A 56,035-nucleotide genomic window follows, 5' to 3' on the forward strand; every position below is an offset into this window, starting at 1 on the left:
CAAGCGGGTCGCGGAGTTCACCCGTGTCCTCGTCTCGCGCTCGCGGCTCACCCAGGCGGCGGCGAAGGAGTTCGCGGACGGGCGCACCGACCGGGACGCGTACTGGGCCGGGCAGGCGCGGGAGAGCGGCGAGGCCGCGGAGGGGGTCGCCGCGTTCCTGGAGCGCCGTCCCCCGGAGTTCTCCTGGACCGGGCCGACGTCGCCTACGCCACGGTGAACCGGCTGCGGGAGCGCAGCAGTTCGACCACGTGTGCGGGTGCCTTGTGCGGGGCGCCGGCGTCGTAGGGCGGCTGCGGGTCGTACTCCGTCCACAGCTGAACGGCCTGTGCCTGCTCGTCGCCCGCGATGCGGCCGGTCAGGGTGAGGGCCATGTCGATGCCGGAGGAGACCCCGGCGGAGGTGACGTACTTGCCATCGGTGACGACCCGCTCGCCCGTGGGTTCGGCGCCGTACTTCGGGAGTTCGCCCAGGGCCAGCCAGTGCGAGGTGGCGCGGCGGCCGGTGAGCAGGCCGGCGCCGGCCAGGAGCAGCGAGCCGGTGCACACGGAGGTCGTCCAGGTGCTGGTGACGTCGGCGGTGCGCAGCCAGTCGAGCAGCGCCTCGTTGTCCATCTGCGCGGACTGGCCCGGCCCACCGGGGACGACCACGATGTCGGGGTGCGGTACGTCGGCCAGGGTGCGGTCGGCGGTGAGCGCGAGGGTGCCGCTGTCGTTGCGGACGGGCCCGGTCTCCTCGGCGACGAAGACGGTCTCAGCACCCGGGAGCCGGCTGAGGATCTCGTACGGGCCGACGGCGTCCAGGGCGGTGAAGCGGTCGAAGAGCAGCAGGGCGATCTGCACGGCGTGTGTGCCTTTCAGTGGGCGGTGGATGCGGGGTGGAATCGGCGGCGGTACTCGGCCGGAGCTGTGCCGAGGCTTCTGACGAAGGCACGTCGCATGGCCTCCGGGGTGCCGTAGCCGCTGGCGCGCGAGATCCTCTCGATGCCGTCGGAGGTGTCCTCAAGGAGGCGCCGGGCGTGTTCGAGACGGACCCGGTCGACGTACCGGCCGGGGGTCGTGCCGGTCTCGGTGCGGAAGGCGCGGGCGAAGTGGCGGGGTGAGAGACGGGCGCGGGCGGCGAGGGAATCGACGCTCAGGTCGTCGTCCGGGTGTTCGGAGATCCAGTGCTGGACCTCGCGCAGCGGCTCACTCCGGGCGGTCTGTACGGCGAGCTGGGCGCTGAACTGGGCCTGGTTTCCCGGCCGGCGAAGGAAGACGACCAATTGGCGGGCGACGGCGAGTGCGGTGTCACGGCCGAGGTCCTCCTCCACCAGCGCGAGGGCGAGGTCGATCCCGGCGGTGATCCCGGCGGATGTCACCACCCGGCCGTCGCGTACGTAGATCGGCTCGGGGTCGACCTCGACGGCCGGGTGGTCGCGGGCGAGTCTGTCGCAGTACTTCCAGTGGGTGGTCACGCGCAGACCGTCCAGGAGGCCGGCGGCGGCGAGCAGGATCGCTCCCGTGCAGACGGACACCAGCCGTTCGGGGCGCGGCCCGTGCACGCGCAGCCAGTCGACCAGGCGCGGGTCGGCGGGGCGGGCGCCCGGGCCACCGGGGACCAGGAGGGTGTGCGGTACGGCTGCGTCGGCGAGAGTCCCGTCCGGTAGGAGGGTGAGCCCGCTGGAGGTGCGCACCGGCTCGCCGGTCAGTGAGGCCGTACGGATGCGGTAGCTGCCCGGGGGCCGGCTGGAGGCCTGTGCGAGCACCTCGACGGGGCCCGTGACATCGAGGCTCTGGACGCCGTCGAAGAGGACGACAAGGACGGTTCGCTGCGCCATGCCTCGATTCTTGGCGGACGCGGGTGATGGCGGCAATGACGAGTTTCCCACCTTTCCTGCCGTCGGTACGAAGCGGGCAGGCATGGACGGCGATCTCCGAGGTACCCGATAGACCTGGCCATGGTGGCCGGGAGACGAAAGGGGAGTCACGTGTTCCGTGCGATCGCAGACGTACTGCGCCAGATCGGTGGCGCCATAGCCACCGTCGTGACGCTGCCGTTCCGAGCACTGGCCCGGCTGTTCGGCGGTGCCTCGAGTTCGACCCGCAGCGGCCGCCGGGCCTGAGCGGGGCCCGCCTCGGCCCGCCGGGTGCGACGTCTGATCCCCTGTTGTCGGTGCCACCTGCCACAATTGCCGCGCAACCTCAGTGGAGAAGGCGGTACGGGATCGTGACGACACCCCTCGTAGGGTCCATCGAAGGCAGGATCGCCGAGGAACTCGGCGTACGGGAGCGGCAGGTGAGGGCCGCCGTCGAGTTGCTCGACGGCGGTTCGACGGTGCCCTTCATCGCCCGCTACCGCAAGGAAGCGACCGAGATGCTCGACGATGCGCAGCTGCGCACGTTGGAGGAGCGGCTGCGCTATCTGCGGGAGCTGGAGGAGCGGCGGGCCGCGATCCTCGAATCGGTGCGCGAGCAGGACAAGCTGACGCCGGAGGTCGAGGCGCAGATCCGCGGGGCCGAGACGAAGGCGCGGCTGGAGGACATCTACCTGCCGTTCAAGCCGAAGCGGCGGACCAAGGCGCAGATCGCGCGCGAGGCGGGCCTGGCGCCACTGGCCGAGGGGCTGCTCGGGGATCCGTCCGTCGACCCGCTCGCCGCGGCGGCGGCCTTCGTCGACGCCGACAAGGGCGTCGCCGATCCGCAGGCCGCGCTGGACGGCGCCCGCTCGATCCTCACCGAGCGTTTCTCGGAGGACGCCGACCTGATCGGCGAGGTGCGCGAGCGCATGTGGGTGCGCGGTCGGCTGGCCGCGAAGGTGAAGGAGGGCAAGGAGGAGGCGGGCGCCAAGTTCGCCGACTACTTCGACTTCGCCGAGCCCTTCACCGCCCTGCCCTCGCACCGCATCCTCGCGATGCTGCGCGGCGAGAAGGAGGACGTCCTCGACCTGGTCCTGGAGCCGGAGGAGCCCACGGAGGGCCCTTCCTCGTACGAGGGGATCATCGCCCACCGTTTCGGGATCGCGGAGCGCGGTCGTCCCGGCGACAAGTGGCTCAAGGACACCGTGCGTTGGGCCTGGCGGACCCGGATCCTGGTGCACCTCGGCATCGACGTGCGCCTTCGGCTGCGTACGGTCGCGGAGGACGAGGCGGTCAACGTGTTCGCGGCGAACCTGCGCGACCTGCTGCTCGCCGCCCCGGCCGGCACGCGCTCGACGCTGGGGCTGGACCCCGGGTTCCGTACGGGCGTGAAGGTGGCCGTGGTGGACGCGACGGGCAAGGCCGTCGCCACGGACGTGATCTATCCGCACGTACCGGCGAACAAGTGGGACGAGGCGGTCGCCAAGCTGGCGCGGCTCGCCAAGGAGCACTCGGTCGACCTGATCGCGATCGGCAACGGTACGGCGTCCCGCGAGACGGACAAGCTCGCCGGTGAACTCATCGCCAAACACCCGGAGTTGAAGCTCACCAAGGTGATGGTGTCCGAGGCCGGCGCGTCCGTGTACTCGGCGTCGGCGTTCGCCTCGCAGGAGCTGCCGGGCATGGACGTCTCGTTGCGCGGCGCGGTGTCGATCGCACGGCGGCTGCAGGACCCGCTGGCCGAGCTGGTGAAGATCGACCCCAAGTCGATCGGGGTCGGGCAGTACCAGCACGACCTGTCCGAGATGAAGCTGTCTCGGTCGCTGGACGCGGTGGTCGAGGACTGTGTGAACGGCGTCGGTGTCGACGTCAACACGGCGTCCACGCCTCTGCTTTCGCGGGTCTCCGGCATCTCCTCCGGGCTCGCGGAGAACATCGTGGCGCACCGGGACGCCAACGGGCCGTTCACGTCACGGTCCCAGCTGAAGAGTGTCACGCGGCTCGGGCCGAAGGCGTACGAGCAGTGTGCGGGGTTCCTGCGGATCCGGGGCGGGGACGATCCGCTGGACGCGTCCAGTGTGCACCCGGAGGCGTATCCGGTGGTACGGCGGATGGTGAAGTCGGCGGGCAGCGGGGTCGCGTCGCTGGTCGGGAACACGGCGGTGCTGCGGTCGCTGCGGCCCGATGACTTCGTCGACGAGAAGTTCGGTCTGCCGACGGTGACGGACATTCTGCGCGAGCTGGAGAAGCCCGGGCGCGACCCGCGGCCCGCCTTCGCCACAGCCACGTTCAAGGAGGGGGTCGAGAAGATCGGCGACCTGACCTCCGGGATGGTGCTGGAGGGTGTGGTCACGAACGTGGCGGCGTTCGGGGCGTTCGTGGATGTCGGCGTCCACCAGGACGGGCTGGTGCATGTGTCCGCGATGTCCAGGACGTTCGTCAAGGACCCGCATGACGTCGTGAAGTCCGGTGACATCGTCAAGGTGAAGGTGCTCGACGTCGACATTCCGCGCAAGCGGATCTCGCTGACGCTGCGGTTGGACGACGAGGCGGTGGCCACCGGCGAGGGACAGCAGCAGGCGGGTGGGGGTGGCCGGCCGCAGCGTGGCGGGCGTGCGCCTCAGCCTCGCCAGCGGCAGGCACAGGGGCAGGGGCAAGGCGGTGGAGGGGCTCGGCAGCAGGCACCTGCGCCGGGGAACAGTGCGATGGCGGATGCGTTGCGGAAGGCTGGGCTGGTGGATCCCAAGCGGCGGTGAGCTTGCGGTGAGGGGTGGTGCCGGGTGCCCTTGTTGTGAGGGCACCCGGGGTTGGGGCTGAGGTAGGGGTGGGTCGCGCAGCCCGGCGCTGTACGGGGTGCCGCCGCGCCCACCCGTGCCGCCCCAGCGGCACGACTGCCCGCAGTCGGGCGGGGTGGGCGGGCCGCTGCGAGGGTGGGCGCCGCCCTGCTGGCACGCATGCCCGCAGCTGGGTGGGCCGGACGGGCGCGGAGCGCCCTTTCAGGGGCGCGGGGAACTGCGCGACCAGCCCCCACCGGCCCGCGGTCGGGCGACTACGCCAGCTCCGACACCTTGCCGTCCGCCACCTCGAAGCGGCGGGTCACCTGTACCGCGTCCAGCATTCTGCGGTCGTGGGTCACCAGGAGCAGGGTGCCCTCGTAGGAGTCGAGGGCCTGTTCCAGTTGTTCGATGGCCGGGAGGTCGAGGTGGTTGGTCGGCTCGTCCAGGACCAGCAGGTTCACGCCCCGGCCCTGGAGCAGTGCCAGGGCCGACCTGGTGCGTTCGCCCGGGGACAGGGTCGCCGCCGGGCGTAGGACGTGCTCCGCCTTCAGGCCGAACTTGGCCAGGAGCGTGCGGACCTCCGCCGGTTCCGTGTCGGGGACCGCCTCGCAGAACGCGTCCAGCAGCGCCTCCGGGCCGAGGAAGAGCTTGCGGGCCTGGTCCACCTCGCCGACCACCACACCCGAGCCGAGCGTCGCGTGACCCGCGTCCAGGGGGACACGGCCCAGCAAGGCCCCCAGCAGGGTCGACTTTCCGGCGCCGTTCGCGCCCGTGACCGCGATCCGGTCGGCCCAGTCGATCTGTACGGTCACCGGGCCGAGCGTGAAGCCCGCGCGGCGCACCTCCGCGTCCCGCAGGGTCGCCACCACCGAGCCGGAGCGCGGGGCCGCCGCGATCTCCATGCGCAGTTCCCACTCCTTGCGCGGCTCCTCGACCACGTCCAGCCGTTCGATCATGCGCTGGGTCTGGCGGGCCTTCGCGGCCTGCTTCTCGCTGGCCTCGCTGCGGAACTTGCGGCCGATCTTGTCGTTGTCGTTGTTCGCCTTGCGCCGGGCGTTCTTGACGCCCTTGTCCATCCAGCCGCGCTGCATCTGGGCACGGTCCTGGAGGGCGGAGCGCTTGTCGGCGAACTCGTCGAAGTCGTCGCGGGCGTGCCTGCGGGCCACGTCCCGCTCCTCCAGATAGGCCTCGTAGCCGCCGCCGTACAGCTTGATCTGCTGCTGGGCGAGGTCGAGTTCGAGGACCTTGGTGACCGTGCGGGTGAGGAACTCGCGGTCGTGGCTGACGACGAGCGTGCCGGCACGCAGGCCCTTGACGAAGCGCTCCAGGCGTTCGAGGCCGTCGAGGTCCAGGTCGTTCGTCGGCTCGTCGAGGAGGAAGACGTCGTAGCGGGAGAGGAGCAGGGAGGCGAGGCCCGCCCTGGCCGCCTGGCCGCCCGACAGGGATGTCATCGGCTGGTCGAGGTCCACGGTCAGGGCCAGGGAGCCGGCGACCTCCTCGGCCCGTTCGTCGAGGTCGGCGCCGCCGAGGTCGAGCCAGCGCTCCAGGCTCACCGAGTACGCGTCGTCCGAGCCCGGGGAGCCGTCCACCAGTGCCTGCGTCGCCTCGTCCATCACCCGCTGGGCCTCGGCCACGCCCGTGCGGCGCGCGAGGAACTCGCGGACGGTCTCGCCCTCCCGGCGCTCCGGCTCCTGCGGGAGATGGCCGACGCTCGCGCTCGGCGGGGACAGGCGCAGTTCGCCCTGCTCGGGCGGGAGCAGCCCGGCGAGCATCTTGAGCAGCGTGGACTTGCCCGCGCCGTTGGCACCGACGAGCCCGATCACGTCTCCGGGCGCGACGACGAGGTCGAGCCCGGAGAACAGGGAGCGGTCGCCGTGGCCGGCGGCGAGGTTCTTGGCGACGAGGGTGGCAGTCATCAGAAGGCCGATCCTAGCTGCCGCCCGCGGTGCGCCGCGTCCGGGATTTCACCGGGCCATCGGCTCCACCAGCACGGTTCCCGACGTGCGCGCCACGATGAACGACTCCCCCTTCACCGCCTTCGCCTCCAGGGGGATCCGGTGCCGGCCGGGTTCGAGGATGCCGTCGAAGACGTCGAGCGTGTGGGCGCGGTACAGCCGGTCCAGGCGGTACGCGGTGAGGTGGACGCGGCAGGTGGAGGTGACCTCTATGCCCGCCTCGCCGTCGGCGGCGACCAGGCGGGTGAGGCGGCGTTGTTCCAACGGGCTGCGGTCCAGGGCGTGTTCGATCTGGGCGACGAGGAGCGGGATGATCGGAGCGAGACCGTCGACGTACGCGACCTCGACGCCCGCATGGTCGAAGGAGCGGCGTACGGCGGCACGTTCCTCCTCGTCGATCGCGCGGCCGAAGGCGACGGCGCCGTAGCCGCGCAGTTCGGCGGCGGGCACGTCCGTGGCGTCCCGGGTGATGTCCGCGCCGATGCCGATGGTCCGCAGCGCGGCGGCGAGCTTGGCGAGGACGGCGACGCGGGCGCCGATCAGCAGGACCCGGCGGCGGGCCGCACCGGACTCTGCGGAGTGCGCCGCCTCGGCGGTCTCCGCGGTGTGGAGGAGGGAGCCGAGGGCGTGCCGGTACTCGGCGCCCGGGAAGCGGAAGGGCCCGATGCCGTGGTAGCCGTTGAGCTCCAGGTCGGCGTGGGTGTCCGTCTGCCAGGCGAAGTCGCGCCACACGTAGTCGTCGCCGTCCTTCTCGATTGCCGCCGTCACCGCGCCGCACTCCAGGTCGGCGCATTCGGGACAGCCGTAGATGATGTACCGGCCGCCCGCCAGGGGTGCTTCGGCCTCCAGGAGCAGGCCGCGGACCTGGGCGGTGAAGATCGCGGGCGGGATGTCGGAGGCGAGCGGGGAGACCGCGTCGAGGTCGGACAACTGGTAGAGGAGGGGGCGTCCGTCGACGATGAAGTCGAGAAAGTCCCGGTGGACCTGGTAGTCACCGTTGGCGAGGACTCCACCGGCACGCATCGCCGGTGCCAGGCCGAAGGTCGCGTACTCGGCAGACATGCTGTGAGTATCCCCAGACTGGGACCGATCTGAGCACGGCATGACATATTCCGCTACGGTCCCCCGGTGGAGAAGCGGCGGAGTGGTGAAGTGATCGTGGTCGGCGGCGGGGTCATCGGGCTGACGACAGCGGTGGTGCTGGCCGAGCGCGGGCGCCGGGTCCGGGTGTGGACGCGGGAGCCCGCCGAGCTGACCACCTCGGCGGTTGCGGGCGCGCTGTGGTGGCCGTACCGGATCGAGCCGGAGGATTTCGCCGGGGAATGGGCGCTCGCGTCGCTGTCCGTCTACGCGGAGTTGGCACAGCGGCCCGGGGAGACGGGCGTACGCATGGTCGAGGGTGTACAGGAAGGGCTGCGGCTGGACGGGCTGGGGCCGTGGGCCGCTCGGGTACCGGAGCTGCGGGAGACGGACGAGGGGCTGCGGGCGCGGCTGCCGTTGATCGACATGCCGGTGCATCTGGCGTGGCTGCGGGAGCGTTTCCTCGCGGCGGGTGGCGTGGTGGAGGAACGGTCCGTCGAGGATCTCGCCGAGGCCGCGGGGGCGGGCGGGGCGGACGTCGTCGTCAACTGCACGGGGCTCGGGGCGCGCGAGCTTGTGCCCGATCCGGCGGTACGTCCCGTGCGGGGGCAGTTGGTCGTCGTGGAGAACCCGGGGATCACGACGTGGTTCACGTCGGCGGGGCACGGCGACTCGAAGTCCACGTACTTCTTTCCGCAGCCGGGCGGCCTGATCCTGGGCGGCACGGCAGATGAGGACGAGTGGTCGCTCGTGCCCGATCCGGCGGTGGCGGAGGAGATCGTGCGGCGCTGTGCGGCGGTGCGGCCGGAGATCGCCGGGGCGCGGGTCCTCGGCCACCGGATCGGGCTGCGGCCCACCCGCCACGCGGTGCGCCTGGACCGTGAACTCCTGCCCGGCGGGCAGGTGTTGGTGCACAACTACGGTCACGGCGGCGCGGGGATCACGGTCGCGTGGGGATGCGCGCAGGTCGCTGCGCGGCTTGCCGGGGATGACGATCGCTGAGCGTACGCGGTTCGTTGGCCGCGGGCCGGTGGGGGCTGGTCGCGCAGTTCCCCGCGCCCCTTTGGGGCGCGGGGACGCACCCGCGCTTCAACAGCACCGGCCCGTTCAGCAGTCGGTGTCCGGCGCCCCCTCCGTCAGGTGGTACGGCGCCCGCTCGTCGAGGAGCAGCGGTACGAGGGCGCGCAGCGACTGGCGCAGCGGGACGTAGGCCCCGTCGCCGCTGCTGTCCGGCCGTGCCCGCACTCCGTGCAACGCCAGTTCGTCGGCCACCTCCGTGTACTGGTCCCCGGTGAGCCGATAGCCGCACGCCGGGTTCTCGATCACCTCGGCGGGTTCGGCCGGGTCGTTGTCCGCGCCGCCGAGGTAGACCGGGCCGGTGTCCCGGTATCCGGCCAGCCGGGCGGCGCCGGTGGCCGCGTCGACCTGGCGGCCCCGCTCTCCGGCGAAGCTGAACAGGCCTTTCAGGGCGTCGAGTTGGGAGTTCACCCGGCGCCGGTTGTTGTCCGGCTCCGGTGTCCCTTCGGTCAGCGATTCGACCCGGCTCTCGATCAGCAGCCCGACCGCGTGCTTCACACCGGACATGTTCCGCAGGATGCGTTCCTGGCCGTCCCCGGCGACCTGCCGGATCGGGTCACCGGTGACGGGGTCGGTCCAGATGCCGTACGTGCCGGTCGTGAAACCGGCGTTCCGGGCGGCCGGGCGCACGTACGTCTGCGAGAGGGTCTGTGCCTCGGTGTGTACGGCCGGGTCGGTGTTGAGGTTGCGCGGCCAGAGGTCGAACAGGTCCTTGTCGTAGTAGAGCGGCGTGGCCCCGTACTCGTGCAGGTCGTAGACCACGTCGGGCTTGCGGTCGCGGAGGACCGTCGCCATCGCCCGCGCCTCCGGCGTCCGCAGGGCCAGGTGGTCGCGGTTGATGTCGACACCGTCGCTGTTGCCACGGGTGTCGGCGGCCCGGCCGTCGGGGTTGGCGGTGGGGACGACGAGCAGGGTGGTGCGCGACAGGAACGCCTTCGTCCGCGCGTCCTTGGCGTACGCCAGGTCGCGGATCGTCGTGAGACAGGCCTCGCGGCCGGACGGCTCGTCGCCGTGCTGGCTGCAGATGAGCAGCACGGTACGGGTGGTGGGGCGTTCGCCGATGCGTACGAGTTGCAGCGGGCGGTTCTGTTCGGTGGTGCCGATGCGGGTGAGCGTCACGCGGCTGCTCGCCCGGTCGACGGCGGCGAGGAAGTCCTGTTCCTCGGGCTGACTGGTCCAGCGGGCACCGTTCGTCTGCTCGAAGCCGGTGCGCGGGGGCGTTGGTGCGGCCTCCGTCGCGTAGGCGGGGGCCGACAGCAGGGGTGCGGCGAGGGCGGCGGCGATCACCGCGGCCAGGCGCGGTTTCATGCGGCTCCCGGGATGCGGTGGGCGGCGCGCGGGTCGCGTACGCCGTCGAGGAGGGACGGGCTCGGGGTGGCCGCGACGGTACCCGCCGTGGCCCGCGCGAACGCGCCCGCACCGCCGACGAGGGGAACCCTGGCCGTCGTACGGGACAGGTCGAGCGTCAGGGTCGGGGTGGTCGACGGAGGGTCGATGAGGTCCCTGTCCGTGCCCGCGACGATCAGGGCGAGGCGGTGACCCGCCGGGATGACGTGGTCGCTCGCGTGCAGGTCGAGGGTGATCGTGTACGGCTTGCCCGGGGTGAGCGGGACGCCCTTCGTGGCCGAGGCGTGGTTGCCCAGGTCGGCCCAGCCCCGGCTGAAGATCGTGTAGTCGACGGGCGTCGTCTTCGCCTGCGTGGAGCGGAAGCAGGAGCTGTCGCCGGTGGTGCTCGGGCCCCAGCAGGTGCGGTCGGTGAGCGTGGTGATGCCTTCGGCACCGTCGGCGTAGTCCCGGATGGTGTCGGGGCCGAGGTCGACGAGGACGGCGGTCAGGTGGGCCGTCGAGGTACTCGGGGTGGCCGTCACGGTCACCGTGGACGAGCCGGACACGCGCAGGGCCTTGGTCAGCGGCTTGGTGGTGAAGCCAGCCTTGCCAGGTGTCGGGCTGTCGATCTGCGCGGACCAGTCGGTCTCGCTCAGGCTCGGGTCGTCGGTGAACTTAGCCGTGCCGGACTGCCTGCGCAGGCCCAGGGTGCCGACGCCGGGCTGTTCGCCGGTGCCGGGACGCAGGCTCACCGTGTGCGTGGCGCGGGGCGGCCAGACGGTCGAGGTGACCCACTGGTCGGGGTGGCGTTCGATGTCGGCCATGGGCTCGTCGTCGATGCCGTTGTCGTAGCCGAGGAGTTCGTGGTCGAACCAGCGGTGCAGGGTGTCGGCCCAGGTGGCGCGGCGGAAGTCGAAGGGGTCGACGTGGCCGGTCTGGGAGAGCCAGATCTTGCGCTCGACGCCGCGCTTCGCGAGGGCGTCCCACCACTGGCCGAAGTGCTTGGGGCGGACGTTGAGGTCCTGCTGACCGTGGATGACGAAGACGCTGGCCTTCACCTTCCGGGCGTCCTTCGCGTAGTCGCGCTCGGTCCAGAAGGACGTCCAGTCGCCGGTGCGCGGGGCTCCGGCGACGATCTTCTGCTGTACGGCGGCGCACTTGGCGCGGGCGGCCGGGCTCTCGACGTAGTCGGACAGCCATTCGGGGCCGGAGTCGTAGAGGGGGGCGCCCTTGGCGAAGTAGTAGTCGTACCAGGAGGAGATGGCGCTGATCGGGACGATCGTCTTCAGGCCTTTGACCCCGGTGGCGGCGACGCCGTTGGCGATCGTGCCGTCGTAGCTCTTGCCGATCATGCCCGTCCTGCCGTTGGTCCAGGTCGCCTTGGCGCGGCTGGTGCCCGTGCGGCTCGTGTAGCCCTTGGCGCGGCCGTTCAGCCAGTCGACGACGGCCTTCGCGGACTGGATGTCGGAGCGTCCGCCGACGTCGACGCAGCCGTCGGAGCGGTTGGTGCCTGCCAGGTCGACGCCGACGAAGGCGTAGCCCCGTGGCACGAAGTAGTTGTCGTAGAACAGCGGCATCTGGACAACGTTGCCGTTCGCGTCGTACGTCTTGCGCTGGCTCTCGTTGCCGCGTCCGCAGCAGGAGTAGTAGGGGCTGGCATCCATGATCACGGGTACCTTGCGGCCCTGCGCGGCGGGTTCGCGCGGCCGGACGATGTCGACGGCGACGCGGTCGCGCTTCCCGTCGCTGTCGCCGTCGAGTCCGGTGTCCACCCAGACGGCCTCGCGGATCGCGTTGTCGTAGGAGTAGACGGGTCTGCTCTCCCGTGGCTCACCTGGGGCGCTGTGGGCGACGGCCGGGGTGAGCAGGGCGGCCGTGAGGGCGACGGTGGCCGCCGTGGCGAGGGTTCTCCAGGCCGTGAGGCGCGTGCGTATCGGCATGCGCGGACGGTACATCGGTCAACTCCCGTACAGAAGAGGGCAGCTGAGAGGCGGGAGGGGATGGAGTTGCCATGTGGTGGCTGAGAACCGCCTGTGCGTGGGCGGTGCGTGGCGGCCGGATGGCAGAACTCCGTGTACGAGGGGCACTGAGTTCTGCCACCCACCCACCAACCAACCAACCCACCCGTTTCCGGTCCGATTGCCGGGTGCCCTCGAACTTCTCGATGCCGGACGGCATTTCCAGCCCGTCCGGCATCCGAGGAGAAGTCCCGTTCAGTGCCGCTTCTTTCCCACCCGCTCGCCCCCAACATCACTCCAGCCCAGGCATACCAGCCCGTCCGGCGTTTGAGGACAAGGCCCGTTCAGGGCCGTAGCGGGGGGTCTGGGGGCGCCGCCCCCAGAAAGGGGGCGGCAGAGAACCCTAGGCGCCCCCGAATCCCTCCCCCTTCGCCGCCTTCTCCACCAGCAGCGCCGGCGGAGCGAACCGCTCCCCGTACCGCTCGGCCAACTCACGCGCGCGGGCGACGAACCCCGGCAGGCCGCCCTCGTAGCCGTTGATGTACTGCAGGACACCCCCCGTCCAGCCCGGGAACCCGATCCCGAAGATCGAGCCGATGTTGGCGTCGGCGACCGATGTGAGCACGCCCTCCTCCAGCAGCCTCACCGTGTCCAGCGCCTCCGAGAACAGCATCCGTTCCTGCATGTCCTTGAAGGGGATCCGCGCACCCTCCGCACCCTCCGCACCGTCCGCGCTCCCCGCGCCCTCACGCGCGAAGTGCTCCCGCAGTCCCGGCCACAGCCCGGCCCGCCTGCCGTCCTCCCCGTACTCGTAGAAGCCTCCGCCCCCGCTCCGCCCGGTACGGCCGAACTCGTCCACCATGCGGTCGATCACCGCCTCGGCGGGATGCGTCACCCACGTGCCGCCCGCCTCCTCCACCGCCCGCCTGGACTCCGCCCGGATTTTGCGCGGCAGCGTCAGCGTGAGTTCGTCCATGAGGGACAGCACCTTCGCCGGGTAGCCGGCCTGCGCCGCAGCCTGTTCGACCGACGCGGGCTCGATGCCCTCGCCGACCATCGCCACGCCCTCGTTGATGAAGTGCCCGATGACCCGTGAGGTGAAGAAGCCGCGCGAGTCGTTGACGACGATCGGGGTCTTCCTGATCTGGCGGACCAGGTCGAAGGCCCGTGCCAGCGCCTCCTGCCCCGTCCGCTCGCCCTTGATGATCTCGACGAGCGGCATCTTGTCGACCGGCGAGAAGAAGTGCAGCCCGACGAAGTCGCCCTGGCGTTCGACGCCTTCGGCGAGGGCGGTGATGGGCAGCGTGGAGGTGTTGGAGCACAGCAGGGCGTCCGGTTCGACGAGGTGCTGGATCTCCTGGAACACCTTGTGCTTCAGGGCCGGGTCCTCGAAGACCGCCTCGATGACCGCGTCGCAGCCCGCCACGTCCTGCGGATCCGAGGTCGGCGTGATCCGGGCCAGCAGCTCGTCCGCCTTCTCCTGGGTCGTACGTCCCCGGGCGACGGCCTTCGCGCACAGCTTCTCGGAGTAGTTCTTGCCCCGGGCCGCCGCTTCGGCCGACACGTCCTTGAGGATCACGTCGATGCCCGCGCGGGCGCACGAGTAGGCGATGCCCGCCCCCATCATCCCGGCGCCGAGGACCGCCACCCTGCGGACGGGGCGCGGTTCGACGCCCTTGGGGCGGTTTGCGCCCGAGTTGACGGCCTGGAGGTCGAAGAAGAACGCCTGGATCATGTTCTTCGAGGTCTGCCCGGCGGCCAGTTCCACGAAGTAGCGGGCCTCGATGACCTGCGCAGTCTCGAAGTCGACCTGGGCGCCCTCGACGGCCGCCGCGAGGATGGCGCGCGGGGCCGGGTAGGGAGCGCCGTTCGTCTGCTTGCGCAGGTTGGCGGGGAAGGCGGGCAGGTTCGCGGCGAACCTGGGGCTGGCCGGGGTGCCGCCCGGGATGCGGTAGCCGGGCCTGTCCCAGGGCTGCCGCGACTCGGGGTTGGCGTCGATGAAGGCGCGGGCCTTGGCCATCAACTCGTCCCGGGTGTCGGCGACTTCGTCGATCAGTCCGTTCTTCAGGGCGCGCTGGGGGCTGTACTGGGTGCCCTGGAGCAGCACCTTCAGCAGCGCGTCGGCGATGCCCAGCAGGCGTACCGTACGGACGACCCCGCCGCCTCCGGGGAGCAGGCCGAGGGTGACCTCGGGACAGCCGATCTTCGTACCCGGCGCGTCGAGCGCGACCCGGTGGTGGCAGGCCAGCGCGAGCTCGTAACCGCCGCCGAGGGCCGCGCCGTTCATCGCCGCGACCACCGGCTTGCCCAGGGTCTCGATGCGGCGCAGGTCGCGCTTGATGGCGAGGCCGCCGTCGAAGAGTTCCTGGGCCGTGTCGGGGGTGACCCGGATCAGGTCGCGCAGGTCGCCGCCCGCGAAGAACGTCTTCTTGGCGGAGGTGAGGATGATGCCGCGGATCGTGTCCTTCTCGGCCTCCAGACGGTCGGTGACCACCGCGAGGGAGTCCCGGAACGCCTGGTTCATGGTGTTCGCGGACTGGGCCGGGTCGTCGAGGACGAGGGTGACGAGACCGGTGCGGTCCTGTTCCCAGCGGATGGTGGTGCTCTGTGTCATGACAGGGATCTCCGTAGAAGCTCAGAAGTCTCTTGGTGCCGCGGAAACCGCCGAGGTGAACGACGCGACCGGTTCGGCTGATTCCGCCGGGAGTTCAGATCCGTTCGACGATCGTCGCGATGCCCATGCCGCCGCCCACGCACAGTGTGGCCAGGCCGTACCGCTTGTCCTGGCGCTCCAGTTCGTCGATGAGCGTGCCGAGGATCATCGCGCCGGTGGCGCCCAGCGGGTGGCCGAGCGCGATGGCACCACCGTTGACGTTGATCCTGTCGAGGGGCAGGCCCATGTCCCGTGCGAAGCGCAGGACGACGGCCGCGAACGCCTCGTTGATCTCGACGAGGTCGATGTCGTCGATGGTCAGCCCGGCCTTGGCGAGCGCCTTGCGGGTGGCGGGCGCCGGACCGGTGAGCATGATGGTGGGCTCGGAGCCGGACACGGCGGCGGAGACGATCCGCGCGCGCGGACGCAGCCCGTAGCGCTCGCCGACCTCCCGGGAGCCGATGGCGACCAGCGAGGCGCCGTCCACTATGCCGGAGGAGTTGCCCGCGTGGTGGACGTGGTCGATCCGCTCGACCCAGTGGTACTTCTGGAGCGCCACGGCGTCGAAGCCGCCCAGGTCGCCGATGTCCGCGAACGACGGCTTCAGCCGGGCCAGGGAGTCGGCCGTGGTGCCGGGACGCGGGTGTTCGTCGTGGTCGAGGACGACGAGGCCGTTCCTGTCCTTCACCGGGACGAGGGACCGCTCGAAGCGGCCTTCCTTCGTCGCCGTCGCCGCCCGCTCCTGGGACAGGGCCGCGTACTCGTCGACGTCGCGCCGGGAGAAGCCCTCGACGGTGGCGATGAGGTCGGCGCCGATGCCCTGCGGCACGAAGTCGACAGCGAGGTTGGTCATCGGGTCGTTGAACCAGGCGCCGCCGTCCGAGCCCATCGGCACCCGGGACATCGACTCGACGCCGCCCGCGAGTACGAGGTCCTCCCAGCCCGAACGCACCTTGGCGGCGGCCATGTTGACAGCCTCCAGACCCGACGCGCAGAAGCGGTTCTCCTGGACGCCGGCCACGGTGTCCGGCAGTCCGGCGACGACTGCGGCGACCCGCGCGATGTCGGAACCCTGGTCGCCGACCGGTCCGACGACGCCCAGCACGATGTCGTCGATCGCGGCCGGGTCGAGGTCCGGGAAGCGGTTCCTGATCTCGTGGATGAGGCCGACGACGAGATCGACGGGCTTGGTTCCGTGCAGGGCTCCGCCCGCCTTGCCGCGTCCGCGCGGGGTGCGGATCGCGTCGTACACGTACGCTTCGGTGCTCACTGGTGGGCCTTTCGGGGTGGGATGGGGCGAGCGGGGCCGGCAGGGGGTCAGCCGCCGTCCCGCAGGAGTCGGGGCACGTCCCAGTCGCGCGCCACGTCCGCCGTGTCGGCGCCGGGCTGGGCGGGGCCGCTGTGGATCGACGTGTGGGTGACGGAGAAGCGGGGCGCGGGGGCGGGCTGGGTGATGCCGCCGTGGTCGGTGAAGGTGCCGCGGGCGGCCAGGTGCGGGTGGTGCGGGGCCTCGCGCAGCGAGAGGACGGGCGCCACGCAGGCGTCGGAACCCTCGAAGACGGCCGTCCACTCGTCCCTCGTACGGGTTCTGAAGCGGGCCGTGACGGCCTCGCGCAGGTCGTTCCAGCGGGTGATGTCCTTGCGGGCGCCGGAGTGCTCCGGGAGGCCGAGCAGGTCGAGGAACTCCTCGTAGAACTGCGGTTCCAGCGCACCGACCGCCATGTACCGGCCGTCGGCGGTCTCGTACGTCCCGTAGTACGGGCAGCCGCCGTCGAGGAGGTTGGCGCCGCGCCGGTCCTGCCAGCCGCCCGCCGCGAGCATGCCGTGGATCATCGTCGCGAGGTGGGCGGCGCCGTCGACGATCGCGGCGTCCACGACCTGGCCGATGCCTGTCGCGCGCGCGTGGTGGAGGGCGGCGAGGACGCCGACGACGAGGTACAGGGAGCCGCCCGCGTAGTCGCCGAGAAGGTTGGCCGGGGCGGGCGGCGGTTCGTGCGGGCTGCCGATCAGGCCGAGGGTGCCGGTCGGGGCGAGATAGGCGATGTCGTGCCCGGCGCGGCGGGCGAGCGGGCCCTCCTGGCCCCAGCCCGTCATCCGGCCGTAGACGAGCCTCGGGTTGCGGGCGTGGCAGGTCTCGGGGCCGATGCCGAGGCGCTCGGCGACGCCCGGGCGGTAGCCCTCGACCAGGATGTCGGCGCGGGCGGCCAGATCCAGGACGCGGGAGGGGCCGTCGGCCGCCTTCAGGTCGACGATCACCGACCGCTTGTTGCGGTTCGTCACGTCGTACTCGGGGTTGACGGCGAGGCCGCTGCCCCCGGGCCGGTCCACCCGGACCACGTCGGCACCCAGGTCGGCGAGGAGCATGGCGGCGAACGGGGCGGGCCCGATGCCCGCCAGTTCGAGCACCCGCACTCCGGCGAGCGGACCGCTTCCCGCAGTCCCCGCAACTGACATCGAGCCCCCACTCCCGTGACACGAACCCATGCGACACCAGCGATGCTAGGAACGCGTTCCGCTCCGCACAAGGTTTCACCGGTCGTTGATTAAGCAAGCGCTTGGCCAAGCCGCTTCGTTCCGGACAACGCCCGGCCGCGCGAGATCGATCCACCTCACGCTAGCCTCGACCACCGACAACGGCGCGGGATGCACAGCAAGGGGTGTCATGAGCAGGTCGAGCAGGGTGGAACGCCCGTACGACATCGTGCTGTTCGGAGCCACGGGCTTCGTCGGCACGCTCACCGCCGAATACCTCGCCGCGCACGCGCCCGAGGATCTGCGCTGGGCGGTCGCCGGCCGCGACGTGGACAAGCTGGAGCGGCTGCGCGAGCGCCTCGCGGGCATCGGAAAGGCCACCCAGGCCGGGGTGCTGACGGCGGACGTGTCCGATCCGGCCTCGATGCGCGCTCTCGCCGGGCACGCGCGCGTGCTGGCCACCACGGTCGGCCCCTATCTGAGGTACGGCGAGGAACTGGTCGCCGCCTGCGCGGAAGCAGGCACCGACTACCTCGACCTCAGCGGTGAGCCCGAGTTCGTCGACCTGATGTACGTCCGGCACGACACGCGCGCGCGGGAGACCGGCGCCCGGCTGGTGCACGCCTGCGGTTTCGACTCGATCCCGCACGACCTGGGCGCGTACTTCACCGTCGCGCAGCTGCCCGAGGGGGTGCCGCTGACCGTGGACGGGTTCGTGCGCGCCGAGGCGATGTTCTCGGGCGGCACCTTCGCCTCGGCGCTCAACCAGTTCTCCCGGGGACCGCAGATGCTGGCCGCCGCACGTGACCGCCGACGGCACGAGCCGCGGCTGCTCGGCCGCCGGGCGACCGCGCCCTCGGGCGCACCCCGGTACGCCGGGGAGGTCGGTGCCTGGGCGCTGCCGCTGCCCACCATCGACCCGCAGGTCGTGGCGCGCTCGGCACGCGCGCTGGAACGGTACGGCCCCGATTTCCGTTACCGCCACTACGCGGCGGTACGGGGGCTGCCCTTCGCGGTGGGCGGGGTCGCCGCGGCCGGTGCGGTGTTCGCGGCGTCCCAGCTGCCGCCCGCGCGGCGCTGGCTGTCCGGGCGACTGCAGCCGGGGGACGGGCCGAGCGCGGAGCGGCGCGCGAAGAGCTGGTTCTCGGTGCGGTTCGTGGGTGAGGGCGGCGGACAGCGGGTGTTCACGGAGGTCGCGGGCGGCGACCCCGGCTACGACGAGACGGCGAAGATGTTCGCCGAGTCGGCACTCTCCCTGGCCTTCGACGACCTGCCTGCGACGGCAGGTCAGGTCACCACCGCCGTGGCGATGGGCGACGCGCTGATCGAACGCCTGAGCAAGGCGGACATCACCTTCCGGGTCGCGGCCAGCAGGTGACCGGCCCGGCCGTCAGAGCTCAGGATGGGGCTTCCGAGGGCCTACTGGGCCCAGCCGGTGACCGTGTAGATCATGCCGACGATCCAGGCGAGTCCCGCCAGTACGGCGACGATCAGTGCGGCCGTGACGGCCCGCTCGACGGGCTGGGCGGGGCTGGCGACGGGCTTCGGGGCTCGGTGCGTGGTCATGGGCACAGCCTGCCGACAGCCCGGGCCCGCCGACATCCGTATAAGTACTCAGAACACATACTCAGATGATCACTCGATCACCTGACTGCCTGAACGCCTCGGACAGTCAGCCGCCGTCAGGCGGTCGCTTCCTTCAGCGCCCGTCTGCACAGGGCGTCCGCCCGGCGGGTCGTCTCTGGGAGGCGGTACGCCGGGGTGAGCGCGAGAGTGTGGGCGCAGGCCGCGTCGAGGGACGTGCGGTGGCCGACCGAGACGAACACCGGCTTGACCGCGTCCCGGGTACGCAGGGCGCGGCCGACCTCCTCGGCGCCCGCCAGGAGCGGTGACGCCGATCCACGCCGGGCTCCCGGCTCGTCGTAGGCGAAGGTGAACGGGTTCTTCGCGACGCCGATCGTGGGGAGGCCGGTGAGGACGCCGAGGTGGCTGGCGAGGCCGAAGCGGCGCGGGTGGGCCAGTCCGTAGCCGTCGCAGACGACGAGGCCGGGCGGGACGGGCAGCGCGTCCAGGACGGCCAGGACGGCGGGGATCTCGCGGAACGCGAGCAGGCCGGGCACGTACGGGAAGGGGACCCGCCCGGCGGCCGTGGCCTCAGCGACGACGGAGAGGCTCGCCGCGTCCAGGACTACCGCGGCGGCCACGACGAGGTCCCGCTCGTCGTCGTACGCGACATCGACGCCCGTGACATGTCCGGTCCCGGGCGGCGGGCCGGGCTCGTCCAGCACCACCCGCATCCGCAGCTCGTCCTGGACCGCGCGGGCCCGTTCCTCGGTCGTGGGCCAGCCCGCCGGGAGGGATACGGTCGTTGTCTTCATCTCCATGGTGACGACGAGCGTACGAGCCGGCCCTGGGTCACTTGTCGCCGAGGGCCTTCTTCAGCTGCGCCTTGTTCATGCCCGAGCGGCCGTTCACATTCCGCTTCTTGGCCTCCTCGTACAGCTGGTCGTACGTGGGCCCCTGGGCGCCCTTGTGCGAGCGCTGTCCGCCGCGCTTGGCGGACGACATGTCCTGGGTGGACGTACGGCTGGCTGTCTTGGACTCGCCGGACCGGGCGCGTTCCTTGTTGACGGTCCGCGCGGCGATCTCCTCGGCGCGCTTCTCGCTCTCGCCCCGGTCCAGCACACTGTCCTTGATGTGCTCGTACTGGCGTTCCCGCTTGGGACTCGCACCACGTGGCATGACCGTTCACTCCCTCGGCTCGCACTGCCCTCTCGTGCCGTCTCGGTGAACGGGTACCCGTGCCTCAGGATTCGAGCCGTGCCACCCGGCCCTTCTCCCCGGAGGCCCAGCAGCCCAGGTCGGGGGTGCAGTCCACGGTGTCGTACGAGCCCGTGTCGACGGTCTTCCAGGTACGCCCGGCGTCCGTGGTGAGGTCGGTGCCGGTCGGGCCGACCGCGAGTGCGGCCGTGCGGCTGTACGGGAGCCAGGCGACGCCCGAGCGGTAGGCGGGCGGCGGCGTGGTCGCCGTCGTCCAGGTGCGACCGCCGTTCGCGGTGACCGCCCCCGCGCGCGGGGAGGCCTGGTCGGCGCGGTAGTCGCCGCCGACGGCCAGTCCGTGCGCGCGGTCGCGGAAGGCGAGCGCGAAGACACCGCGGGCCGGGTCGCCCGCCGGTATCGGTGTGTCGGTGGCCGTCCAGGTCAGGCCTCGGTCGACCGAGTGCAGCACACGCGCGCGTGCACCCCCGCCCGTGGCCAGCCACACGTCACGCGGCCCCGAACTCACCAGGCACTGTCCGCTCGCCGCGAAGCCCGCCTCACCCTCCAGCGCGGCCGGCATGCCGGCACTGGGCAGCACCGTCCAGGAGCGTCCGCCGTCGCTGGTGGAGAGGATGCGGAACTTTCCGTCCACCGGGTCGCTCATCGCGAGGCCGTGGCGGCTGTCGAAGAAGGTGAGGCAGTCGTAGAAGGCCCGGGCGTCGGTGTTGCGGAAGGACTCGCTCCAGGTCTCGCCACCGTCGTCGGTCCGGTAGACACGGGAGGCTTCTCCCTCACCGATGGCCAGGACCACGGCGCGCCGCGCGTCGAACGCCTCGATGTCCCGGAACTGGAGCTCGGCCGCACCCGACGGAGAGACGTTTCGCCAGCTCGTTCCGCCGTCGGTGGTGCGCAGGACGGTCCCCTGGGTGCCGGCGACCCAGGCGGTGCCCCGGCTGACGGCGGACAGTCCGCGGAAGCGGACGTCGGTGGTGCCGCTGTCCTTCAACGCCCAGTGCGGCGCCCGGTGCCCGGCTCCGGACGCGGCGCCCGTCCCCTCGGACGCCTGCGCGGGTACGGCCAGTCCGGCGGCCACGGCGGCGAGCGCAGCCGCATACGTGCCTGCCATCACCATTCGCCTCGTCCGACTCGTACGCCTGTTCTGTCGCTGCATTCCCATGATCCTCATGGCGGGCGAACGTAGCAGTGAATGAACTCGGTGACAGAGGTCACTAGAAAATCAGGTGCACTGATTGGCTCGTTCCAGCGTCTCTCTCAGTGTGCGGACCGTTCCATCCCGGAGTCCGGCCAACCGTCACAAGGGAGCAAGGCGTTGTTCACCGTCATCGAGCAGCTCGTAGATGCCCGTCTCGTCGCCGCCGCACCGCGGATGACGAGCATTCCCGCAACGCTCACCTACGACCGGAGCGACCCGTTCGCGGTCCGGATGACCTTCCCCGCGCCGGCCACGCTGGAGGGCGTGGAGGTCTGCTGGACCTTCGCCCGCGAGCTCCTCTCCGACGGCATGCGGGAGCCGCAGGGCCACGGCGACGTACGCGTGCGGCCGTACGGCTACGACCGTACGGTGCTGGAGTTCCACGCCCCCGAAGGAACCGCGGTCGTGCATGTCCGCTCCGGCGAGCTGCGGCACTTCCTGGCGGCCACCGTCGAGCTGGTGCCCGTCGGCCTGGAGCATCTCCAGACCGACCTGGACCGCGACCTCGCGGAGCTGATGCGCGACGCCCTGTGACAGCCCCTGCCCCCGTTTAATGCTTTGACAGCCTGAAACGCCTCTTCCTACGCTTGCCGCGGTCCTGTTGCCGTCGAATTGGAGAAGGACGTTGCTCTACTGAGGTCCTGAGACACCGCGCTGCACACCCTCCAGTGGTGTGTGTGCGTAGCGTGCGACCTCGGTGTTCGAGCCGTCCGTGCCTCCCTCCGGAGCAGGGCTTTTCTCGTGCCATCAGGACTCACCCGCCGCCCGTCGGTGTCTCGACACGCGTTTGCCCCGACCGACTCAAGCAACCGCGAGGCCACATGTCAGCCACCACTTCCGTCGCCGTCACCTCCCTGTCCTTCGCCTGGCCCGACGGCACCGCCGTCTTCGACGGTCTCGACGTCGCCGTCGGCCCCGGCCGCACCGGGCTCGTCGGCGTCAACGGGGCAGGGAAATCAACCCTGTTGAAGCTCATCGCCGGGCAACTGCGGCCCGCCGACGGCACCGTCCGTGTCGCGGGCGACGTCGGCTACCTCCCGCAGACCGTCATCCTCGACACCGCGCTGCGCGTCGAGGAGGTGCTCGGCATCTCCGCCCAACGGGCCGCGCTGCACGCCATCGAGGCGGGTGACGTGGCCGAGGGGCACTTCGAGACGATCGGCGACGACTGGGACGTCGAGGAACGCGCCCTGGTCACGCTCGGCGAACTCGGCCTCGGCCACATCGACTTGGACCGCACGGTCGGCGAGGTCTCGGGCGGCGAGGCAGTCCTACTGCGGCTGGCCGCGCTACTGCTGGACCGCCCGGACGTCCTCCTGCTGGACGAGCCGACCAACAACCTGGACCTGTACGCACGCCGACGGCTCTACACGGCCGTCTCCTCCTGGCCCGGGGTGATGATCGTCGTCAGCCACGACCGCGAACTCCTGGACCTGGTCGACCAGATCGCCGACCTGCGTTCCGGGGAGGTCACCTGGTACGGCGGCAACTTCTCCGCGTACGAGGATGCGCTCGCCACCGAACAGGAGGCGGCCGAGCGCATGGTGCGCGTGGCCGAGGCCGACCTGAAGAAGCAGAAGCGTGAACTGGCCGACGCGCAGATCAAGTTGGCCCGCCGCAAGAAGTACGGACAGAAGATGTTCGAGCAGAAGCGCGAGCCGAAGATCGTCATGGGGGCGCGCAAACGGTCCGCCCAGGAGTCGGCGGGCAAGCACCGCATCATGCACGAGGAGCGGCTCGCCGGAGCCAGGGAGCGGCTCGACGAGGCGGTGGACGCCGTACGGGACGACGACGAGATCCGCGTCGACCTGCCGTACACGGCCGTACCGCCCGGGCGTACCGTACTCACGCTCCTGGACCTGGAGTTGGCGTACGGAGCGAGCGCGGGCTCCTTCGATCTGCGCGGACCCGAGCGGGTAGCGCTGATCGGGCGCAACGGGTCGGGCAAGACGACCCTGCTGCGGACGATCGCCGGGGAACTGGCCCCGGTCTCCGGGGAGACGAAGACGCACGTACCGCTGCGTTTCCTGCCCCAGCGGCTCGATGTTCTCGACGACGAACTGACCGTTGCGGAGAACGTGGCCCGGTTCGCGCCTGGCGCCACGAACAACCGGGTCCGCGCCCGGCTGGCCCGCTTCCTGTTCCGGGGCGCTCGCGCCGACCAGCCGGCGGCGACCCTGTCGGGCGGCGAACGGTTCCGCGCCGCCCTGGCCGCCCTGATGCTGGCGGAGCCCGCGCCCCAGCTCCTGATGCTGGACGAGCCGACCAACAACCTGGACATGGCGAGCGCGCGACAGCTCACGACGGCCCTGGATTCGTACGAGGGAGCGCTGATCGTCGCCAGCCACGACGTGCCGTTCCTGGAGTCGATCGGGATCACCCGGTGGCTGCTGCTGGACGGGGAGCTGACGGAGATCGATCCGGAGGAGGTGGGGTGATCGGCAGAGGGCTCCCGGCCCCCGTCCGACCTCCGGGGCTTTTGTCCGCACAGTCCCACCCTGCATGATGTGCGCGGACACCCCCTTCCGATACGGAGTTCCCCTCGTGCCCAGCAAGAAGGCCCTGATACGCCGCCCGAGCCCGCGCCTGGCCGAGGGCCTCGTCACGCACATCGAGCGCGAGAAGATCGACGCCGACCTCGCCGGCCGGCAGTGGGAGGCGTACGCGGAGGCGCTGCGCACGCACGGCTGGGAGACGGTCGAGGTGGATCCGGCGGACGACTGCCCGGACTCGGTGTTCGTCGAGGACGCGGTGGTCGTCTACCGGAACGTCGCGCTGATCGCACGGCCCGGCGCCGAGTCCCGGCGCGACGAGACCGGCGGTGTCGAGGAGGCTGTGGCCCGCCTCGGCTGCTCGGTGAACTGGGTCTGGGAGCCGGGCACGCTGGAGGGCGGTGACGTCCTCAAGGTCGGCGACACCATCTACGTCGGGCGGGGCGGGCGGACCAACGCCGCCGGGGTGCAGCAGCTCAGGGCCGTGTTCGAACCGCTCGGCGCCCGGGTCGTCGCCGTGCCGGTGAGCAAGGTGCTGCATCTGAAGTCGGCGGTCACCGCGCTGCCCGACGGGACCGTCATCGGGTACGCACCCCTGGTGGACACCCCGTCCCTCTTCCCGCGCTTCCTGCCGGTACCGGAGGAGTCCGGGTCGCACGTCGTGGTGCTGGACGGCGGAAAACTGCTCATCGCGTCGAGCGCGCCGAAGACGGCCGAACTGCTCGCCGATCTCGGGCACGAGCCGGTGGTCGTCGACATCAGCGAGTTCGAGAAGCTCGAAGGCTGTGTGACATGCCTCTCGGTCCGTCTGCGGGAGCTGTACATCTAGCCGGGCGATCGGGGTACTCGTTCGGCGCCGGACCTGCGAGTCTGGAGCCTTACCGGGTTTTCTGGGGACAAACCCGCTGATCAGCGATCTTTACCACGCCCTTAACTTACGGTGGCGTAACCTACGGGAACGTAGCCTACGATGCCGTAGGTTGGCTGAAGGCAGTCCGCTCACCCGCTCGCAACGTCATTCTGGAGCATTCATGACGATCACTTCCCCGCACCTCGGCAGCCCGTCCAGCGAATGGACCGACGCTCGGCTGCTGTACGCCCTGGAAGAAGTGGTCGAGACCGAACTCAACCGTCACCTGAAGGTCGCCAAGGACTGGATGCCGCACGAGTACGTGCCGTGGAGCGACGCCCGCAACTTCCCCGGCATCTTCGAGGACGGCGAGGCCTGGGGCAAGGAGCAGTCCAAGGTCACCGAGCTCGGCCGGATCGCCCTGGTCGTCAACCTCCTCACCGAGGACAACCTCCCCAGCTACCACCACGAGATCGCCAGCCTGTTCGGCCGCGACGGCGCCTGGGGCACCTGGGTGCACCGCTGGACCGCGGAGGAGGGCCGGCACGGCATCGTGATGCGCGACTACCTGCTCGCCTCCCGCGCGGTCGACCCGGACAAGCTCGAAGAGTTCCGTATGCAGCACATGGCCGAGGGCTTCGAGTCGGACAACAGGCACTCGATGCTGCACTCGGTGGCGTACGTCGCCTTCCAGGAGCTGGCCACCCGTGTCTCGCACCGCAACACCGGCCACCAGTCCGGCGACCCGGTCTGCGACCGCATGCTGGCCCGGATCGCGACCGACGAGAACCTGCACATGGTCTTCTACCGGAACCTGCTGAAGGCCGCGTTCGAACTCGCGCCCGACCTGACCATGCAGGCGGTACGGGACGTGATCGTCAACTTCCGGATGCCCGGTCACGGCATGCCCGGCTTCGAGCGGGCCGCCGCGCAGATGGCGATCGGCGAGGTCTACAACATGCGCATCCACCACGACGACGTGCTCCAGCCCGTCCTGCGCCACCTGAAGGTCATGGACATGGGCGACCTGGGCCCCGAGGGTCTGCAGGCCCAGGAGGAACTGGGCATGTTCATGGGTGGCCTGGACTCGGAAGCCTCCAAGTTCGACGTGAAGCTCGCGGCCCGCAAGGCCCGCATGGCGGCCCGCGCCGCCGGCTGACCCACCCCGGAACACCTGTCACTCGTACGCCGTCACCTCGTCCAGCGCCGCGTCCCGCACGTCGGCCACGGGGTGGCGGCGCAGTGCTGTCAGCTCCTCGCGCCAAGGCACGGCCGAGCTCGTCCGGCTGCCCAGGGCTCCGGTGACGGCGACCGCGAGGTCACGTCCGTACGACCCGCGTTCCTCCACGTCCGCCAACACCGGCCTCAGCGGCCTGAACCCCCGCGTGCAGACGGTGAGTTCGCGCATGCGCTGCGGATACGGAAGCGGGTCGAGAGGGTCCAGCGGACTGTCGATTTGCTGGTGCGGGGAGGTCAGTGCGAGGTGCGCGAGGTGCGTCGGAGGTCGAGTCGCTCCTTCTCGGAGAGGCCGCCCCAGACGCCGAACCGTTCGTCGTTGCTGAGTGCGTACTCCAGGCAGGCGGGGCGCATCTCGCACATCCCGCAGATGCGCTTCGCCTCGCGCACCGAGCTGCCCGGCTCGGGAAAGAAGAAGTCGGCCCCGGTCTCCGCGCAAAGGGCCTGCGCCTGCCAGGCGCTGTCCATCGGGGTGATCGTCTCGTAGTGCATGCACGAGATCGTGCCGGGTGGTGAAAAACGTTCGCTCAACGTCCGATCAACGGCGTCTTCCGGACCCGCTCGCCGAACGGCCCGGGCGTCTCACCGGTCCGCCCGATGATGCTCCCGCCGGCCGCGCGAGCGCACGGCGGCGCGCGGAGCCTTCTGGAACAACCCGCGTCCTCCTCTTCACCCAGGGTGGCCACAGCCGGTGGCCGGGTCCGCGGAAGCACTCCGGCAGCGATTGTCAGTGGGCGGTGCAAGACTCGGCACAACAGGCAACGGGTCCCTCCCAGAGGGCGGGGCCCACAGAGGAGGGCAATGATGCTCACCACCCGTTTCGTGACCGGCGCTCCGAACTGGATCGATCTCGGCACCCCGGACATCGAGGGTGCCACGTCCTTCTACCGGGCGCTCTTCGGCTGGGACTTCCGGTCGGCGGGCCCCGAAGGCGGCGGATACGGCTTCTTCCAACTGGGCGGGCAGACCGTCGCGGGCGGCATGCAGAGCGGCGAGGGCCAGGGACCGCCGTCCTGGACGGTGTCCTTCCAGACCCCGGACGTCGACGCCACCGCCAAAGCCGCCGAGCAGGCCGGGGGCGGCATCCCGGCGCCGCCCATGGATGTCATGGACGCGGGCCGGATGGCCATCCTCACCGACACCACCGGCGCCGTCTTCGGCCTCTGGCAGCCCGGCCGCATCAAGGGCCTCGACATCGCCGGCGAGACCGGCTCCCTGTGCTGGGTCGAGCTCTACACGACGGACGTCCCCAAGGTCGCCGCGTTCTACGGCGCGGTGCTGGGCCTGGAGACCTCGGCGGTGCCGTTCCCGGGTGGCTCGTACACGTGCGTGAACCCGGCGGGTGCCGGGGACGACGGGATGTTCGGCGGCGTCGTCGACGTGGACGAAGACCCGACGGGCATCGAGACCACTCCGTACTGGCTGCCGTACTTCGAGGTCGACGACACCGACGCGACGGTCGCCGCGGCCCAGGAGCACGGCGGCCAGGTCCGGATGCCGGCCACGGACATCGAGGGCGTCGGCCGCGTCGCACGGCTCAGCGACCCGTACGGTGCACGTTTCGCGGTGATCAAGAGCGCGCCGGCCCAGATGTAGGCAGGGGCCCGGTAGGTGCCCCGAAGGGGCGCGGGGCCCTGCCAGTGTGCGGCTCCGCCGCTTGGGCGCGCCCAGCCCCCACCAGCCCACGGCGGATGAACCGCCTACCCTGCGGAGCGCCTGCGCGGAGCGTTACGCCGAGGCCCGGCGGACCAGTGTCGTCGGCAGGACCAGGCCGGACGGCGCGCCCGCCGGGCCGGGGCTGCCCGAGGGGTCGAGGTCGCTCAGCAACAGGCGGGCCATCAGCCTGCCCATCTCCTCGATGTCCTGGCGGACCGTGGTGAGCGGCGGGTCGGTCTGTTCGGCGACCGGCAGCATGTCGTCGAAGCCGACCACGGCGACGTCCTCGGGCACACGCCGTCCGCGTTCGCGCAGGACGCGGAGGGCGCCCGAGGCGGTGAGGTCGTTGGCGGCGAACACGGCGTCCAGGTCCGGGCACCGGTCCAGGAGTTCACGCATCGCGCGTTCCCCGCCCGCCGGGGTGAAATCGCTCTCGGCGATCAGTCGCGGGTCGGCGGCGGGCATGACGTCCCGGAACCCGTCGAGCCGGTCCGCCGCCGAGGTCTGGTCGAGGGGGCCCGTGATGTGCGCGATCCGCGTCCGCCCCAGGGCGACTAGGTGCCGTACGGCCGCCCGGGCACCGCCCCGGTTGTCGCTGTCGACGTACACGGCGTCGCGGTTGCCGTCGCTCCAGCCGGGTCGGCCGCCGAACACGGTGGGCACGCCGGCGCGCTGGACCAGGCCGGGCAGCGGGTCGTCGAGGTGCAGGGAGAAGACGAGGGCGCCGTCGACATGGCCGCCGGCGAGATACCTGCCGACGCGGGAGTGGTCGTCACGCCCCTCGGTGAGCAGCAGCACGAGTTGGGAGTCGTGGGCGGTCAACTCCTTACTGATTCCCCGGAGTTGCAGAGCGAAGAAGGGGTCGGCGAAGACCCGGGTCTCCGGTTCGGCGATGACGACGGCGATGGCGTCGTGCCGTTTCGTCACCAGTGAGCGGGCCGCCTGGTTGGGTACGTACCCGAGTTCCTCGACGGCCTGCCTGACCCGTTCGACGAGGGGTTCACGCACGCCGTCCCCGCCGTTCACGACGCGTGACGCGGTGGCCCGGGAGACCCCCGCCCGCGCGGCCACGGCCTCCAGGGTGGGACGCGACGCGGTCTCGGTCACTTCGGGGCTCCTCATCGGCGGTTGCCGATCAGGATAGTCCCGGCCAGGCACCGATGAGAGCGCTCTCGGATCTGGTCAGTGCTCGTGCGACAGCTGCGTCTCCCCCGCCCTACCCGCCTTCCCCGCAGCACCGTGGGGCTCGTAGCCGGGAATCGTCCCGTCCGTCTTCCGCACCAGGAACAGACCCGCCATCCCCATGTCCGAGTGGCTCTGCACATGGCAGTGGTACATCCACGCGCCCGCCCCGACCCCCTCCCCCGCGATCACCTGGAAACCGAAGGAGTCCGCCGGGCCCACAATCTTGTTGTCGACGACCTGACTGGGGTCGTCGGGGCCGGTGAGCAGGCCGGTGCGGTTGTCCGCCCAGCGGTGACCGTGCATATGGAAGGTGTGGTAGTACTCGCCGTGCGTGATCATCACGAACTCGACCCGGTCCCCCACCGTGGCCTCGAAGTCGGGGCTCTGATGGCCGGGCCTGTTGTTGATCGTCATGTCGTTGAAGACGATCGTGTACGTGGTGTCCGGGAGGATGTCTCCCTTGCGCCGGACGATCACCGGGCCGTAGAGGCCCTTGCGGATACCGCCGGTGCCGTGTTCGGTGCCGACGACATGGTCGTGGTAGTGCCAGTAGCCCGCGCTGCCCGCCCGCCAGGTGCCGTCGGCGCGGCGACCCGGGGCGTGCGTGCGCCAGGTGTAGGTGCGGGTGCCGCCGGGTTCGACGTCGCTGTGGCTCAGTTTCGTGCCGTCGCTGGAGATCTCGTAGTCCAGTCCGTGGACGTGCAGGCTCACGGCCACGTCTGTCGTGTTCTCCAGGGTGATGTGTGCCGTGTCGCCCTCGTTCAGCTCGATCAGCGGGCCGGGAACCGACGCCGTGCCCTTCGTGAAGCCGTAGCCCATCCGTCCGTCGGCGAGTCGCTCGGCGTACAACTGGAGGTGCCGCACCTCGCCGTCGGCCGGGGCCGTCCTTGCGAGTGCGGCGGTCGCGCTGCCGGCCTCCGGGGCGACCGACAACGATGTCGCGACGGCCGCGCCGCCCAGCAGCACCCGCCGGTTGAAGTCACGTCTGTCCATGGCGAACTCCCCACCCTGGTACGGAAGATGCGCAGCGGGAAAGAAGGGAACCGGTGAGACGGTAGCGGCACGGGCCCCGTTTATCCACACTCAGGACAAAGTTTGTGCGATCCCGGCCGTGCCTCTTGGCGAGTCATCAAAAGAGGTCTAGCTTCCTCTGCGTTTGCTGTGACCGAGGAGGGGTGGGTGACCACATGCGGTTCACATCGCATCAAGAGTCCATGCGGTTGAGGGAGTTGAGCGCGAGAAGCAGAGGCGGCGGCAGGAGCGGACGGAGCCGGGCCTGGGCGGCCACCATCGCCGCCGGAGTCGTCACCGCCGGGCTGCTGTCGGGGCCTGCCGCGAGCGCGCGGCCGGCTCCCGATCCGTCCGTGACAACGATGTCCGTCAAGTCGCCGCCCGGCGGCAGTGGTGTACGCGTCCTGGTCTTCCACGGTTCGGCGGCGGCCGGGGACGAGTCGCCGGTAGTCAACGCCGGGATCGAGGCGATCGAGCGGATCGGGCTGTCCGGTCCGGTGGAACAGCGCTTCGAGGTCGAGGCGACGGACGACGCCGCCGTGTTCACGGACGGGTCCCGGCTCGGGACCTTCAACGCGATCGTCTTCCTGACCGGCGGCGGCGACGTCCTCGACCCGGACCAGGAGGCCGGGCTGGAGACGTACATGGAGGCCGGCGGCGGCTTCGTCGGCATCCATGATGCGGCCCGGGCGGAACCGTACTCCGACTGGTTCACCGGTCTGGTGGGCGCCCGACCGGCGGCCACCAGCCCAACGGCCGTACAGCGCGCCACCGTTGAGGTCGGTGACCGGCGGCATCCGGCCACCAAGGACCTGCCGGCGCAGTGGAAGCGGCCGGACCAGTGGCCGAACTGGACGAAGAACCCCTCAGGCGATGTGCACACCGTGGCCCGGGTGCGCGAGTCGACGTACAAACCCGGTGCGAGTGCCAACGGCTGGGACCATCCGGTGAGTTGGTGCCGTGACTACGACGGCGGACGCTCTTTCTACACCGGCATGGGCGGCACGGTGTCGTCGTACGACGAGGCGGACTTCCGCACCCATCTGCGCGGGGCGCTGCTGTGGACGACCCGGCTGGCACAGGCCGACTGCAAGGCCACCATCAACGCCGGTTACAAGGCGGAGCGGCTGACGCAGCCCAACCAGCCCGGGCAGAGCGACCAGATCGGTGAGCCGCACGGGCTGGTGACCGCGCCCGACGGGCGGGTGTTCTACATCGGCCGGGGTGGCGCCGACTCCGCCCAGCCGGTGGTCACCGACTGGAACAACCCGGCCATCGGCAAGGGCAGGGGCCAGATCCACGTCTACGACCCGAGGACCAGGAAGGTCACCCTGGCGGGCGAGTTGACGGTCTTCGGCAACAAGGGCGGCGGGGACGAGCTGATCAAGGTCGAGGAGGGGCTGCTCGGCATCGAGCTCGATCCGTCCTTCGAGCGCAACGGCTGGGTGTATCTCCACTACACGCCCCACTCGCGGATCAACCGTGACACCAGGATGGCCGAACGCTACGTCTCCCGCTTCACGCTCGACCTCGCCACCAACCGGCTCGACCTGAACAGCGAGAAGGTGCTGCTCAAGTGGCCCGTGCAGATCCACAGTTGCTGTCACTCGGGCGGCGGGATGGCCTGGGACTCCAAGGGCAACCTGTACATCGCCACCGGTGACAACAACTCCAGCCAGTTCAGCGACGGTTACTCCGGCAACAACCCCCAACCCGCCTACAAGGGCGTGTCGTTCGCCGACGCCCGGCGCACGGCCGGCAACACCAACAACCTCAACGGCAAGATCCTGCGCATCCACCCGGAGTCCGACGGCACGTACACCCTCCCCACGGGCAACCTCTTCACGGGCCGGGAGACCGACGAGGGCGGCGGCAAGACGCGCGGTGAGATCTACGTGATGGGGGTCAGGAACCCGGCCCGCATCTCCGTCGACAAGGCGACCGACACTCTTTACGCGGGCTGGGTCGGACCGGACGCGAGCGCGCCCTCGACGACCTGGGGTCCCGCGAAGTACGACACGTTCGCCGCCATCACCCGTGCGGGCAACCGGGGTTGGCCGTACTGCATGGGCAACAAGCAACCCTATCGGGACCGCAATCTGCCCGATCCGTCGAAGCCGCTGGGCTGGTACGACTGCGACCACCCGAAGAACGAGTCGCCGAACAACGACGGTCTGGTCAACCTGCCGCCCATCACCGGCAACAACATCTGGTACTCGCCCCAGGGCGGCGGCCCCGACTTCCCGCGCGACGCGAACGGCGTCCCGTCCTACAAGGAGTCGGAGAGCACGTATCTGCTGCCGTGGCTGAAGGGCGGCGGCCAGGCCGCGATGAACGGTCCGGTGTACCGCTACGACGCGGCGAACGCGAGCACGACCAAGTGGCCGGCCTACTGGGACGGCAAGTGGTTCGTGGGCGACTTCTACGACGGCGACCAGCCGCGCAACGCGGTACTGACCGACCCGAAGAACCAGGGCGACGGCGGACTACCCGTCCACTCCGAGTCGCTGAAGAAGATCGTGCCGATCGGGAACGACGGCATCAAGAACCTCATGGACTGGAAGTTCGGCCCCGACGGCTCGCTCTACGTCCTCGACTACGGCCGGGGCTTCTTCACCTCCGACGCCAAGTCGGCGCTGTGGCGGATCACTTACACCGGCGGCGGCCCGACACCCGCGGTCGGCGACCTCGTGAGGGGAGCGGAGTAGTGCGAACAGTGCGCAGACGCAGGCAGCTCTGGACGGCCCTGTTGGCGTCCCTGTTCATGGTCCTCGGGCTCACGTCGGTGGCAGGGGCGCGCAGCGCCGCCGAGCCCGGCGCCGCCGAGTCGGCCGCCGCTCAGGTCCTCACCTGGACGGCGGGCGACGACATCACCAAGTACGCCTCCGTACCGGCCACGGCGGTGGCGGGCGCGACGACGATCGCCTTCGAGAACAGTGCGGCGACCGGCAACACCATGGGAATGCCGCACACGTTGACGTTCGACGTCTCGGACCCGGAGTACAACAACGATGTCCCGCTGAACATCCTCGCCAACCCGAACGACGACCAGGGCGGCCGGCACACCGCCGAGGTCACGCTCACTCCCGGTCGCTATCGCTACTTCTGCACGATCCCCGGCCACGGCCAGATGCAGGGCATCCTCGTGGTGACCGATGGCGGCGGCTCCGACACGACGGCACCGGTGACCTCGGCGAACGTCACCGGTGCACGGAACTCGCAGGGCCAGTACGTCGGTTCGGCGAGTGTGGCGATCGGCGCGAGCGACGAGGGCTCCGGCGTCGACCGGGTCGAGTACGCGATCGGCTCCGACGGCGCCTGGCAGCCGTACACCACGCCGGTCGTGATCGACCAGGTCGGCAGCCATACGGTGCGCTACCGGGCGTTCGACAAGGCGGGCAACGCCGCCGCCGAGAAGAGCGTCACGTTCACGGTGGCCGCGCCGCCGACGGACGACACGGCGCCGCCGGAGACCTCGGCGACGGTGAGCGGCGCGCGGAACGCGGACGGGGCGTATCTCGACATGGCGACGATCACCGTCTCCGCGTCGGACACCGGGTCCGGGGTCAACACGGTCGAGTACGCGGTGAACAACGGGAGTTGGCAGGCGTACGCCGGGCCGGTGATGGTGCACCAGGTCGGCAGTCACAGCGTCCGCTACCGGGCCACCGACAAGGCGGGCAACGCCGCCGCCGAGAAGAGCGTCGCCTTCACCGTCGTGGCCCAGCCGTCCGAGGACACCACCCCGCCCGTGACCGGGGTGACCGTCGAGGGCACCCGGAACGCGAACGGCGCCTACGTCAACAGCGCCAAGGTGACCGTCAGCGCGACGGACCACGGCGGCTCGGGTGTCGCCTCGGTCGAGTACTCGCTCGACGGTGGGCCCTACCTGGCGTACACCGCACCGGTGGTGGTCGACCGGGCGGGCGCGCACTCCGTGACGTATCGGGCGAGCGACAAGGCGGGCAACACCAGCGACGCCCGTTCGGTGAGCCTCACAGTCGTGGCGGGCGGCGGGGTTCCGGCGCCCAACTGCCCGGAGTACGACGAGCGGTTGACGGTGATCGTCGGCACGGTCGACTCAGGGGTGGCCAACCGGGTCACCAACAGCCGTTGCCGGATAGGTGAGTTGATCGAGGACGAGCGGGAGTGGACGTCCCACGCCCTGTTCCTCAAGCACGTACGCACCGTCCTCGACCGGCTCGTCAAGGACGGTGCCGTCGACGAACGGGAGGACACGGCGATCGAGGCGGCGGCCCGCGCCTCCGGAATCGGCAGGCCGGGCCAGACCGAGGGCTACCGCACGATCCTCGACGGCACACCCGCGTCGTTCGCCAAGTGGCAGCAGGTGGGCGGCGGTTCGTTCGCGCTGAACGGCGACGGGTCGCTCACCAGCGGCACCACGGTCGAGGGTCTGGGCATGCTGTGGTTCCCGGAACGGAAGTACGGCGACTTCTCGCTGAAGCTCCAGTGGCGGGACGACGCACCGGGCACGGGCAACGCCAACTCCGGTGTTTTCGTGCGCTTCCCGTGGGTCCACGGTCACCCGGAGGAGGCCAGGCCGGAGTGGGCCGCCATCAAGTACGGGCACGAAATACAGGTCTTCGATCGGCCCGACGGCGACATGTACAAGACGGGCTCGGTCTACGGCTTCGACCGGGTGGGGCTCGCCGGGGCGGGCGTCACGCAGAAGGGCACCTGGAACGACTATGAGGTCAGGGTGGTCGACCAGCACTACTCGGTGTTCCGCAACGGCGTGCTGATCAACGAGTTCGACAACACCGGTGGCCAGGACTTCACCCCGCCGCGCTCGGACGACCCGGGCACGGACGGACGGCGGTTCGCGTCGGGGTACGTCGGCCTCCAGGTGCACGGCACTTCCGATGTGGTCTCGTACCGGGACATCCGGATAAAGGAACTGTCCTGACCAGCGGGGTCACCTCCCGTCCGGTGGCGTAGCCGCGCCGAACGGAAGGTGGCCCCGCCGGCTTGCTCAAGTCACTCCTTGCGGGCCCGACTTGGCTGTACGCGCTTGGGCTCGCCCGGCATCTTCGGGTACTCCGGGGGATACGGCAGGTCACCGAGTCCGTGCTCGTGTTCGTCGCGGGTGGCGAGTTCGAGGAGGGCGTCGAGGGAGAAGGCGTGGTCGTCCATGTCCGCGTGGACGTCGCCGAGTCGAGCGAACCGGCCGGGCATGGTCGCGAGGTCGAAGTCGCGGGGCCGCGCGTCGCCGACCTCCTCCCACTTCAGCGGCGCCGAGACGGGAGCGTGCGGGTGGGGCCGTACGGAGTAGGCGGACGCGATGGTGCGATCTCGTGCGGTCTGGTTGTAGTCGACGAAGATCCGCTCCCCGCGTTCCTCCTTCCACCACCTGGTGGTCACCTGCTCCGGCATCCGCCGCTCCAGTTCCCGCCCGACGGCGATCGCCGCCCGCCGCACCTGCGTGAACGTCCAGCGCGGTTCGATCGGCACGAAGACATGCAGCCCTCGCCCGCCGGAGGTCTTGGGCCAGCCGCGCAGACCGCCGAACTCGTCGAGCACGGCGCGCAGTTCATGCGCGGCGCGCACCGCGTCGACGTAGTCCGTACCGGGCTGCGGGTCGAGGTCGATGCGCAGTTCGTCGGGGTGGTCCACGTCGGCGCGGCGCACCGGCCAGGGATGGAAGGTGAGGGTGCCGAACTGGGCAGCCCACAGTACGGCGGCGACCTCGGTCGGGCACATCTCGTCGGCGCTGCGACCGCTGGGAAAGGTGATGTGGGCGGTGGGAATCCAGTCGGGCATGTTCTTGGGCGCCCGCTTCTGGAAGAAGTTCTCGCCGGCCACCCCGTCCGGATAGCGCTCCAGGGTGGTAGGCCGGTCACGCAGTGCCCGAAGGATGCCGGGGCCCACAGCGAGGTAGTACTGGGCGAGGTCGAGCTTGGTGAACCCACGCTCCGGAAAGAAGACCTTGCTCGGACTGGACAGCCGCACGCTCCGACCGAACGCTTCCAGCTCCACTGCTTCACCCATGCGAGCCACGGTAGGCGTCCCGCGCACAGCTCGCACACCGGGCGATCACGACCGTGGACGCGCAGAATCGAATCATGGATCTACCGGTCATGCCCCCCGTGAAGCCGATGCTCGCCAAGTCCGTGGCCAAGATCCCCCCGGACATGCAGTACGAGGCCAAGTGGGACGGCTTCCGGGCCATCGTGTTCCGTGACGGCGCCGAGATCGAGGTCGGCAGTCGCACCGGCAAGTCGTTGACCAGGTACTTTCCGGAGCTGGTGGCGGCACTGCGGGAGCGGCTGCCCCAGCGCTGTGTGGTGGACGGTGAGATCGTGATCGCGCACGGTGGGCGTCTCGACTTCGACGCGCTCACCGAGCGTATCCACCCCGCGGAGTCCCGGGTACGGACGCTGGCCGAGCGGAACCCTGCCTCGTTCGTCGCGTTCGACCTGCTGGCGCTTGGCGACGAGTCGCTCCTCGACGTCCCGCTGACCGACCGGCGCGCGCTGCTCACCATGGCGTTGTCCGACGTGACCGCGCCTGTTCATGTGGCACCGGCGACCACCGACATCGAGGTGGCGCGGCGATGGTTCGAGCAGTACGAGGGGGCGGGCCTCGACGGTGTCATCGCCAAGCCGCTCACCCTGCGCTACCGGCCGGACGAGCGGGTGATGTTCAAGATCAAGCACGAGCGGACGGCGGATGTCGTGGTCGCCGGGTACCGACTGCACAAGAGCGGACCGATCGTGGGCTCGCTGCTGCTCGGGCTGCATGACGCCCGTGGCACCCTCCAGCATGTCGGGGTGAGTGCGGCGTTTCCGATGAAGCGGCGCGCCGAGCTCATCGAGGAGCTGGAGCCGCTGCGGCTCGCGGACGTGCGCGAGCATCCGTGGGCCGCCTGGGCGGACGAGGCGGCCCACGAGGCGGCTCGGCTGCCGGGGGCACCGAGCCGCTGGTCGGCGAAGAAGGACTTCTCGTGGATTCCGCTGCGGCCCGAACTGGTGGCCGAGGTGGCGTACGACCACATGGAGAACGGGGTGCGCTTTCGGCACACCGCCCGTTTCCGCCGCTGGCGCCCGGACCGTACGGCCGACAGCTGCACGTACGACCAACTGGACGAGCCGGTGGGGTACGACCTCGGGGAGATCTTCTCTGTCAAGTGAGTGTGTTCAGCTCCGCAGGCTGCTCCGGGGGCCAGGGTTGTCTCGGGCGGGCCATCGGGGTGCGGGGCAACGGTGGAGTCCGGTTGTCAGCGCCGGGTGCAAGACTGCCCGGCATGATCGAACCGAACCCGAAAGCGGACCTTCTCCGATATCTGCAAGAGGCGCGTGACGCCCTGTTGTGGAAGCTCGACGGGCTCTCGGAATACGACGTCCGTCGCCCGCTGACCCCCACGGGCACGAACCTGTTGGGGCTGGTCAAACATGTCGCCAGCGTGGAGCTTGGGTACTTCGGCGACACGTTCGGGCGGCCGTTCTTCGATGAAGAGCCGCCGCCCTGGTGGTATACGGAGGATGCACACCCGAATCAGACATGTGGGCCTCTGCAGACGAGTCGCGCGAAGAGATCGTGGGGCTGTATCACCACGCGTGGGGGCACTCCAACAGCACGATCGCGACGCTGACGCTTGACGCGATCGGTCACGTCCCGTGGTGGCCGGAGGAACGCCAAGAGGTGACACTGCACCACATCCTGGTACGCGTGATATCCGAAACCCAGCGGCACGCCGGCCACGCCGACATCGTGCGAGAACTCATCGACGGATCCGTCGGGTATTTGCAGGGCAAGGACAACATGCCACCAGGTGATCAGGCATGGTGGGAGGACTACTGGAGCCGTCTGGAGCGTGTGGCGCGGGAAGCCGGTAACGGCTGATCTCACTCTGCTGTCGCCGACCTTGGCGTCGGCTTGTGGTGTCGTTCAGCTGGCTTCGGCCCGCTCGGCCTGTGCCTTGGTGTGAGCGAGGAGGTAGGTCGCAGTGCCGGTTTGGGTGATGGCGCCGTTGAAGGTCAGCCTGTCAACGATTGCCACGCAGAGTCGCGAGTCCGTGAACATATTCAGGCCCGCGCCCCGGGCCGCTTCACTGGAGTTCCGGTGACAGCGGCGGAGAATCCAACGGTCCTGGGTAAGGTCCCGGCATGCCCCAACATATCGACCTCATCAACGGCCAGCGGATACGCACTCAGGAGATCCTGTATGCCAGTGACGCTGACCTGGCAGTGCGCGGCATCACGGCGCGCGACGTAATCGCTATGGATTGGTTTCGGATCCCGGAAATTGACGGCGCTCCCACCTGCGATGTCAAGGGATGCGACTACGTGCCTGCGGAGTTGGCAGGACTGGCGGAGTCGGACACGGAAGGGACGCTCTCAGGGCACGCGACCCACCCCGTGCCCAAACGCCTCGGATTTTTCAAGCGACCGAAGCAATACTTCTCATGCCCGGACCACCTCGACACGGTCCGAGCGGCCATGGCCTACGGTCACAGCGGCGACCCTGCCTGACGTTCAGGACTTGCGGTAACAGACGCTGTGCCTCACTTGCCCGAATTGTCGATCATGCTTCTGAGCTGCGCAGAAGCCCTTCGCCCCCTAGATGGGGTGCCGGTAAGAATGCTGTCACCGATCCTGCTGGCTTAGTCGGTCACGCGGCGAGGGAGAGTCCGGTGGTGACTGCATCGATCAGTGCCTGGAGCTCGGAGGGTGGACCAAAAGCTCGGGTGTCAGGCGTCTTCGCGGTAGAGGTCAGTGAGCAGGGCGACGGCGGCGTGGATGGCCGGGTGGGGGTCCTGTCGGCCCCAGATGAGGTGGACGGGGACAGGGACAGCGTCGCGCAGGGGGCGATAAGTGATGCCGTCGCGGCGGTACTGGGCGACGGTGGCCTGCGGGGTGACGCCGACAGAGCGGCCGGCGGCAATGGTGGCGAGCCAGTCGTCGACGTCGCGGGTGTACTCCACGGCAGGGCGGGCGTCTTCGGGCCACAGTTCCAAGGTGGTGGTGCCGGTTCGGCGGTCCACCACTAGGGTGCGTTCGCGGATCTCCGCCAGGCGGATGCTGCGACGTCTGGTCCATGGGTCGTCGGAGGCGAGGGCGACGTAGCGGCGTTCGTGGCCCACGAGGGCGTGGGCGTAGCGGCGGGTGTCGACGGGGGTGCGGAGGACGGCCAGGTCGCACAGGCCCTCGGCGAGGCCGCCGGTGGGGGTGTTGTGGCGGATCAGGTGGAGTTCGACGTTGGGGTAGCGGTCGTGCCAGCGGCGCTGGAACTCGGCGGTGTGGCGGCCCATCGCGGACCAGGCGTGGCCGATGTGCAGCCGGGTGTGGCCGGTGGTGGCCTGGTGGACCAGTTCGTCGGCGTCGGCCAGGAGGTTCCGGGCGCGGGCGAGAACCTGTACGCCTGCGGTGGTGGGGGTGACAGTGCGGCTGGTGCGGTGCAGCAGTCGCACGCCGAGGATGCGCTCCAGTGCGAGCAGTGTGCGGGAGACCGCGGCCTGGGAGACGCCCAGCTCGATCGCGGCGTCGGTGAAGCTGCCGGTGTCGACGATCTCGACCAGGCAACGCAGGTGCCGCAGCTCCAGTTCCGTACGACCATCCATACGTCCAGCGTATAGCTGGGGGTTCGGATGCATTTTGCGTATGCGTCGGTCTGGCGGATGGTCGTGCCATGACACTTGAAGCTCGCGCAGAGACTTCGGCCGCCGCGGCGCAGGCGTCGTCGCCCCGGTGGTCCGGGGTGGCGCTGATGGTGGGCAGCGGTCTGTCCAACCAGGTCGGAGCGTCAATAGCCGCGCTCGCCTTCCCGGTGCTGGGGCCGGTGGGAGTGGTGGCGGTGCGCCAGTGGGTGGCCGCCGTGGTGCTGCTGAGCGTCGGCCGGCCGAACCTGCGTTCATTCACCGCCGCGCAGTGGCGTCCGGTCCTTGGCCTTGCCGCGGTGTTCGCGACCATGAACCTCACGCTGTATGCGGCGATCGACCGGATCGGGCTCGGCTTGGCGGTCACTCTGGAGTTCCTCGGCCCGCTCGCTGTGGCGCTGGCAAGCTCTCGCCGGCGTATCGATCTGGCCTGTGCTCTCGCCGCCGCGGTGGGGGTGGTGGTCCTCACCCGACCCCGGCCCAGCACGGACTATCTCGGCGTCGGCCTGGCCCTGATCGCCGCGGTCTGCTGGGGCTGTTACATCCTGCTCAACCGCACCGTGGGCGAGCGCCTGCCCGGGCTGCAGGGATCGGCCGCCGCCGCGGCCGTCTCCGGCCTGCTCTACCTGCCCCTCGGCGCTGCGGTCCTGTGGCTCCACCAGCCCACCGTCGGCGCCCTGCTGTGCGCGCTGGCTGCCGGTGTGCTGTCCTCCGCGGTGCCGTTTCTCGCCGACCTGCTCGCGCTGCGCCGGGTCCCCGCCCGCTTCTTCGGGATTTTCATGAGCGTCAACCCGGTGTTCGCCGCTCTGATCGGCATGCTCGTCCTCGACCAGCACCTCGGTGCGGCATCGTGGCTGGCCATCACCGTGATTGTCACCGCCAACGCCGTCTCCGTGGGCACCGCCGCCAGCCACTCGAAGAAGCAGACCAACCTCTTGCGGTGAACCCGTGTCGACGCCCGCGCCTCGGTGTGCGCCTTTGTCGAGGCGGGCAAGGTGGCTGACGCGGGTGCGGTCGAGCGGGTGGCCGTTCCACCAGGCATCGAGGCGGATGAGGTTGAGCGCAACGGCGGAGAGGACGTGCTCCAGGTGGGTCTTCTGGAGGCCGAGGTAGCGGGCACGTCTCATCCCGGTGACCGCGACGGCCTGGTGGATGGTTCCCTCGACGCCCGCGCGGGTTCCGTACTTGGCTCGCCACTGCTCGTCGCCCTGCTGGAGGCGGGCATGGTCGAGGACTTCTTGAACCTCGCGGGGTTGCAGGGAAAGGGTCCGGCCACCGATCTTCGAGCGGGTGCACTGGTCTCGCACCGGGCAGGGGCGGCATGTCTCCTTGTCGAATTTGATGACGATGGCCCTGGTCCCGCGCTGGGTCGCGGGGCTCCACCAGGTGCTGGTGTCCCCGCGTGGGCAGGTGGCCTGCCGCTTGTCCCAGTCGATGGTGAACGCGGTGCGGTCGAACCCGGCGCCGACACGCGCCTGAGGTGAGCTGTTCATCAGGACCGGGGTGACCAGGGTGACCCCGAAGTTGGCCTGCTGCGTCAGGAGCTGTTGGTGATCGCTTCCCGTTTGCCGGGTGATCGTTTCCCACCCGGACTGCCCTGGCGGAGAACATCAACACTATGAGGAGAGGCAACCGCCGGGGCGGTCACTCCTGGCCAACGAAGCCGGATTCCCAGGCCCAAGCGGCGATCTCCACCCGGTTCCGGGCGTCCAACTTGGCCTGCACGTTCCCCAAGTGGGTCTTCACCGTGCCCACCGTGATGGACAGTTGGGCAGCGATCTCCGCGTTGGTGCGCCCTCGGGCCACCAGGCGCACGAGGTCCAGCTCGCGGGCCGACAGGGGGCTCGGCGCCGTCCGACGGCCGGACGCCGGGGGGCTCAGACGGCGCAGCAGCCGCACAGTGACGGAGGGGCTGACCAGCGCCTCGCCCGAGGCCGCCGCCCGGACGGCCTCGACGAGCAGGGCGGGACCGGAGTCCTTGATCAGGAACCCGCAGGCGCCGTCGCGCAGGGCGCGGTGCACGTACTCTTCGTCGTCGAAGGTTGTGGCCACCACGACCTTCGGCGGGTCCACGGCGCCGGGGCGGTTCAGCCGACGCAGTGCGTCGAGGCCGTCGAGGCGGGGCATCCGGATGTCCATCAGCACCACGTCGGGGCGGTGCCGCTCGGCAAGCTCCAATGCCTGGAGACCGTCAGCCGCTTCGGCTACGACCTCGATGTCGTCCTCGGCGGCCAGGATCATCGCGAATCCGGCGCGGACCATCGCCTGGTCGTCGGCGATCAGCACCCGAATGGTCAATGGGTCCCTCCGCCGGGGATGCGGACCGGAGCCGAGGCCGGTACCGGAGCTGCCGGGAAAGTGGCTTCGACGCTCCAGCCACCTTCCGCGGCCGGGCCCGTCCGGAGGCCACCGCCAACCAGGTTCACCCGTTCGGCCAGCCCTCGCAGCCCGAACCCACCGCCGGAGGGGTGGCGCGACCGGCCGTCGTCACTGACCCGCACCGTGACGCCGTCACCGCCCCGGACCGCGCGCACCCGCACCTCGGTGCAGCCCCGGGCGTGTTTGCGTACGTTGGTCAGCGCCTCCATCACCACGCGGTGGGCGGTGGTGGTCACCTCCACCGGCAGGTCGTCGAACGAACCCTCCAGTTCGAGCCGGACCCCCGCTCCTCCGACCGCCGAGAATCCCTCGACGAGCGAGCGCACCTCCGCCATCCCGGCCAGCGGCACGAGGGCCGGTTCCCCGTCGGCGTCCCGCAGCATCCCGACCATCTGCCGCATGGACACCAGTGCCTCCGACCCGGCCCGTTCGATCCGCTCCAGGGCCGGTGGCACCAGCTCCGGTCGCCGCTGCGCGATCACCAGAGCGCCCTGCGCCTGCACCACGATGCCGGTCACATGATGGGCGACGAAGTCGTGCAGATCGCGGGCGAACTCGGCCCGCTGCTCAAGACGCAGTGTCGCCGCCCGCCGCCGCCGGTCCGCCATGACCAGCCGCCAGGCGACGCCGCCGCCCAGCACCGCCGTCGACCCCACGGCGAGGAACAGCGCCACGATCACGCTGTTCTCCCGCACCGCGACCGCCAACGGCCGCAGCACGATGGCCGCCCACACCACCGGAGGGGTCACCCACGCCACCCACCCCCGCCGCCCGCGCAGCGGGACGAGTAGCAACAGCCACAGCAGTGCCGCCGGTTCGGCGAGTCCGTACGCGTCCGAGGCCACGGGATCGGGGGAACTCCCGGGCCCGGCGCGCAGCAGGACCGAGACCGCCAGCGATGTCACCCCCACCAGAGCGCCGACCACCGGGAGAGCCCTCGCGCCGAGCCACGGCGATCCCGCGACGGCGGCCACCGCCAGCAGGGCGCAGGCCAGTTGGGCGGTGCGGCTCCCGAATCCGTCGATGCCCCACGCCTGGTAGTCGAACCACAACGCCCAGCACACCGGCGCCGTCCACACCAGCCATGCCGCCCAGGGCCACCGGGCGCCGAGCGCCGCTCTGCCGAAAGTAGTAGCGGGCGGCGCGAGATCTGCCTTTCGCCGGATCCGGTGCTCCGGCCCCCCGGGCAGAGTCGTCTCCGTCAGGCCGGTTCCGCGATCCATCACACCCAGGAGCATGACATGAGCGGGTTCACCTTCCGCATCGAATCCGTCGAGGTGCTCGGGCCGCTCCTCGCCGCCTTCACCGTGCTCCTCGCCATTCGTGCCACCCGCCAACACCCCGGCTGGCACGGCAGGCCCGCACTCACCCGGCTCGTGGCGGCCCTGTACGCGACGGGCGCCCTGCACTTCACCCTGTTCCCGATCATCGTGGACCGGGCCCAAAACCTCTCCCCCTGGACCGGCCAGGTCCAGCCGATCCCCTTCCTGGGCCTCCTGGGCATGGATGTCTCCTTCCCGCTCAACGTGCTCCTGTTCCTCCCGTTCGGGATACTGCTCCCCCTCATGACGCGCCGGGAACTCGGCCCCGGGCGGGTCTCCCTCCGCGCCCTGGCCGTGAGCGCCGCGATCGAGCTCACCCAGCTCGGCATGTACATCCTCTTCAGGAACGGCCGAGGGGCGGACATTGACGACATCATCACCAACACCCTCGGCGCCGCCCTCGGCTGCCTCCTCCTCCACCTTGCCCTCCGCTCCACCACCTTCTCCGCCCTCACCCGCACCTTCGCCCTCCCGGGCTCCGCCTTCGCCTACCCCACCGCCGAAATCCAGCCCGCCCCTGCAATGCGTCGGACACGGTGACGGCCGGTGCCCTAAGCCCGATCCCACCGGCCACCAGGGCGCACCCGGGCCTCCCGCCCACCTGGTGAGGCCGGACGCCAGTTGCGCGGGTGTGTCAAAGACACCGCGCACGGGAGCGGTACACACCGCTTCCGACGAGCATTCGACGAGCGCAGAGTGACGGCACATCGGCACCGACACCGCCCCTCGTCCCCGTACCCGCCTGGCACCACCCACCCAGCAAACGCCGCGACCTGGCCTCGGTCGAAGTCACCGCGGGCCGGCACTACTGCGGCGGCGCCGAGAAAGGCATCTTCGGACACAACGCCACCTTGCTCGTCGCCGCCAGCCGCCACCACCCGGACGGACATCCGCACGCAGGCCGACGCGTCAGCCGACATCCTCAACTCGCTATCGGCCTGGTCCTGGACACTCCCGGCAACCGCACCGGCCCCAACACCGTCCACGCCCTCACGCAGCTCGTCCCCCTCGGCCTGCCGGCCGGGCTGCTGATCGCGGACCGCGCCTACACCGAGCAGCTCAGCCCCCACTTCGCCACCCCCGCCCGCCGACTGGGCTACCGCCTCGTCCTCGACTACAAACAGGAACATCGCGGCCTGCAAGGCAGCACGCCCTCAGGGAAGAGATCCTCGGCCAGCAGGGCTGAGGTCACCCTTTGCGCACCCCCTCCGTGGGCCGTTCGGCCCCCGCCAGGTGCGTGAACAGAACCGATCGGGTATGGCCACCTATGATCCGATAAGCGCATAATCGTAGATACGGACTGGGTGGCGACGGTGGGTATGCGACAGATGGCGCGAAGGACCCGGACTCGACGGCGCGGAGCTGTCACGGCGGTGCTGGTGGCCGGCGCCGTGACGGCCTCCCTGATGGCCGGCTGCACGACGGACGACCGCCCCTCCGACGACGGGCGCGGACAGACTCACAGCCAGAGCCAGAGCCAGTCACCCGACCACAGCGAATCGCCCGAGCCCGAGAGCGTCGGCCCGGTCCTCGCCGTGAAGATCGACAACGTCCGCGCGGCCCGTCCCCAGACGGGCCTGGACGCGGCGGACATCGTGTACGCCGAGCAGGTCGAGGGTGGTCTGAGCCGGCTGATGGCGGTGTACGCGACCCGGTTGCCGAAGGCCGTCGGGCCGGTGCGCAGCGCACGTGAGTCCGACCTGGAGCTACTACGTCAGTTCGACGAACCGACGCTCGCCTTCTCCGGCGCCCAGCGCAAGCTGCTGCCGCTGATCGACCGGGCACCCCTGAACGCCGAGTCCCCGGAGTCTGCGGCTTCGGGCGCCTACTACCGGGGCACGGACAAGGCGGCGCCGCACAATCTGTATCTGAGGCCGCAGCGGCTGATCGGCGCCGCGCCGGGATCGGACGCACTGACGACCGGCTTCCGTTACGGCGCCGCACCCGAGGGCGGGACCCCCGAGAAGTCGCGAACCGTCCGCTTCCCTTCGGCGCGCTTCACGTTCACCTGGTCCGCGGACCGGCACGGCTGGCTGGTGTCGATGGACGGCACCCCGACCGTCGCGACAGACGGCGAGCGGGTCGCCGCCGCGACGGTCGTCGTGCAGTACGTGAAGGTGCGCGAGTCACGGTTCCACGACGTCCTCGGCAACAACTCGCCGTACACCCAGTCCGTTGGCTCGGGCCGGGCTCAAGTACTCCGCGACAGGCGGACGTTCGACGTGGAGTGGCGGCGCGGGTCGGCCACGGAGGGGACGGATTTCACGACGGCCGACGGTACGCCGGTGAACTTCGCGAAGGGGCAGGTGTGGGTGGTGTTCGCGACGGCGTGACGGCCATGGCCTGACGCCCGATGCACGGACCGGTGTCCGGACCGCGTTCCGATCGGCCGCCCCCAAGTCGGCCCGGGCGACGCCGAGTACGACACCCTCGCCTCCGCGGCCGGCGCGGGCCGGCGACACATGCGGCTCCGCCGAGCGGACGCGACCAGCCGCAGGGGACCCGCGGTGACCGCACCGCGCCGCCTCGAACGGCAGCCCAGCCCACGCCAGTTCCGCCCACCGCCCCGCGCAGCACCGCCATGAACTGTGAGGCACGAGGCACGACCAGCCCCGCCCGGCCCAAGGCGGCCGTATCGCGCATCCAGCAGAGCCCTACGCCTCGATCGCCGGCCCCGCCCGGTCCAGTTGCCCCGCCGACCCGCCCCGCGCAGCACCACCCCGAGGCGCGAGGCGCGACCAGCCACCCCGGGCCCGCGCCAGCCGCATCGCGCATCCAGCGGAGCGCCTACGCCTCGAACGGCAGCCCCGCCCGGGCCAGTTCCCCCGCCGCCCCGCGCAGCGCCGCCGCGAACCGTGTCACCCGCTCCGGCGTGAACCGCGTGCTCGGCCCGCCGAAGGACAGCGCGGCGAGCACGGCCCCGCTCCTCCCCCGCACCGGCACGGCCACCGCCGACAGCCCCTCCTCGCGCTCGCCGTGGCTCACGGCGTACCCGTGGTCGCGGGCCTCCTCGATCCAGGTCCGCAGGGTCGCCAGATGTGCCGCCCCGCGCGGTGAGGCCTCCGCGACCCGGAGCAGCAGCCCGTCCGGGGCGTCCAGCAGCAGCGCCTTGGCCACGCCGCCCGCCCACAACGGGAGTTCGTCGCCCACCCGCACGACCTGGCGCAGCGCCTGCGGGCCCTCTTCCTGGGCGATGCAGACGCGGTGGATGTCCCGGCGCACATACAGGTGCACCGTCTCCTTGTGCTCGGCGGCGAGGTCGCGCAGCAGTACCCGGGCTGCGGGCGGCAGTCGCCAGGCCTGTTCGGCGAGCCGGGACCAGCGCAGCAGCGCGGGGCCCGCGAGATAGCGGCCGTGCTCGTCGACCCAGAGCAGACCGTTGAGCCGCAGGGTCTGGAGCAGTCGCAGCACGGTGGTCTTCGGCAGCCCGGAGGCGCTGACGATCTCACGGAGGGACAGCGCGGGCCTGACCTCGTCGAACAGTCCGAGAATGTCGATGGCCCGCTGGACGGTACGCATCCCCGCGGGCTCGAGCTCGCCGCCGGTCCCTGCCCCGGCTCCTGCGGCTGCCATCCCTGTTCCTCCTCGGCCCCGGACCGCCCGACGGTCCGGACGGCGGTCTCGCCCCCGCACGCTATCCGCTGCCGGTCCGCTGGGCGGACCCGGCCTGCCGTGGAAGTGGGCTCAGCGCGGGGTGGCGAGTGGTTCAGCCGGGTTGCGCAGCCCTTCCGCCGCGTCGGCGACGCGCTGGATGAGGTCGAGGAAGACGGTCTGTTCACCGGCGGAGAGCGGGGCCAGGAAGACCTGGTTCATCCGGGCCGTGCGCACGGTCAGCTTGCGGTGCGCGCGCACCCCGTCGTCCGTGGGGCGCAGCAGGGAGCGGCGGCCGTCCTCCGGGTCGCGGACCTTGTCGATCAGGTCGCGGCGGCCGAGCCTGCTGACGACCTCGGCGACCGTGGACCGGTCGAGGCCCACCCGCTCCCCGACCGTGCGCTGGTCGAGGCCCGGTTCGGCGACCAGCGCGTTCAGGACCGCGAACTGCGGCGAGGTGATCTTCTCGGAGACCATCGCGTTCCACAGCAGGTAGTGCGCCTGCTGGAGTCGCCGGGCGAGGTGCCCGGGGTGGGTGGAGAGGTCCACCGCGGCCATGTCCGCTCCTGGGGTCGTCTTCTTCAGATCACAGAATTTCGTTGGTGTACTGACGATACAACCCAACGGCCGCCGTGTCTTCAACTGCCTCACACAGCCTCTACCAGCGGTTCTACTACTACCCTTGACGACGAGACCGGCGAGTGACAGCGTGAGGGAAACCTTGCTGAAATACTCAGTGCCCTGAGTAATTGGGCTCGGAAGAGACTAGGAACTCCTCATGGCTCTCACCCAGTCGGACATCGACGTCGAGGTCGGCGACCTCCAGGACGCCTACGACAAGACGGTCGCCGAAGGCGCGCCTGTACAGAACCATCCGCCGCGCGACTACGCCCCGTACCGCAGCTCGGTGCTGCGTCACCCGAAGCAGCCGCTGGTCGCGGTGAGCGGCGGGGACCCGGAGACGGTCGAGCTGTCGGGGCCCGTGTTCGGGGTCACTGACATCACCGACATCGACAGCGACCTCACGATCCAGCACCGGGGCGAGCCACTCGGCGAGCGCATCACCGTCTCCGGACGGCTCCTCGACCGGGACGGGCGGCCCGTGCGCGGCCAGCTGATCGAGCTGTGGCAGGCCAACGCCTCCGGCCGGTACGCCCATCTGCGGGACCAGCACCCGGCGCCGCTCGACCCCAACTTCACCGGTGTGGGGCGGGTCCTGACGGATGATCAGGGAGGGTACCGGTTCACCACGATCAAGCCGGGCGCGTACCCGTGGCGCAACCACACCAACGCCTGGCGGCCCGCACACATCCACTTCTCGGTCTTCGGCACGGCGTTCACCCAGCGGCTCGTGACGCAGATGTACTTCCCGAACGACCCGCTGTTCCGCTACGACCCGATCCTGCGCTCCGTCACCGACGAGGCCGCCCGAAGCCGTCTGGTCGCCGAGTACAACCACGACCTGTCCCAGCCCGAGTTCTCGCTCGGCTACGAGTGGGACATCGTCCTCGACGGTCCCTCCGCCACCCGGATCGAAGAAGGCCGCGACTGATGAGCGTCTCCCAGAAGTCCCCGGAGTCCACGAAGCCCCGGGAGACCCTTCTCCCCACCCCCTCCCACACGGTCGGCCCCTTCTACGGCTACGCCCTCCCCTTCCCCGAGGGCGAGCAGGTCGCGCCGAAGGGCCACCCGGACACGATCACCCTCCACGGGTACGTCCTGGACGGCGAGGGCAACCCGATCCCCGACGCCCTGCTCGAGTTCTGGCAGGCGGCGCCCGACGGATCCCTGGCCGGTGCCCCCGGATCACTGCGCCGCGACCCGGTGACGGGCGGCTTCCTGGGGCGCAACGGCACCGACTTCACCGGCTTCGGGCGGGTCGCCACCGACGCCGACGGGCACTACGCGCTGTACACGCTGCCCCCGGGCAACGCCGGTCTGCCGTACGTCAGCGTGTGCGTGTTCGCGCGCGGTCTGCTGACCCACCTGTACACGCGCGCCTATCTGACGGACGGCGCCGATCCGCTGCTCGACTCCCTGCCGGCCGAGCGGCGCGCCACGCTGGTCGCCGCCGAGGGCGAGCGGCGCACGTACCGTTTCGACATCCGCCTTCAGGGCGAGGGCGAAACGGTCTTCCTGGAGTTCGAGTGACACCACCTGCCGATGCCGAGTCCGATGCCGACACGGGCCTGCTCTCCCCTGGGTGGGCCGGTTCCCCGGCGGCCTCCGCGACCAGCGACACCGCGTATCTGCGGGCGCTGCTCGACGCGGAGGCCGCGCTGACCCGGGCGCAGGCCGGGCTGGGGCTGGCGCCGGAGGAAGCGGCCACGGCGGTCGGCTCGGCAGCCGCCGAGGCCGCCGGCTTCGACGCGCGGTCGATCGCGCTGCGCGCCCGGGCCGGCGGCAACCCGGTGATCCCGCTGGTCGCGGACCTGACGGCGGCGGTCGGCGCGGAGTACGGGCCCTACGTCCACCGGGGAGCGACCAGCCAGGACATCCTGGACACGGCGACGATGCTGGTCGCCGCCCGCACCCTGGACCTGGTCCTCACGGACCTCGACCGCACCGACCCGGCCCTCGCCCGGCTCGCCGCCGACCACCGCGACACCGTGATGCCGGGCCGCACGCTCACCCAGCACGCCGTGCCGACGACCTTCGGGCTGAAGGCGGCGGGCTGGCGCTCCCTGGTCCTCGACGCCCGGGACCGCCTGACGGCCGTACGCCACACCCTCCCCGCCCAACTCGGGGGCGCGGCAGGCACCTTGGCTGCTTTCACCGTGTTCGGCGCGGCCGAGGGCACTGTCGACACTCGGGCCCTGGTCGCTGCCTACGCCCGTGAACTCGGCCTCGCCGAGCCGGTGTTGCCCTGGCACACCCTGCGGACCCCGGTCGTGGATCTCGCCGGGGCGGTCGCCTTCACGGCCGGTGCCCTCGGGAAGATCGCCGCCGATGTACTGACACTGGCCCGTACCGAGATCGCCGAGGTGTCCGAGGGCAGCGGCGGGGGTTCGTCGGCGATGCCCCACAAGGCCAATCCGGTACGGTCGACGCTGATCGCCGCGGCGGCCCGGCGCGCGCCACAGCTCGCGGCCACGCTGTACGGGGCATTGGTCGCCGAGGACGAGCGGCCGGCCGGTGCCTGGCACGCCGAGTGGGAGCCGCTCAGGGAGCTGCTCAGGGTGACCGGGGGCGCCGCCCGGGACGCCGTCGAGCTGACCGAGGGACTGCGCGTCCACGCGGACACCATGCGCCAACACCTGGGCCTCACGCACGGGTTGATCGTCTCCGAGCGGCTGGCCGCGGAACTCGCGCCGGTGCTGGGACGGGCCCGTGCGAAGGCCCTGCTCACCGAAGTGGCCGCCCGTACCTACACCGAGGGTCGGTCGCTCGCCGAACTCCTCGCCGAGGAGCCGGAGTTGAAGGACCTGCCCCTCGACGACCTGACCGACCCCGCCCGTTACACCGGCTCCGCCGGCGCCCTCACCGACCGTGCTCTGGAGCGACCGTGACCGACAAGCTGCTGCACCACCGTGTCGAGGGCTCCGCCACCGCTCCCCCGCTGTTGCTCGGACCCTCGCTCGGAACGTCGTACGCCCTCTGGGACAAGGTGGCGCCCGAGCTGTCCGTCACCCATCGGGTGGTCCGCTGGGACCTGCCCGGGCACGGGGGTTCGGCGCCCGGCCTGATCGGTCCCGGAGCCACTGTCGGCGATCTGGCCGCGCTGGTGCTGGCGCTCGCCGACTCGCTCGGGATCGACCAATTCGCCTACGCGGGCGTGTCGTTGGGCGGCGCGGTCGGTCTACATCTGGCCGTCCACCACCCGGAGCGGGTGTCGTCGCTCGCCGTTCTGTGCTCTTCGGCCCACTTCAACGGCAGCAAGCCCTGGGAGGAGCGGGCCGCGCTGGTGCGGAGCGAGGGGCTGGCCGGGCTCGCGGAGAGCGCCGACGCGCGCTGGTTCACACCCGGGTTCACCGTGCCGGAGCTGGTCGCGGATCACCGGAACGCCGATCCGGACGCGTACGCCGCCTGTTGCGACGCGCTGGGCGCCTTCGACCTGCGCGACAAGCTGGCCGGGATCGGCGCGCCCACGCTGGTCGTCGCCGGGCGGCAGGACCCGGCCACTCCCCCGGCCCATCTGCGGGAGATCGCGGACGCCGTGCCGGGTGCCACGCTCGTCGAACTGCCCGGCGCCTCGCATCTGGCGGTCGCGCAGTGCCCGGAGGCCGTACTGGCCGCGCTGCGCCCGCACTTCGGGGCAGCGCCCCGGCGGGGCATGGAGGTGCGCCGGCAGGTACTCGGCGACACCCACGTGGACCGGGCGCAGGCACGGCAGACGCCCTTCACAGCCCGCTTCCAGGACTTCATCTCGCGCTACGCGTGGGGCGAGATCTGGACCGACCCGACGCTCACCCGGCGCGAACGCAGCATGATCACGCTCACCGCCCTGGTCGCCCACGGCCACTACGACGAGCTGGCGATGCACGTTCGCGCGGCCCGCCGCAACGGGCTCACCCCCGAGGAGATCGGCGCGGTGCTGCTCCAGACGGCCGTCTACTGCGGGGTCCCGGCGGCCAACTCGGCGTTCGCGGCGGCCCAGCGCGTACTGGCGGAGGAGGACGGTTCGGAAGGGTGATCCTGCCGGTCGGGGCCTCAGTAGCGTCGCGCGTGTGGTTGCGGCCCTGAACTGAGCCTTCACGGAAGCGAGTTGCGGCTCGCCAGAGACCCCCTCGCACCGGTCGTCTCCACCCGCGCCCCGTTGCCGCCGGTGCGGGCGGGCGCGCTCTCGCGGATCGTGCACGTCGGCTCGGACGTACGAAGAGACCTACGACGACCGGCTGCGGAACGTCCGGAGAAGGCCACGGAGCGGATACGCCGGGCCTGACCACCCGCACCCGGCGCCCCCGCAGGTCAGCGAAGTCCCCGTCCGTTGTCCAGGACCTCCCGTGCCTTGGCGACCAGGCCGTCGGCGCCGCACGACTTGGCCAGGGTCAGCCCGCGTTGGATCTCGGCGACCGAGCGGGCGGCGATGCCGTACTCGACGCGGGCCGCGGCGTGTTCGTACTGGCAGGGGGACGCCTCCAGATAGGCGACCGCCTGAGCGGCCAGGCGTACCGCCCGCTGGCCGGTCTCCAGGGCCGCCGCGCAGCGCAGGGCCTCACCGATGGCGGTGTCCGTGCCGAAGCGTTCGGCGTACCGGCGGGCGTCGGCGACCAGCACGGCGGCCCGCAGGGGGTCCTCCACGGCCAGCGCGCGGGCCAGGTCGACGGCCCAGGTGGCGAGCACCGGGTTGTGGAATCCCCGCCCGGTCGCCGCCTTCTCCGCGGCCTCCAGTTCGTTGATGCCCTCCTTGGTGCGGCCGACGGCGATGAGCAACCGGCCGCGTACCGCGCGGGGTTCGGGCAGCACGATGGTGGACGGATATGGCGGGGCGAAGCCGTACTGCTCGGCGACCGCCCAGGCCTCCTGGACATGACCGCGGGCGAGCAACGTGTCGACGAGGTTGCACGTCGCCGACCAGTACAGGGGCAGGCCACGCCCGACGCGTTCGGCGAGACGCAAGGACTCGCGCAGGGACGTCTCGGCCTCTCTGAGGCGACCCCGCCTGCGGTGCCCGAGACCGACGTACGCATGGGCGAGGGAGAGGTGGCCGCCGCTCCAGCCCGCCGTCTCGTAGGCGCGCAGGGCCTCCGTGTAGAGGGCCTCGGCACGGTCGAGACGGTCGGCGTAGGCATATGAGCAGGCCAGCATCAGCAGCAGTTCGATGCCCCACTCGGGGTCGGTCCAGCCGAGTCCGGGGGCGAGACGACCGTTGACGAGGGCGCGGTCGCACACCTCCACGACCTCCTCGGCGTTCTCACCGTGGGCCATGGCGTCGAAGTCGCGCAGCATGAGCAGCGCGCGCTCGGAGTTGTCCCGGCCGCTGCAGGGGCGGGCCAGGTCGGCGAGGCGCTCGGAGCGGCCCGGAGCGGGCGCGTCGCCGCCGTGGAGGCACTCCAGCATGAACTGCGCGCCCTGCAGCCGCATGCGGGCAGGGCCCGGCTGGTGCCGGGCGGCCTCCTCCTCGACCGTGCGGACCGCTTCCTCCATCTGGTCGTTGTGCAGCAGGGCCTGGGAGAGGCGGACGATCGCGTCGACACGCAGGGCACCCTCCAGTCCGGGCAGCGCGAGCGCGGTCTGGAGGTGTCCGATGGTGGTGGCGGGCGCGGTGAGGAGGGTGACGCAGCCCAGTTCGTAGAGCACCTGCGCGTGGCTCTCGGGGCGGGGCGGTTCCAGCAGGGCGCGCTCCAGACAGCGGCGGGCCGCGTCCGGGGCACCGACCGCCTGGTGCTCGCGGGCGGCCTCGCGCAGCTGGTCGACGAGTTCCTCGTCGTCGTCCGGATAGACGTGGAGGAGATGGCGGGAGGCCGCGGCGGCGCCCTTTCCGGACTCGGTGACGACCTGCGCGGCGATGCCGTGCATGGCGGTGCGCATGCCGTCCGGGATGGAGTCGTAGACGGCGGTGGCGATCAGCGGGTGGACGAACTCCAGGTCGCTGTGGGCGACTTGACCGGCCGCCAGGTGGGGTTCGGTGAGGATGCGGGCGGTGCAAAGGAGGTTGGCGCAGTGGTGGGCCTCGTCGTGGCTGAGGGTGGCCAGCCGGGCCACGAGGTCCACGGAGATGCCCGTACCGAGAATGGCCGCCGCCCAGGCGAAGCGGGTGGCTTCGACACCGAGGTCCTCCAGGCGGGCGACGAGGCCGCCGCCGCGGGCCGCGTTGTTGAGTTCGCGCAGTCGGCCGCAGGACGCCTCGACCGGCGCCAGTCCGGCGTCCTGGACCTTGGCGAGGAGTTCGACGGTCTCGTACGGGTTGCCGCCGGTGACCGCCCACACCTCGCGGCAGAACGGGGCGTCGGCGTGTGGGCCGAGGGTGGTGCGGGTGAGGCCGGCGGCGGCTGCCGGAGTCAGGGCGTCGAGCGAGGCGACGGGGCCGGCCGCCCGGGCGATGGCCTCCAGGTGGTCGGCACGGCTGCCGCTGGCCTCGCCCGGCCTGCGGGCGACCACGACGAGGACGGACAGGTCGTCGAGCCGCTCGGCGAACGCGGCCAGCCAGCGCAGGCTCTCCTGATCGGCCCAGTGGGCGTCGTCGATGAGCAGGACGAGCGGCCACTCACGCTTGGCGAGCCGCCGTACGGCCGCGACCAGGCCGTCGCACACGCCCTGCGGGTCGGCCAGGCGGTCGCCGGGTTCCGTGATGCCGAGGGCGGGGCCGGCGATGTCGTACCAGTCGCCGAGGTATTCGCGGGCCTCCTCCGGCATCAGCGACAGGAGCGCGGGCTGCAGCAACTGGCGCACGACGTTGAAGGGGACGGACTTGAGGGTCTCGCCGCCGCGCACCGACCACACCGTGCAGTTGCGCCGGTCGGCGATGCGCCGGGTTTCGGCCATCAGCGCGGTCTTGCCGAGACCTGCCTCGCCGGTGAAGAGCAACAGACTGCCCGAGGAGGAGTTGTCGACGCGTAGGGCGTCGATCGCCCGTTCCACGGCGGCGACTTGTGTGTCGCGCTCCCACAGGGCGGCAGATCCGGCCGTCCCGGGCGGTTCCTCCGTCATCCCGCTACCTCCCCAAGTCGCCTGAACGACGTACAGAACCCGAGAGTAGCCGTCAGGCTGCCGCAGTGGAGGGGGTCCGCGCAGGTATTGCCGGGACGAGTGACAGGGAGTGCGACAGGGCGACGCGGCGGGACCGCCACCAGCCGCGTCGGGAAGGTTTTCGACAGCCAACAGCCCCTGGAACAAAGCTGGTTTTCCGTCATCGGCGGGTGCGCGTCCGCCCGTGGCACGCCCCCTCGGACCGCCTCGCCCGCGCCCCCGGGCAGGACTTCCCATGAGTGGGCCCGAGCGCTGCCCCGACCTGCGGACCCTCCGACCGGCGCGCTCCCGCAGGGCTCCGTTCGCGGGATCGGTGGGGAACTTCGTCGAGTGGTACGGGTCCGATGTCCACGGCGACTTCGCGACGGTGATCCCGGCCGCGTTCCTTCGCGCCGGTGAGGGGGCGGCGAGGCCGGGATCTTGGTGAAAACGCATGCGCCACTCGTACTGGAGTTCCCCTTCCAGTCGGCCGCCGCAGCCCGTCGGCGGCAGAAGGGAGGTGCCGGTGCGGCTGGTGGTGGAGCGGGCCCGACCTCCCGTATCCCGCTATCTCGGCATCTCGGCCCGGCTTTCCGCGCCTTTCCCGGCGGAAAGGGGACTCCTCTCATCCGCCTTTCACGCGAGCCTCATACGGTGGGGGCATGACGCAGGAGACTCCTCCCGGCTGGTATCCCGACCCCGGGCAGACAAGTGACAGCCCCGCCACCGAACGCTGGTGGGACGGTAGGACATGGACGGAACAGACCCGGCCCGAGGGCTCGGCCCCCGCCTGGGGTCCACCGGTGCTGGCCGCCGGCGGGGCGTACCCGGCGTATCCCGACCAATCGCCGACGGGCACCCGGCGCGGACTGCGCACGGGCATAGCCGTGGCGGTGGCCGTCGCCGTCCTCGCCGGCATAGGCGGCGGCGTGTACGCGCTGACCAAGGACGACGGCGGCAGCAACGTGGGCTCGCAGATACCCGGCGGCCAGGGCGGAACCGGTGGGCAGGGCGGAACCGGCGGACAGAACGGCGGCGGTCAGGGCGGTCCCGGCGGCGGCACCGGGGGCGGCCCCGGCGGCGGCTCGGGCGGGCAGACGCCGGACCCGCAGCAGTCCCAGCCTTCGGAGAGCCCGAAGATCGACAGCGGTTCCGTGCCCGACTCGACCAACGGGATCAGCATCCCGATCCCCGACGGCTGGTACGGCCAGTCGATCACCGTGGGCGGCCAGGTGACCTCGGACACCTCGTACAAGTGCCCGGGCGACACGACGAAGACCTGCACCAAGGGCGGGGCCTACTCGGCGCCCGCGCTGGCGCTGGGCACGTCGGGCAGCACGGCCGAGGCGGTCGCCAAGGCGGACATCGCCGCGAACGCCGAGGACTCCTACGGCGGTACGACGTACGGGAAGATCACCTCGCACGACGTACTGGCGTCGAAGGCGGTGACCGTAGCCGGGCAGAAGGGCTATCTGGTCCGCTGGAAGGCGGTCACGAGCAAGGGCGTCGACGGCATCGTCGAGTCGCTGGCCTTCCCCGCACCGTCGAACCCCCGGCAGATGGTCGTCGTCCGCTTCGGTGTCGACGCCGACCAGAAGGAGTCGGTGATCGACCAGATAACCGCCGGCATCAAGGTCTCCTCGGCCGGCGGGAGCGGGCAGGACGTCTGATCCGCCGATCCGCACCCCGGCCCGGTCGATGTGGATCGGCCGGGTGGGACGCCTCTCCGCTCAAGAGGAATCCCACCCGGCCGGGGGGTGCGCGCCGCCCCCGTCCCCACGGGTCGGCGCGGACAGGTCACCGTCCGGACGAGTCACGGACGGCGGCCTGCGCCTCAGGTGACGCCGAGTGCGGGCAGCACCGCGGCCTCCACGAATCCGACGAGGTACTCCGGGTCGGCGTACTGCCCCTCCAGGACCGGGCGGGCCCGCAGGACGCCCATCATCTGCGCCGGTACGTACTCCAGCGCCGGATGGCCGGCGGG

50 protein-coding genes and 3 pseudogenes (2 of these 53 running past the window's edge) are annotated in these 56,035 nt (G+C 70.9%); 25 read left to right on the top strand and 28 right to left on the bottom strand.

Translation table 11 applies throughout. The features are described 5' to 3' along the window. A protein-coding gene (locus G3I56_RS20160; RefSeq protein ID WP_164410808.1) for an enoyl-CoA hydratase/isomerase family protein crosses the window boundary here: on the top strand, positions 1–217 show its 3' end. It extends 548 nt beyond the left edge of the window; only the last 217 of its 765 coding nucleotides appear in the window; its start codon lies beyond the left edge, outside the window; it ends in the stop codon at positions 215–217. Here G3I56_RS20160 and G3I56_RS20165 read toward each other — a convergent pair. Both G3I56_RS20165 and G3I56_RS20170 read right to left on the bottom strand, forming a co-directional pair. Next, entirely contained in the window at positions 204–839 is a 636-nt protein-coding gene (locus G3I56_RS20165; protein WP_164410810.1) for a DJ-1/PfpI family protein, read from the bottom strand. The two genes, G3I56_RS20160 and G3I56_RS20165, sit on opposite strands and share 14 nt — an antisense overlap. Before the next feature lie 14 nt (positions 840–853). Further along, positions 854–1,816 carry a GlxA family transcriptional regulator gene (locus tag G3I56_RS20170; RefSeq protein WP_164410812.1) on the bottom strand — a complete coding sequence of 321 codons (963 nt, stop codon included), beginning with the start codon at positions 1,814–1,816 and terminating at the stop codon, positions 854–856. A 150-nt stretch (positions 1,817–1,966) separates the two neighbouring features. Here G3I56_RS20170 and G3I56_RS44770 point away from each other — a divergent pair, with 150 nt between their 5' ends. Both G3I56_RS44770 and G3I56_RS20175 read left to right on the top strand, forming a co-directional pair. Then, positions 1,967–2,101, top strand: a complete 135-nt coding sequence (locus G3I56_RS44770) for an LPFR motif small protein (protein WP_343240011.1) — start codon at positions 1,967–1,969, stop codon at positions 2,099–2,101. 104 nt (positions 2,102–2,205) lie between these two features. Continuing rightward, positions 2,206–4,590, top strand: a complete 2,385-nt coding sequence (locus G3I56_RS20175; RefSeq protein WP_164410814.1) for a Tex family protein — start codon at positions 2,206–2,208, stop codon at positions 4,588–4,590. A 293-nt stretch (positions 4,591–4,883) separates the two neighbouring features. Here G3I56_RS20175 and G3I56_RS20180 read toward each other — a convergent pair whose 3' ends face one another. Further along, entirely contained in the window at positions 4,884–6,527 is a 1,644-nt protein-coding gene (locus G3I56_RS20180; RefSeq protein WP_164410816.1) for an ABC-F family ATP-binding cassette domain-containing protein, read from the bottom strand. A 48-nt stretch (positions 6,528–6,575) separates the two neighbouring features. Beyond that, positions 6,576–7,628 (bottom strand): oxidoreductase, encoded by a 1,053-nt coding sequence (locus G3I56_RS20185; RefSeq protein ID WP_164410818.1) that lies wholly within the window; start codon positions 7,626–7,628, stop codon positions 6,576–6,578. Between the two features lie 90 nt (positions 7,629–7,718). Between G3I56_RS20185 and G3I56_RS20190 the strand changes: the two genes are divergently transcribed. Next, on the top strand, positions 7,719–8,648 hold the full coding sequence (locus G3I56_RS20190) for an FAD-dependent oxidoreductase (protein WP_164410993.1): 930 nt from the start codon (positions 7,719–7,721) through the stop codon (positions 8,646–8,648). Positions 8,649–8,753: 105 nt separating this feature from the next. Here the strand turns inward: G3I56_RS20190 and G3I56_RS20195 are convergent, their stop codons facing one another. The 5 genes from G3I56_RS20195 to G3I56_RS20215 form a co-directional block, all read right to left on the bottom strand. Continuing rightward, positions 8,754–10,031 carry a M14 family metallocarboxypeptidase gene (locus tag G3I56_RS20195; protein ID WP_164410819.1) on the bottom strand — a complete coding sequence of 426 codons (1,278 nt, stop codon included), beginning with the start codon at positions 10,029–10,031 and terminating at the stop codon, positions 8,754–8,756. After that, positions 10,028–11,989, bottom strand: a complete 1,962-nt coding sequence (locus G3I56_RS20200) for a Xaa-Pro dipeptidyl-peptidase (RefSeq protein ID WP_164410821.1) — start codon at positions 11,987–11,989, stop codon at positions 10,028–10,030. The genes G3I56_RS20195 and G3I56_RS20200 overlap by 4 nt, the downstream gene beginning before the upstream one ends. Before the next feature lie 421 nt (positions 11,990–12,410). Beyond that, on the bottom strand, positions 12,411–14,621 hold the full coding sequence (locus G3I56_RS20205) for a 3-hydroxyacyl-CoA dehydrogenase NAD-binding domain-containing protein (protein WP_164410823.1): 2,211 nt from the start codon (positions 14,619–14,621) through the stop codon (positions 12,411–12,413). Between the two features lie 94 nt (positions 14,622–14,715). Beyond that, a complete protein-coding gene (locus tag G3I56_RS20210; protein ID WP_164410825.1) occupies positions 14,716–15,930 on the bottom strand; it encodes an acetyl-CoA C-acetyltransferase in 1,215 nt (404 codons plus the stop codon). Between the two features lie 47 nt (positions 15,931–15,977). Then, a complete protein-coding gene (locus G3I56_RS20215; protein WP_164410827.1) occupies positions 15,978–17,114 on the bottom strand; it encodes a CaiB/BaiF CoA-transferase family protein in 1,137 nt (378 codons plus the stop codon). 208 nt (positions 17,115–17,322) lie between these two features. Between G3I56_RS20215 and G3I56_RS20220 the strand changes: the two genes are divergently transcribed. Further along, the gene (locus G3I56_RS20220) at positions 17,323–18,510 is read left to right on the top strand and encodes a saccharopine dehydrogenase NADP-binding domain-containing protein (protein ID WP_164410829.1); all 1,188 of its coding nucleotides are present in this window, start codon (positions 17,323–17,325) and stop codon (positions 18,508–18,510) included. Between the two features lie 41 nt (positions 18,511–18,551). Here G3I56_RS20220 and G3I56_RS43235 read toward each other — a convergent pair whose 3' ends face one another. From G3I56_RS43235 to G3I56_RS20235, 4 genes are all read right to left on the bottom strand, one after another. After that, the gene (locus tag G3I56_RS43235; protein ID WP_203690270.1) at positions 18,552–18,698 is read right to left on the bottom strand and encodes a hypothetical protein; all 147 of its coding nucleotides are present in this window, start codon (positions 18,696–18,698) and stop codon (positions 18,552–18,554) included. 116 nt (positions 18,699–18,814) lie between these two features. After that, positions 18,815–19,510, bottom strand: coding sequence for an endonuclease V (locus G3I56_RS20225; protein ID WP_164410994.1), 696 nt, complete (start codon positions 19,508–19,510; stop codon positions 18,815–18,817). A 37-nt stretch (positions 19,511–19,547) separates the two neighbouring features. Continuing rightward, positions 19,548–19,874, bottom strand: a complete 327-nt coding sequence (locus tag G3I56_RS20230; protein WP_164410831.1) for a plasmid stabilization protein — start codon at positions 19,872–19,874, stop codon at positions 19,548–19,550. 64 nt (positions 19,875–19,938) lie between these two features. Beyond that, positions 19,939–21,024: an oxidoreductase gene (locus G3I56_RS20235; protein WP_164410996.1), complete on the bottom strand. Its 1,086-nt coding sequence runs from the start codon at positions 21,022–21,024 to the stop codon at positions 19,939–19,941. Positions 21,025–21,222: 198 nt separating this feature from the next. Here G3I56_RS20235 and G3I56_RS20240 point away from each other — a divergent pair, with 198 nt between their 5' ends. The 4 genes from G3I56_RS20240 to G3I56_RS20255 all read left to right on the top strand — a co-directional run bounded on the left by G3I56_RS20240 (position 21,223) and on the right by G3I56_RS20255 (position 25,606). Further along, entirely contained in the window at positions 21,223–21,639 is a 417-nt protein-coding gene (locus G3I56_RS20240; protein WP_164410833.1) for an SsgA family sporulation/cell division regulator, read from the top strand. A 287-nt stretch (positions 21,640–21,926) separates the two neighbouring features. Next, positions 21,927–23,543 carry an ABC-F family ATP-binding cassette domain-containing protein gene (locus G3I56_RS20245; protein WP_164410835.1) on the top strand — a complete coding sequence of 539 codons (1,617 nt, stop codon included), beginning with the start codon at positions 21,927–21,929 and terminating at the stop codon, positions 23,541–23,543. Between the two features lie 106 nt (positions 23,544–23,649). Further along, positions 23,650–24,426, top strand: coding sequence for a dimethylargininase (ddaH, locus tag G3I56_RS20250; RefSeq protein WP_164410837.1), 777 nt, complete (start codon positions 23,650–23,652; stop codon positions 24,424–24,426). Positions 24,427–24,628: 202 nt separating this feature from the next. Further along, positions 24,629–25,606 carry an acyl-ACP desaturase gene (locus G3I56_RS20255; RefSeq protein ID WP_164410839.1) on the top strand — a complete coding sequence of 326 codons (978 nt, stop codon included), beginning with the start codon at positions 24,629–24,631 and terminating at the stop codon, positions 25,604–25,606. An 18-nt stretch (positions 25,607–25,624) separates the two neighbouring features. Here the strand turns inward: G3I56_RS20255 and G3I56_RS20260 are convergent, their stop codons facing one another. Together G3I56_RS20260 and G3I56_RS20265 are read right to left on the bottom strand one after the other, a co-directional pair. Continuing rightward, complete coding sequence (locus G3I56_RS20260; protein WP_239134993.1) at positions 25,625–25,855, bottom strand: hypothetical protein; 231 nt, start codon at positions 25,853–25,855, stop codon at positions 25,625–25,627. A gap of 65 nt (positions 25,856–25,920) precedes the next feature. Then, positions 25,921–26,175 carry a WhiB family transcriptional regulator gene (locus tag G3I56_RS20265; RefSeq protein ID WP_164410841.1) on the bottom strand — a complete coding sequence of 85 codons (255 nt, stop codon included), beginning with the start codon at positions 26,173–26,175 and terminating at the stop codon, positions 25,921–25,923. Positions 26,176–26,487: 312 nt separating this feature from the next. Between G3I56_RS20265 and G3I56_RS20270 the strand changes: the two genes are divergently transcribed. Then, positions 26,488–27,279 (top strand): VOC family protein, encoded by a 792-nt coding sequence (locus tag G3I56_RS20270; RefSeq protein ID WP_164411000.1) that lies wholly within the window; start codon positions 26,488–26,490, stop codon positions 27,277–27,279. Between the two features lie 132 nt (positions 27,280–27,411). On the opposite strand, the gene G3I56_RS20275 is transcribed toward G3I56_RS20270, so the two are convergent. From G3I56_RS20275 to G3I56_RS43960, 3 genes are all read right to left on the bottom strand, one after another. Continuing rightward, positions 27,412–28,446: a LacI family DNA-binding transcriptional regulator gene (locus G3I56_RS20275; protein ID WP_164410843.1), complete on the bottom strand. Its 1,035-nt coding sequence runs from the start codon at positions 28,444–28,446 to the stop codon at positions 27,412–27,414. A gap of 75 nt (positions 28,447–28,521) precedes the next feature. Further along, positions 28,522–29,517 carry a multicopper oxidase domain-containing protein gene (locus G3I56_RS20280; protein ID WP_164410845.1) on the bottom strand — a complete coding sequence of 332 codons (996 nt, stop codon included), beginning with the start codon at positions 29,515–29,517 and terminating at the stop codon, positions 28,522–28,524. Positions 29,518–29,728: 211 nt separating this feature from the next. Continuing rightward, the gene (locus G3I56_RS43960; protein WP_239134994.1) at positions 29,729–29,908 is read right to left on the bottom strand and encodes a hypothetical protein; all 180 of its coding nucleotides are present in this window, start codon (positions 29,906–29,908) and stop codon (positions 29,729–29,731) included. Between G3I56_RS43960 and G3I56_RS20285 the strand changes: the two genes are divergently transcribed. Both G3I56_RS20285 and G3I56_RS20290 read left to right on the top strand, forming a co-directional pair. Further along, positions 29,898–32,243 (top strand): ThuA domain-containing protein, encoded by a 2,346-nt coding sequence (locus tag G3I56_RS20285; RefSeq protein WP_239134995.1) that lies wholly within the window; start codon positions 29,898–29,900, stop codon positions 32,241–32,243. The two genes, G3I56_RS43960 and G3I56_RS20285, sit on opposite strands and share 11 nt — an antisense overlap. 56 nt (positions 32,244–32,299) lie before the next feature. Further along, positions 32,300–34,462 carry a family 16 glycoside hydrolase gene (locus G3I56_RS20290; RefSeq protein ID WP_164411004.1) on the top strand — a complete coding sequence of 721 codons (2,163 nt, stop codon included), beginning with the start codon at positions 32,300–32,302 and terminating at the stop codon, positions 34,460–34,462. Between the two features lie 71 nt (positions 34,463–34,533). On the opposite strand, the gene ligD is transcribed toward G3I56_RS20290, so the two are convergent. Further along, positions 34,534–35,544 (bottom strand): non-homologous end-joining DNA ligase, encoded by a 1,011-nt coding sequence (gene ligD, locus G3I56_RS20295; RefSeq protein WP_164410847.1) that lies wholly within the window; start codon positions 35,542–35,544, stop codon positions 34,534–34,536. A 74-nt stretch (positions 35,545–35,618) separates the two neighbouring features. Here ligD and G3I56_RS20300 point away from each other — a divergent pair, with 74 nt between their 5' ends. Continuing rightward, positions 35,619–36,686, top strand: coding sequence for an ATP-dependent DNA ligase (locus G3I56_RS20300; protein WP_164410849.1), 1,068 nt, complete (start codon positions 35,619–35,621; stop codon positions 36,684–36,686). Between the two features lie 113 nt (positions 36,687–36,799). Further along, positions 36,800–37,398 (top strand): annotated as a pseudogene (locus G3I56_RS20305) (DinB family protein). A gap of 45 nt (positions 37,399–37,443) precedes the next feature. Here G3I56_RS20305 and G3I56_RS20310 read toward each other — a convergent pair. Then, a pseudogene (locus tag G3I56_RS20310) lies at positions 37,444–37,575 on the bottom strand (AAA family ATPase); the annotation flags it as partial. An 86-nt stretch (positions 37,576–37,661) separates the two neighbouring features. Between G3I56_RS20310 and G3I56_RS20315 the strand changes: the two are divergent. After that, a complete protein-coding gene (locus tag G3I56_RS20315) occupies positions 37,662–38,027 on the top strand; it encodes a hypothetical protein (RefSeq protein WP_164410851.1) in 366 nt (121 codons plus the stop codon). A 218-nt stretch (positions 38,028–38,245) separates the two neighbouring features. Here G3I56_RS20315 and G3I56_RS20320 read toward each other — a convergent pair whose 3' ends face one another. Next, complete coding sequence (locus tag G3I56_RS20320) at positions 38,246–39,115, bottom strand: LysR family transcriptional regulator (protein WP_164410853.1); 870 nt, start codon at positions 39,113–39,115, stop codon at positions 38,246–38,248. A gap of 68 nt (positions 39,116–39,183) precedes the next feature. On the opposite strand from G3I56_RS20320, the gene G3I56_RS20325 reads away from it, so the two are divergent. After that, positions 39,184–40,095 (top strand): EamA family transporter, encoded by a 912-nt coding sequence (locus G3I56_RS20325; protein WP_239134996.1) that lies wholly within the window; start codon positions 39,184–39,186, stop codon positions 40,093–40,095. Positions 40,096–40,254: 159 nt separating this feature from the next. On the opposite strand, the pseudogene G3I56_RS20330 reads toward G3I56_RS20325, so the two are convergent. From G3I56_RS20330 to G3I56_RS20340, 3 genes and pseudogenes are all read right to left on the bottom strand, one after another. Continuing rightward, positions 40,255–40,644 (bottom strand): annotated as a pseudogene (locus tag G3I56_RS20330) (transposase); the annotation flags it as partial. A gap of 151 nt (positions 40,645–40,795) precedes the next feature. Next, positions 40,796–41,449 (bottom strand): response regulator transcription factor, encoded by a 654-nt coding sequence (locus G3I56_RS20335; protein WP_164410855.1) that lies wholly within the window; start codon positions 41,447–41,449, stop codon positions 40,796–40,798. Next, entirely contained in the window at positions 41,446–42,753 is a 1,308-nt protein-coding gene (locus G3I56_RS20340) for a histidine kinase (RefSeq protein WP_164411008.1), read from the bottom strand. Before G3I56_RS20340 ends, G3I56_RS20335 begins: the two co-directional genes overlap by 4 nt. 18 nt (positions 42,754–42,771) lie before the next feature. On the opposite strand from G3I56_RS20340, the gene G3I56_RS20345 reads away from it, so the two are divergent. The 3 genes from G3I56_RS20345 (at position 42,772) to G3I56_RS20355 (ending at position 45,185) form a co-directional block, all read left to right on the top strand. After that, positions 42,772–43,392, top strand: coding sequence for a VanZ family protein (locus G3I56_RS20345; protein WP_164410857.1), 621 nt, complete (start codon positions 42,772–42,774; stop codon positions 43,390–43,392). Between the two features lie 311 nt (positions 43,393–43,703). After that, on the top strand, positions 43,704–44,093 hold the full coding sequence (locus G3I56_RS20350; protein ID WP_164410859.1) for a hypothetical protein: 390 nt from the start codon (positions 43,704–43,706) through the stop codon (positions 44,091–44,093). An 87-nt stretch (positions 44,094–44,180) separates the two neighbouring features. Continuing rightward, positions 44,181–45,185, top strand: coding sequence for a DUF3048 domain-containing protein (locus tag G3I56_RS20355; protein ID WP_164410861.1), 1,005 nt, complete (start codon positions 44,181–44,183; stop codon positions 45,183–45,185). A 454-nt stretch (positions 45,186–45,639) separates the two neighbouring features. Here G3I56_RS20355 and G3I56_RS20360 read toward each other — a convergent pair whose 3' ends face one another. Both G3I56_RS20360 and G3I56_RS20365 read right to left on the bottom strand, forming a co-directional pair. Then, the gene (locus G3I56_RS20360) at positions 45,640–46,425 is read right to left on the bottom strand and encodes an IclR family transcriptional regulator (protein ID WP_239134997.1); all 786 of its coding nucleotides are present in this window, start codon (positions 46,423–46,425) and stop codon (positions 45,640–45,642) included. 111 nt (positions 46,426–46,536) lie between these two features. Then, positions 46,537–47,001, bottom strand: coding sequence for a MarR family transcriptional regulator (locus tag G3I56_RS20365; RefSeq protein WP_164410863.1), 465 nt, complete (start codon positions 46,999–47,001; stop codon positions 46,537–46,539). Between the two features lie 220 nt (positions 47,002–47,221). On the opposite strand from G3I56_RS20365, the gene pcaH reads away from it, so the two are divergent. From pcaH to G3I56_RS45090, 5 genes are all read left to right on the top strand, one after another. After that, positions 47,222–47,995 (top strand): protocatechuate 3,4-dioxygenase subunit beta, encoded by a 774-nt coding sequence (gene pcaH, locus G3I56_RS20370; protein ID WP_164410865.1) that lies wholly within the window; start codon positions 47,222–47,224, stop codon positions 47,993–47,995. Next, positions 47,995–48,594, top strand: coding sequence for a protocatechuate 3,4-dioxygenase subunit alpha (gene pcaG / locus G3I56_RS20375; RefSeq protein ID WP_164410867.1), 600 nt, complete (start codon positions 47,995–47,997; stop codon positions 48,592–48,594). The genes pcaH and pcaG overlap by 1 nt, the downstream gene beginning before the upstream one ends. Continuing rightward, entirely contained in the window at positions 48,591–49,952 is a 1,362-nt protein-coding gene (gene pcaB / locus G3I56_RS20380; RefSeq protein WP_164410869.1) for a 3-carboxy-cis,cis-muconate cycloisomerase, read from the top strand. Before pcaG ends, pcaB begins: the two co-directional genes overlap by 4 nt. After that, complete coding sequence (gene pcaD / locus G3I56_RS20385) at positions 49,949–51,076, top strand: 3-oxoadipate enol-lactonase (RefSeq protein ID WP_164410871.1); 1,128 nt, start codon at positions 49,949–49,951, stop codon at positions 51,074–51,076. The genes pcaB and pcaD overlap by 4 nt, the downstream gene beginning before the upstream one ends. 72 nt (positions 51,077–51,148) lie before the next feature. Then, the gene (locus tag G3I56_RS45090; protein WP_164410873.1) at positions 51,149–51,325 is read left to right on the top strand and encodes a hypothetical protein; all 177 of its coding nucleotides are present in this window, start codon (positions 51,149–51,151) and stop codon (positions 51,323–51,325) included. Between the two features lie 26 nt (positions 51,326–51,351). Here G3I56_RS45090 and G3I56_RS20395 read toward each other — a convergent pair whose 3' ends face one another. Beyond that, positions 51,352–54,033, bottom strand: a complete 2,682-nt coding sequence (locus G3I56_RS20395; protein WP_164410875.1) for an AAA family ATPase — start codon at positions 54,031–54,033, stop codon at positions 51,352–51,354. 680 nt (positions 54,034–54,713) lie between these two features. Between G3I56_RS20395 and G3I56_RS20400 the strand changes: the two genes are divergently transcribed. Further along, positions 54,714–55,721, top strand: coding sequence for a DUF2510 domain-containing protein (locus tag G3I56_RS20400; protein WP_164410877.1), 1,008 nt, complete (start codon positions 54,714–54,716; stop codon positions 55,719–55,721). Positions 55,722–55,885: 164 nt separating this feature from the next. On the opposite strand, the gene G3I56_RS20405 is transcribed toward G3I56_RS20400, so the two are convergent. Continuing rightward, positions 55,886–56,035 carry the 3' end of a TetR/AcrR family transcriptional regulator gene (locus tag G3I56_RS20405; protein ID WP_164410879.1) on the bottom strand. 462 nt of this gene lie beyond the right edge of the window, so the window shows 150 of its 612 coding nt (coding positions 463–612); the start codon falls outside the window, past its right edge — the gene reads right to left on this strand; the stop codon is at positions 55,886–55,888.

Origin of the sequence: Streptomyces sp. SID12488 (genome assembly GCF_010548275.1) — a bacterium.
In the GTDB taxonomy this organism is placed as follows: Bacteria; Actinomycetota; Actinomycetes; order Streptomycetales; family Streptomycetaceae; genus Streptomyces.

What these genes read in the sequence shown, in the direction of transcription:
- G3I56_RS20170 (WP_164410812.1), bottom strand. Translation starts at nt 1,816, where the DNA reads ATGGCGCAGCGAACCGTCCTTGTCGTCCTCTTCGACGGCGTCCAGAGC.
- G3I56_RS20180 (WP_164410816.1), bottom strand. Translation starts at nt 6,527, where the DNA reads ATGACTGCCACCCTCGTCGCCAAGAACCTCGCCGCCGGCCACGGCGAC.
- G3I56_RS20185 (WP_164410818.1), bottom strand. Translation starts at nt 7,628, where the DNA reads ATGTCTGCCGAGTACGCGACCTTCGGCCTGGCACCGGCGATGCGTGCC.
- G3I56_RS20195 (WP_164410819.1), bottom strand. Translation starts at nt 10,031, where the DNA reads ATGAAACCGCGCCTGGCCGCGGTGATCGCCGCCGCCCTCGCCGCACCC.
- G3I56_RS20200 (WP_164410821.1), bottom strand. Translation starts at nt 11,989, where the DNA reads ATGCCGATACGCACGCGCCTCACGGCCTGGAGAACCCTCGCCACGGCG.
- G3I56_RS20205 (WP_164410823.1), bottom strand. Translation starts at nt 14,621, where the DNA reads ATGACACAGAGCACCACCATCCGCTGGGAACAGGACCGCACCGGTCTC.
- G3I56_RS20215 (WP_164410827.1), bottom strand. Translation starts at nt 17,114, where the DNA reads ATGTCAGTTGCGGGGACTGCGGGAAGCGGTCCGCTCGCCGGAGTGCGG.
- G3I56_RS20220 (WP_164410829.1), top strand. Translation starts at nt 17,323, where the DNA reads ATGAGCAGGTCGAGCAGGGTGGAACGCCCGTACGACATCGTGCTGTTC.
- G3I56_RS43235 (WP_203690270.1), bottom strand. Translation starts at nt 18,698, where the DNA reads ATGACCACGCACCGAGCCCCGAAGCCCGTCGCCAGCCCCGCCCAGCCC.
- G3I56_RS20225 (WP_164410994.1), bottom strand. Translation starts at nt 19,510, where the DNA reads ATGAAGACAACGACCGTATCCCTCCCGGCGGGCTGGCCCACGACCGAG.
- G3I56_RS20230 (WP_164410831.1), bottom strand. Translation starts at nt 19,874, where the DNA reads ATGCCACGTGGTGCGAGTCCCAAGCGGGAACGCCAGTACGAGCACATC.
- G3I56_RS20235 (WP_164410996.1), bottom strand. Translation starts at nt 21,024, where the DNA reads ATGGTGATGGCAGGCACGTATGCGGCTGCGCTCGCCGCCGTGGCCGCC.
- G3I56_RS20245 (WP_164410835.1), top strand. Translation starts at nt 21,927, where the DNA reads ATGTCAGCCACCACTTCCGTCGCCGTCACCTCCCTGTCCTTCGCCTGG.
- G3I56_RS20255 (WP_164410839.1), top strand. Translation starts at nt 24,629, where the DNA reads ATGACGATCACTTCCCCGCACCTCGGCAGCCCGTCCAGCGAATGGACC.
- G3I56_RS20260 (WP_239134993.1), bottom strand. Translation starts at nt 25,855, where the DNA reads ATGCGCGAACTCACCGTCTGCACGCGGGGGTTCAGGCCGCTGAGGCCG.
- G3I56_RS20265 (WP_164410841.1), bottom strand. Translation starts at nt 26,175, where the DNA reads ATGCACTACGAGACGATCACCCCGATGGACAGCGCCTGGCAGGCGCAG.
- G3I56_RS20270 (WP_164411000.1), top strand. Translation starts at nt 26,488, where the DNA reads ATGCTCACCACCCGTTTCGTGACCGGCGCTCCGAACTGGATCGATCTC.
- G3I56_RS20280 (WP_164410845.1), bottom strand. Translation starts at nt 29,517, where the DNA reads ATGGACAGACGTGACTTCAACCGGCGGGTGCTGCTGGGCGGCGCGGCC.
- G3I56_RS20285 (WP_239134995.1), top strand. Translation starts at nt 29,898, where the DNA reads ATGTCCGTCAAGTCGCCGCCCGGCGGCAGTGGTGTACGCGTCCTGGTC.
- G3I56_RS20290 (WP_164411004.1), top strand. Translation starts at nt 32,300, where the DNA reads ATGGTCCTCGGGCTCACGTCGGTGGCAGGGGCGCGCAGCGCCGCCGAG.
- ligD (WP_164410847.1), bottom strand. Translation starts at nt 35,544, where the DNA reads ATGGGTGAAGCAGTGGAGCTGGAAGCGTTCGGTCGGAGCGTGCGGCTG.
- G3I56_RS20300 (WP_164410849.1), top strand. Translation starts at nt 35,619, where the DNA reads ATGGATCTACCGGTCATGCCCCCCGTGAAGCCGATGCTCGCCAAGTCC.
- G3I56_RS20315 (WP_164410851.1), top strand. Translation starts at nt 37,662, where the DNA reads ATGCCCCAACATATCGACCTCATCAACGGCCAGCGGATACGCACTCAG.
- G3I56_RS20320 (WP_164410853.1), bottom strand. Translation starts at nt 39,115, where the DNA reads ATGGATGGTCGTACGGAACTGGAGCTGCGGCACCTGCGTTGCCTGGTC.
- G3I56_RS20325 (WP_239134996.1), top strand. Translation starts at nt 39,184, where the DNA reads ATGACACTTGAAGCTCGCGCAGAGACTTCGGCCGCCGCGGCGCAGGCG.
- G3I56_RS20340 (WP_164411008.1), bottom strand. Translation starts at nt 42,753, where the DNA reads ATGGATCGCGGAACCGGCCTGACGGAGACGACTCTGCCCGGGGGGCCG.
- G3I56_RS20345 (WP_164410857.1), top strand. Translation starts at nt 42,772, where the DNA reads ATGAGCGGGTTCACCTTCCGCATCGAATCCGTCGAGGTGCTCGGGCCG.
- G3I56_RS20355 (WP_164410861.1), top strand. Translation starts at nt 44,181, where the DNA reads ATGGCGCGAAGGACCCGGACTCGACGGCGCGGAGCTGTCACGGCGGTG.
- G3I56_RS20360 (WP_239134997.1), bottom strand. Translation starts at nt 46,425, where the DNA reads ATGGCAGCCGCAGGAGCCGGGGCAGGGACCGGCGGCGAGCTCGAGCCC.
- G3I56_RS20365 (WP_164410863.1), bottom strand. Translation starts at nt 47,001, where the DNA reads ATGGCCGCGGTGGACCTCTCCACCCACCCCGGGCACCTCGCCCGGCGA.
- pcaH (WP_164410865.1), top strand. Translation starts at nt 47,222, where the DNA reads ATGGCTCTCACCCAGTCGGACATCGACGTCGAGGTCGGCGACCTCCAG.
- pcaG (WP_164410867.1), top strand. Translation starts at nt 47,995, where the DNA reads ATGAGCGTCTCCCAGAAGTCCCCGGAGTCCACGAAGCCCCGGGAGACC.
- G3I56_RS20395 (WP_164410875.1), bottom strand. Translation starts at nt 54,033, where the DNA reads ATGACGGAGGAACCGCCCGGGACGGCCGGATCTGCCGCCCTGTGGGAG.
- G3I56_RS20400 (WP_164410877.1), top strand. Translation starts at nt 54,714, where the DNA reads ATGACGCAGGAGACTCCTCCCGGCTGGTATCCCGACCCCGGGCAGACA.